This window comes from Candidatus Bathyarchaeota archaeon, assembly GCA_026014735.1.
GTDB lineage: Archaea > Thermoproteota > Bathyarchaeia > Bathyarchaeales > Bathycorpusculaceae > Bathycorpusculum.
In genome coordinates this window covers 354180-411850 of sequence record JAOZHT010000003.1, presented here as the reverse complement: position 1 = coordinate 411850, position 57671 = coordinate 354180, and the positions used below count along the sequence as shown (strand labels likewise).

Annotated in this window: 55 protein-coding genes and 2 tRNA genes (1 of these 57 only partly in view); 24 read left to right on the top strand and 33 right to left on the bottom strand. The window is 49.3% G+C overall.

From position 1 onward, the window contains the following. Together NWE93_12405 and NWE93_12400 are read right to left on the bottom strand one after the other, a co-directional pair. Window positions 1-419 carry the 5' portion of a glycosyltransferase gene (locus NWE93_12405; GenBank protein ID MCW4001030.1) on the bottom strand. 604 nt of this gene lie to the left of the window's left edge, so the window shows 419 of its 1023 coding nt (coding positions 1-419); it begins with the start codon at window positions 417-419; its stop codon lies beyond the left edge, outside the window. Between the two features lie 4 nt (window positions 420-423). Then, the gene (locus NWE93_12400) at window positions 424-1341 is read right to left on the bottom strand and encodes a polyprenol monophosphomannose synthase (protein MCW4001029.1); all 918 of its coding nucleotides are present in this window, start codon (window positions 1339-1341) and stop codon (window positions 424-426) included. A 217-nt stretch (window positions 1342-1558) separates the two neighbouring features. Between NWE93_12400 and NWE93_12395 the strand changes: the two genes are divergently transcribed. After that, entirely contained in the window at window positions 1559-2302 is a 744-nt protein-coding gene (locus NWE93_12395) for a hypothetical protein (GenBank protein ID MCW4001028.1), read from the top strand. Between the two features lie 50 nt (window positions 2303-2352). On the opposite strand, the gene NWE93_12390 is transcribed toward NWE93_12395, so the two are convergent. Further along, a complete protein-coding gene (locus NWE93_12390; protein MCW4001027.1) occupies window positions 2353-4788 on the bottom strand; it encodes a polysaccharide pyruvyl transferase family protein in 2436 nt (811 codons plus the stop codon). After that, a complete protein-coding gene (locus tag NWE93_12385) occupies window positions 4785-6461 on the bottom strand; it encodes a glycosyltransferase family 39 protein (protein ID MCW4001026.1) in 1677 nt (558 codons plus the stop codon). Before NWE93_12385 ends, NWE93_12390 begins: the two co-directional genes overlap by 4 nt. A 498-nt stretch (window positions 6462-6959) precedes the next feature. Between NWE93_12385 and NWE93_12380 the strand changes: the two genes are divergently transcribed. The 3 genes from NWE93_12380 to NWE93_12370 all read left to right on the top strand — a co-directional run bounded on the left by NWE93_12380 (window position 6960) and on the right by NWE93_12370 (window position 10847). Then, window positions 6960-8114 (top strand): hypothetical protein, encoded by a 1155-nt coding sequence (locus NWE93_12380; protein MCW4001025.1) that lies wholly within the window; start codon window positions 6960-6962, stop codon window positions 8112-8114. Window positions 8115-8286: 172 nt separating this feature from the next. Next, complete coding sequence (locus NWE93_12375) at window positions 8287-9138, top strand: hypothetical protein (GenBank protein ID MCW4001024.1); 852 nt, start codon at window positions 8287-8289, stop codon at window positions 9136-9138. Window positions 9139-9242: 104 nt separating this feature from the next. Next, window positions 9243-10847, top strand: coding sequence for a PAS domain S-box protein (locus NWE93_12370; protein ID MCW4001023.1), 1605 nt, complete (start codon window positions 9243-9245; stop codon window positions 10845-10847). Here NWE93_12370 and NWE93_12365 read toward each other — a convergent pair. After that, entirely contained in the window at window positions 10844-11146 is a 303-nt protein-coding gene (locus tag NWE93_12365; GenBank protein ID MCW4001022.1) for a hypothetical protein, read from the bottom strand. The genes NWE93_12370 and NWE93_12365 overlap by 4 nt on opposite strands. A 447-nt stretch (window positions 11147-11593) precedes the next feature. Here NWE93_12365 and NWE93_12360 point away from each other — a divergent pair, with 447 nt between their 5' ends. The 4 genes from NWE93_12360 (at window position 11594) to NWE93_12345 (ending at window position 14788) form a co-directional block, all read left to right on the top strand. After that, the gene (locus tag NWE93_12360; GenBank protein MCW4001021.1) at window positions 11594-12268 is read left to right on the top strand and encodes a hypothetical protein; all 675 of its coding nucleotides are present in this window, start codon (window positions 11594-11596) and stop codon (window positions 12266-12268) included. 70 nt (window positions 12269-12338) lie between these two features. Beyond that, on the top strand, window positions 12339-13022 hold the full coding sequence (locus tag NWE93_12355) for a hypothetical protein (protein ID MCW4001020.1): 684 nt from the start codon (window positions 12339-12341) through the stop codon (window positions 13020-13022). A 1-nt stretch (window position 13023) separates the two neighbouring features. Beyond that, entirely contained in the window at window positions 13024-14259 is a 1236-nt protein-coding gene (locus tag NWE93_12350) for a 4Fe-4S binding protein (GenBank protein ID MCW4001019.1), read from the top strand. 43 nt (window positions 14260-14302) lie between these two features. Further along, the gene (locus NWE93_12345) at window positions 14303-14788 is read left to right on the top strand and encodes a pyridoxamine 5'-phosphate oxidase family protein (GenBank protein ID MCW4001018.1); all 486 of its coding nucleotides are present in this window, start codon (window positions 14303-14305) and stop codon (window positions 14786-14788) included. A gap of 130 nt (window positions 14789-14918) precedes the next feature. On the opposite strand, the gene NWE93_12340 is transcribed toward NWE93_12345, so the two are convergent. Then, a complete protein-coding gene (locus tag NWE93_12340; GenBank protein ID MCW4001017.1) occupies window positions 14919-16856 on the bottom strand; it encodes a hypothetical protein in 1938 nt (645 codons plus the stop codon). A gap of 165 nt (window positions 16857-17021) precedes the next feature. Between NWE93_12340 and NWE93_12335 the strand changes: the two genes are divergently transcribed. After that, window positions 17022-17099, top strand: a tRNA-Asp gene (locus tag NWE93_12335). A 66-nt stretch (window positions 17100-17165) separates the two neighbouring features. Here the strand turns inward: NWE93_12335 and NWE93_12330 are convergent. Together NWE93_12330 and NWE93_12325 are read right to left on the bottom strand one after the other, a co-directional pair. Then, complete coding sequence (locus NWE93_12330; GenBank protein ID MCW4001016.1) at window positions 17166-18404, bottom strand: M48 family metalloprotease; 1239 nt, start codon at window positions 18402-18404, stop codon at window positions 17166-17168. 332 nt (window positions 18405-18736) lie between these two features. Continuing rightward, window positions 18737-21370, bottom strand: coding sequence for a PQQ-binding-like beta-propeller repeat protein (locus NWE93_12325; GenBank protein ID MCW4001015.1), 2634 nt, complete (start codon window positions 21368-21370; stop codon window positions 18737-18739). A 333-nt stretch (window positions 21371-21703) separates the two neighbouring features. On the opposite strand from NWE93_12325, the gene NWE93_12320 reads away from it, so the two are divergent. Continuing rightward, window positions 21704-21781, top strand: a tRNA-Ile gene (locus NWE93_12320). Between the two features lie 2 nt (window positions 21782-21783). Here the strand turns inward: NWE93_12320 and NWE93_12315 are convergent. Beyond that, window positions 21784-22869, bottom strand: a complete 1086-nt coding sequence (locus NWE93_12315; GenBank protein MCW4001014.1) for a YihY/virulence factor BrkB family protein — start codon at window positions 22867-22869, stop codon at window positions 21784-21786. 155 nt (window positions 22870-23024) lie between these two features. On the opposite strand from NWE93_12315, the gene NWE93_12310 reads away from it, so the two are divergent. Then, the gene (locus tag NWE93_12310) at window positions 23025-23405 is read left to right on the top strand and encodes an MscL family protein (protein MCW4001013.1); all 381 of its coding nucleotides are present in this window, start codon (window positions 23025-23027) and stop codon (window positions 23403-23405) included. Between the two features lie 99 nt (window positions 23406-23504). Here the strand turns inward: NWE93_12310 and NWE93_12305 are convergent, their stop codons facing one another. Then, the gene (locus NWE93_12305) at window positions 23505-23738 is read right to left on the bottom strand and encodes a hypothetical protein (GenBank protein ID MCW4001012.1); all 234 of its coding nucleotides are present in this window, start codon (window positions 23736-23738) and stop codon (window positions 23505-23507) included. Between the two features lie 84 nt (window positions 23739-23822). On the opposite strand from NWE93_12305, the gene NWE93_12300 reads away from it, so the two are divergent. After that, window positions 23823-24260, top strand: a complete 438-nt coding sequence (locus NWE93_12300) for a ribbon-helix-helix domain-containing protein (protein ID MCW4001011.1) — start codon at window positions 23823-23825, stop codon at window positions 24258-24260. Window positions 24261-24363: 103 nt separating this feature from the next. Continuing rightward, window positions 24364-24687, top strand: coding sequence for a thioredoxin (gene trxA / locus NWE93_12295; protein ID MCW4001010.1), 324 nt, complete (start codon window positions 24364-24366; stop codon window positions 24685-24687). A 5-nt stretch (window positions 24688-24692) separates the two neighbouring features. Here trxA and NWE93_12290 read toward each other — a convergent pair whose 3' ends face one another. Then, window positions 24693-25331: a hypothetical protein gene (locus NWE93_12290; protein MCW4001009.1), complete on the bottom strand. Its 639-nt coding sequence runs from the start codon at window positions 25329-25331 to the stop codon at window positions 24693-24695. 137 nt (window positions 25332-25468) lie between these two features. Here NWE93_12290 and NWE93_12285 point away from each other — a divergent pair, with 137 nt between their 5' ends. After that, window positions 25469-26212 (top strand): hypothetical protein, encoded by a 744-nt coding sequence (locus tag NWE93_12285; protein ID MCW4001008.1) that lies wholly within the window; start codon window positions 25469-25471, stop codon window positions 26210-26212. A 10-nt stretch (window positions 26213-26222) separates the two neighbouring features. Continuing rightward, on the top strand, window positions 26223-26993 hold the full coding sequence (locus NWE93_12280) for a hypothetical protein (GenBank protein ID MCW4001007.1): 771 nt from the start codon (window positions 26223-26225) through the stop codon (window positions 26991-26993). A 4-nt stretch (window positions 26994-26997) separates the two neighbouring features. Here NWE93_12280 and NWE93_12275 read toward each other — a convergent pair whose 3' ends face one another. After that, window positions 26998-28767: an ATP-dependent DNA ligase gene (locus NWE93_12275; GenBank protein ID MCW4001006.1), complete on the bottom strand. Its 1770-nt coding sequence runs from the start codon at window positions 28765-28767 to the stop codon at window positions 26998-27000. Between the two features lie 142 nt (window positions 28768-28909). Next, window positions 28910-30001: a PQQ-binding-like beta-propeller repeat protein gene (locus NWE93_12270; GenBank protein MCW4001005.1), complete on the bottom strand. Its 1092-nt coding sequence runs from the start codon at window positions 29999-30001 to the stop codon at window positions 28910-28912. A 654-nt stretch (window positions 30002-30655) separates the two neighbouring features. On the opposite strand from NWE93_12270, the gene NWE93_12265 reads away from it, so the two are divergent. Both NWE93_12265 and NWE93_12260 read left to right on the top strand, forming a co-directional pair. Next, on the top strand, window positions 30656-31696 hold the full coding sequence (locus NWE93_12265) for an inositol-3-phosphate synthase (protein MCW4001004.1): 1041 nt from the start codon (window positions 30656-30658) through the stop codon (window positions 31694-31696). Between the two features lie 82 nt (window positions 31697-31778). Then, window positions 31779-32306, top strand: coding sequence for a nitroreductase family protein (locus tag NWE93_12260; protein MCW4001003.1), 528 nt, complete (start codon window positions 31779-31781; stop codon window positions 32304-32306). A gap of 5 nt (window positions 32307-32311) precedes the next feature. Here the strand turns inward: NWE93_12260 and NWE93_12255 are convergent, their stop codons facing one another. Further along, the gene (locus NWE93_12255; protein MCW4001002.1) at window positions 32312-33415 is read right to left on the bottom strand and encodes a bifunctional phosphoglucose/phosphomannose isomerase; all 1104 of its coding nucleotides are present in this window, start codon (window positions 33413-33415) and stop codon (window positions 32312-32314) included. Between the two features lie 86 nt (window positions 33416-33501). Between NWE93_12255 and NWE93_12250 the strand changes: the two genes are divergently transcribed. Next, window positions 33502-34356 (top strand): RNA methyltransferase, encoded by an 855-nt coding sequence (locus tag NWE93_12250; protein MCW4001001.1) that lies wholly within the window; start codon window positions 33502-33504, stop codon window positions 34354-34356. 65 nt (window positions 34357-34421) lie between these two features. Next, window positions 34422-35534, top strand: a complete 1113-nt coding sequence (locus NWE93_12245) for a hypothetical protein (GenBank protein MCW4001000.1) — start codon at window positions 34422-34424, stop codon at window positions 35532-35534. A gap of 224 nt (window positions 35535-35758) precedes the next feature. Here the strand turns inward: NWE93_12245 and rpl12p are convergent, their stop codons facing one another. Beyond that, the gene (gene rpl12p / locus NWE93_12240) at window positions 35759-36076 is read right to left on the bottom strand and encodes a 50S ribosomal protein P1 (protein MCW4000999.1); all 318 of its coding nucleotides are present in this window, start codon (window positions 36074-36076) and stop codon (window positions 35759-35761) included. Window positions 36077-36434: 358 nt separating this feature from the next. Here rpl12p and NWE93_12235 point away from each other — a divergent pair, with 358 nt between their 5' ends. Continuing rightward, window positions 36435-37394, top strand: coding sequence for an EF-Tu/IF-2/RF-3 family GTPase (locus NWE93_12235; protein ID MCW4000998.1), 960 nt, complete (start codon window positions 36435-36437; stop codon window positions 37392-37394). A gap of 126 nt (window positions 37395-37520) precedes the next feature. Continuing rightward, window positions 37521-38063 (top strand): DUF308 domain-containing protein, encoded by a 543-nt coding sequence (locus NWE93_12230; GenBank protein ID MCW4000997.1) that lies wholly within the window; start codon window positions 37521-37523, stop codon window positions 38061-38063. Between the two features lie 5 nt (window positions 38064-38068). Here NWE93_12230 and NWE93_12225 read toward each other — a convergent pair whose 3' ends face one another. Further along, window positions 38069-38716 (bottom strand): hypothetical protein, encoded by a 648-nt coding sequence (locus NWE93_12225; protein ID MCW4000996.1) that lies wholly within the window; start codon window positions 38714-38716, stop codon window positions 38069-38071. A gap of 120 nt (window positions 38717-38836) precedes the next feature. Here NWE93_12225 and NWE93_12220 point away from each other — a divergent pair, with 120 nt between their 5' ends. Continuing rightward, complete coding sequence (locus NWE93_12220) at window positions 38837-39427, top strand: DUF998 domain-containing protein (GenBank protein MCW4000995.1); 591 nt, start codon at window positions 38837-38839, stop codon at window positions 39425-39427. On the opposite strand, the gene NWE93_12215 is transcribed toward NWE93_12220, so the two are convergent. Both NWE93_12215 and NWE93_12210 read right to left on the bottom strand, forming a co-directional pair. Next, complete coding sequence (locus NWE93_12215; GenBank protein ID MCW4000994.1) at window positions 39424-39630, bottom strand: hypothetical protein; 207 nt, start codon at window positions 39628-39630, stop codon at window positions 39424-39426. The genes NWE93_12220 and NWE93_12215 overlap by 4 nt on opposite strands. 54 nt (window positions 39631-39684) lie before the next feature. Beyond that, on the bottom strand, window positions 39685-40677 hold the full coding sequence (locus NWE93_12210) for a radical SAM protein (GenBank protein MCW4000993.1): 993 nt from the start codon (window positions 40675-40677) through the stop codon (window positions 39685-39687). A gap of 478 nt (window positions 40678-41155) precedes the next feature. Here NWE93_12210 and NWE93_12205 point away from each other — a divergent pair, with 478 nt between their 5' ends. Beyond that, window positions 41156-41377, top strand: a complete 222-nt coding sequence (locus tag NWE93_12205; protein ID MCW4000992.1) for a hypothetical protein — start codon at window positions 41156-41158, stop codon at window positions 41375-41377. A 205-nt stretch (window positions 41378-41582) separates the two neighbouring features. Then, window positions 41583-44405: an N-6 DNA methylase gene (locus NWE93_12200; protein ID MCW4000991.1), complete on the top strand. Its 2823-nt coding sequence runs from the start codon at window positions 41583-41585 to the stop codon at window positions 44403-44405. 264 nt (window positions 44406-44669) lie between these two features. Here the strand turns inward: NWE93_12200 and NWE93_12195 are convergent, their stop codons facing one another. The 15 genes from NWE93_12195 to NWE93_12125 all read right to left on the bottom strand — a co-directional run bounded on the left by NWE93_12195 (window position 44670) and on the right by NWE93_12125 (window position 57492). Then, complete coding sequence (locus NWE93_12195; protein ID MCW4000990.1) at window positions 44670-44930, bottom strand: type II toxin-antitoxin system RelE/ParE family toxin; 261 nt, start codon at window positions 44928-44930, stop codon at window positions 44670-44672. A gap of 5 nt (window positions 44931-44935) precedes the next feature. After that, the gene (locus tag NWE93_12190) at window positions 44936-45172 is read right to left on the bottom strand and encodes a DUF2683 family protein (GenBank protein ID MCW4000989.1); all 237 of its coding nucleotides are present in this window, start codon (window positions 45170-45172) and stop codon (window positions 44936-44938) included. A 127-nt stretch (window positions 45173-45299) separates the two neighbouring features. Beyond that, entirely contained in the window at window positions 45300-45998 is a 699-nt protein-coding gene (locus tag NWE93_12185) for an aspartate/glutamate racemase family protein (GenBank protein ID MCW4000988.1), read from the bottom strand. Next, a complete protein-coding gene (locus NWE93_12180) occupies window positions 45986-46693 on the bottom strand; it encodes a metal-dependent hydrolase (protein ID MCW4000987.1) in 708 nt (235 codons plus the stop codon). The genes NWE93_12185 and NWE93_12180 overlap by 13 nt, the downstream gene beginning before the upstream one ends. A 163-nt stretch (window positions 46694-46856) precedes the next feature. Further along, a complete protein-coding gene (locus NWE93_12175) occupies window positions 46857-47066 on the bottom strand; it encodes a hypothetical protein (GenBank protein MCW4000986.1) in 210 nt (69 codons plus the stop codon). Window positions 47067-47075: 9 nt separating this feature from the next. Continuing rightward, window positions 47076-47834 carry a hypothetical protein gene (locus NWE93_12170; GenBank protein ID MCW4000985.1) on the bottom strand — a complete coding sequence of 253 codons (759 nt, stop codon included), beginning with the start codon at window positions 47832-47834 and terminating at the stop codon, window positions 47076-47078. A 144-nt stretch (window positions 47835-47978) separates the two neighbouring features. Further along, entirely contained in the window at window positions 47979-49694 is a 1716-nt protein-coding gene (locus NWE93_12165; protein MCW4000984.1) for an oligosaccharide flippase family protein, read from the bottom strand. Window positions 49695-49715: 21 nt separating this feature from the next. Beyond that, on the bottom strand, window positions 49716-50699 hold the full coding sequence (locus NWE93_12160) for a Gfo/Idh/MocA family oxidoreductase (GenBank protein MCW4000983.1): 984 nt from the start codon (window positions 50697-50699) through the stop codon (window positions 49716-49718). 11 nt (window positions 50700-50710) lie between these two features. Then, a complete protein-coding gene (locus tag NWE93_12155) occupies window positions 50711-51613 on the bottom strand; it encodes a DUF362 domain-containing protein (protein ID MCW4000982.1) in 903 nt (300 codons plus the stop codon). A 35-nt stretch (window positions 51614-51648) separates the two neighbouring features. Then, window positions 51649-53274, bottom strand: a complete 1626-nt coding sequence (locus NWE93_12150) for a glycosyltransferase (GenBank protein ID MCW4000981.1) — start codon at window positions 53272-53274, stop codon at window positions 51649-51651. A 29-nt stretch (window positions 53275-53303) separates the two neighbouring features. Further along, complete coding sequence (locus NWE93_12145; GenBank protein MCW4000980.1) at window positions 53304-54248, bottom strand: glycosyltransferase; 945 nt, start codon at window positions 54246-54248, stop codon at window positions 53304-53306. Window positions 54249-54257: 9 nt separating this feature from the next. Further along, complete coding sequence (locus NWE93_12140; protein ID MCW4000979.1) at window positions 54258-55229, bottom strand: GNAT family N-acetyltransferase; 972 nt, start codon at window positions 55227-55229, stop codon at window positions 54258-54260. After that, window positions 55226-55942 (bottom strand): acetyltransferase, encoded by a 717-nt coding sequence (locus NWE93_12135; protein MCW4000978.1) that lies wholly within the window; start codon window positions 55940-55942, stop codon window positions 55226-55228. The genes NWE93_12140 and NWE93_12135 overlap by 4 nt, the downstream gene beginning before the upstream one ends. After that, window positions 55902-56333 (bottom strand): FdtA/QdtA family cupin domain-containing protein, encoded by a 432-nt coding sequence (locus tag NWE93_12130; protein MCW4000977.1) that lies wholly within the window; start codon window positions 56331-56333, stop codon window positions 55902-55904. The genes NWE93_12135 and NWE93_12130 overlap by 41 nt, the downstream gene beginning before the upstream one ends. A 10-nt stretch (window positions 56334-56343) precedes the next feature. Beyond that, complete coding sequence (locus tag NWE93_12125) at window positions 56344-57492, bottom strand: DUF2341 domain-containing protein (GenBank protein ID MCW4000976.1); 1149 nt, start codon at window positions 57490-57492, stop codon at window positions 56344-56346. Window positions 57493-57671 lie beyond the last annotated feature (179 nt).

Here is a 57671-nt window from a genome sequence, read left to right as displayed (position 1 = left end):
TCGACGTCTTGGGATCTGATGGCGGCTAACAGGTGGTTTAGGGCTTCGCGGCAGGGTATGTTGTCGCCGCCCGTGTAGACCATGTAGTCATAGTTCTGTGATTGCTCCAAAAGCAGGTTAAGGGCGGATGCTTTACCGGTCCGTTCAGGCTCAATAATTAACTGTATTCGAGCGTCATCTTCAGCGAAGCTCCGGATGATGCTGTTGGTTTGGTCAGTGGAGCCCGAGGAGACAACGCAGATTGTTTCAACTTCAGGCGGCGCCGAAGCAGTCAGGTTCTCCAGCAACGCCCCGATGTTCTGCTCCTCGTTAGAAACAGCGATTCCAACCATCAAGCTGACCTTTGGAACCGCAAAAGACTTCGCTTTAAGCTCAATATAGGGATATTTTGACTTAGACTTAGAAAGTATAGTCGTCATCATATCACCTGGAGAAAGCCCTCTCCCGCTTACCCAAAAGATTCTGCTCGTTAGCATGCTTGATGGCTGCCTGCAGAGGCTTAATGCCGATCCAAAGCGCGTTGCTAACCGTGATAACCGAGGACTGCACTGCAACCGCGGCCAACGAGAAGACGCGGCAGAAGAAAGCGCTCTCCAACGTCTTGAGGAACTCCAGCATCGAGGTGCGGGCAAGCTTGGATTTCCCATGTTTCCGCTCATAGAATACAATGGGGACCTCAGCTATTTCGCATCCTACTTTTCTGCACTGCGAAAGCATATCTATCTGGAAGGCGTAGCCGTTGGTCCGCACTTTGGAGAGGTCGATGCTTTTTAATGCGTAGGAGTCGTAGGCGCGGAAGCCGCCGGTGGCATCTTTAACGTTTAAACCCGCAAACATAACCGCCAAAACGTTTGCTGATTTGCTTATGAGGCGCCGCATAGCCGTCCATTCCTTGTCGATGCCGCCGCCTCTGACGTAGCGGGAGCCGATTGCGACGTCGTAGCCCTCCTCGATTTTGGATAGCAGACTAGGAATATATTTGGGTTGATGCGAAAAATCCGCATCCATCTCCATCACCACCGCCACTTGGGGGTCGTTGAGGAGAAGCTTAAAAGCGGCTTTGTAGGCGCTGCCTAAACCAAGCTTTCCGGATCTATGAATAACTGAGACATTGCGCCTTTTCTGGGCTATGCTGTCTGCTAATTCGCCGGTACCGTCTGGGCTGTTGTCATCGACGATTACGATTCGAAGTGCAACCCCGGCGGCTTCAAAGACGCGGGATAAGTTTTCGATGAGGGGCGCCAGATTTGCTTTTTCATTGTATGTGGGGATAGCTACACCTACCTTCATCGATGAGGACGTGTTTGCCTCCGCAGGGTAGGTGAGGTTTGTGTATTGCATCCGGCAACCATCTGGAGAGGCATATACCGGCAAAATGTACTATTGCCCTTGTGCGTTACCCCAAGATACACACAGAAAAACATTGAGTAAACAGAGCTATCGGCAGCGTAAACGGCATGGCGGTGGCAACTGGAAGGCTAATCTGGATTGTCAATTCATAACCTCTTAATCTGCTGACTACAAATCAGGTTCTATACTTCAAGCAAGTGAACCAGACATGTCAACTCAGCTTAAAAGGTTACATAGCTCACTGGAAGCCTTCGTGAAGGTTTGGTTAGTGTCACTTGTTTTCTTTGTCATATTAGCGAATACGCCATCGCTGTTTTTAGATGGAAGCATCTGGATGACAAACACTTTTGCCGCCGCGCTGACTGCGGGGGGGTTGCTGGGCCTCGGATTGATTGCATTAGGCAAATATGAAAAAGGAAACCTAAATCCGCCGGACCAGCCAGTTGCCGATTTCTCAAGCGGAACGCAAAATACCCAGAAAATATCTCGATTACACTTCGGCATACTCGGCGGCCTCTTAGGCGTCTGCGCATCAGGCGCCATCATGAATTTAGCGGCGCCAGCCGTCGGTGAATGCCCCCTGTGTCTTCTTGCGGTATGCGGAATTTTAGGAGGCTTAGGGTTTGGTCTTCCCACAAGGGGCAACTGGAAACTGCGAGGGGTAATAGGCTGCGTTTTTGCGTTGACAGCGGTTTTGTTTGGGCTCCTGTTTAGCTATATAGCGCCAGTTATCGTGGGTTACAGGCTGGGCCTCGACGGGGAAGCGCTATCCCCCATTTATGTATTTAACACTACAACTTTCTCAGAATACTTGGCGGGGACTTTGTTTACTTTAAACGGATTATTCTTTATGTATATTGGTCTTTTAGCAGCAGTGGGAAGTGCAGAAATACCTTTTAGAGGTAACAACCAAGAAATAATCATTAGTCAGGGTTCCACGCAAAAACTCTGATTTGACAAACAGCTCTTGTAGAGTATTTTCGAAATATTTTTAGGCGAGCTTTAATGTGACACCCTGAGTATTTGCAGGAAAACTTTAACTGCAGAATACATTCTAAACCGGATAGAAATAACGTACCCTATATGCATAAGCGCCAAGTGGCTTAAAGCAAGCAACCCCGGACTACAAGTTTGCCGTTTCTTAATGTGCAGATACATTTTTTGCGACTTGACAACCGTTGCAGCATCAACTCTTTTAGCGGTTAGTACGTTGTTATTTATGGCTGATTGAACAAGGGTTGAGCTCCGAGAATCACGGGTTATAAATATACAGTGATGGACGCCTGCTTTTTTGTACTCTGGAAGCCATGCATCGCCAACTGAAATGTCAGCTTGTTCAGATGTCAGGTCGTGGCACATCAGGCAAGCCCAAGGGATAAAGAAATAGTTAAAGAAACGGGTCCAATATTTTTTTGAGGGAATAAATCTTTCTCGGCCGCTTTTTGTACGAACAGACATTCCTGTAACACCACCCTTTCTTGCACGATAACATAGGTCGGTTACATCCGGGTAAGAAATGCCCATGCTCTCTAGAAGCAGCTTTGTGGCATTTGCGCTAACATTGTGGCTACAGAATAGTCCTATGTGTAAAACAATTTTCTGTTTTAATTCAACATTGGATTCCTCGAGTTTTCTAATAGCTGCAATTTGGCAGGGCAATCCTACGAACGCGAACTTTCCAGGTTTACCGCTAATCTCCTTTAGAGTAGCACTGAAGTCGACTGGACAATATTTTGTTCCGGAAGATGAAAGAACCTCTTTTTTGGTGCAGGCAATAACGCTCACTGTTTTAGTTCCTTGACTTTCTGTAACTATTGCCCCATCAATTTCTGCCTCCTTTAGAGCATTCACTAGTAACCCTGTAACTATACCGCCTGAGGTGACGTTTTTTCTTAAATCATCGTTGGCTTGACCGACCCAACATTGGTCGTATTTGCCAAGCAGAACATTTTGAGGTTTTACATTTTGGGCGCTATATATTTTTGGGCAGCTACGCAGACATAAACCACAACCAATGCAGGAGCTAAAATTCAATCTAATACGGAAGCCTTCCTGAGCGGGTTTTGCTGTTAACGCACCATTAGGGCACACAAAAACGCAGTTGCCACATCCGTTGCATGTGCTTCTGGACCTAAGAGCATCTATTGTGTTTAAGATGTAGAGTTTCTTTATCAGCTGAATATTTACGGTAGCTTGCTTACGCCAGCGATGACTTTCACTTTGGAGTTGCTGGGATATTCTGGCCCTCTGTTTCCAAATGAACGTGATTTTGGAGGATAATTCATCGTTGATTAGAGCGGAGTCATTTTGATCTCGAACATTAACAATTATATCCCTAAGCCCCAGTAACTCACCTATAATCCCCATTGTCTTGTTACTATAGGATAGAGCCACAGTGGGAGTCCCAGAGGACAAAGCAGCGATAACCGCATGCATTCTGCAACCAATTAATAGATCCGCTGCTTTAATGATGCCTTTAATTTCCCTAGGATCTAAGTCCTCGGTTATTAGGTGAACTCTTGATTTGTTTTTGATTTCTTGGTAGATAGAAAAAATAGCAGCCGTATCATTGACGTTTTTGTATTTTCCAGCTTCACTTTTGCGAGCAGTAACGTGAGGAACAAGTACCACCGCAGCCTCCGGGGGCAAATCATCAACCATCCGTGCCATGATCCGCGTATATTGAGCATATCTCTCTTCAAGGCTTAACTGTGGAAACATATAACGCCAAATAAGATTGCTGGGATTTACAATAATGATCGGCACATCGCCTTGTCGTATTCCTTTTCGCAAAAGCAATTTTTTTATTTCAATTGGGTTTTCAGGTTCAAGAAGAAATGCAAGGTCAGGGACAAGTTTTAGGCGATTGCTTAGGGCAAGTTTGAGGTTATTAAGCAAATATTTTTGAGTTAAGCCTTCTCTAACCGTAATCATCTGGGCCCTTGCCAAAATGAACCGAGCAAAAAACCTAGTCAACGGAGTTTTAAAAGGGCCGATGGTTTGCGAGCACACAAAGTATGGTTTTCCAAGTAGAATGGCTAAAAATAGGCTATAGCAATGCATGCAGGAAGCGAGAAAACCATAATCATCGCTGAAAGTATCGCCGCCAAGATCAACGATTAAGTCAGCACGGGAATAAGCGCGTAATTCCCTGTTTAACAAGTAAGCCATGTTCACCCTGCAGACCTTATTTAAAAATGACCATGCACCAGCTCTTAACAAAACAAGGGTAACCCATACTAATAACAGCGGCTTAGGCAAGGGCTTGAGGCGGCCCCACACACTAATTTTTAATTTTGTGCATAGCGCAGAATCAATGAAGGAAAATAGAGGGGCTATCATTAACTCGGATTGCGGAAAATTTTTGGCCACTGTTGTAACAAGAGCTACTTCACCTTTATTGTAGAGGTCGCAGACGTTAGTTAAAAGAACCTTCATGGCAAATCAGCGCCTTCTCGAGTGGTTGAATTAAATGCAGGATTCAAAAAAACAATATATTCGCCCTGTTGATAGACTGAGGTCCAATTTGCCAAAACATCAGTCAGGAATTCTTGATAGACAGGTTGTGCAATATAGAAGGAACCAGTGAAGTTATCGAAAACCAAATACTTAGCATTTCGAACAGAGCAATTAAAAACATACCGGTCATCTGTAAAGCTGGGTCGAAGCTCCTCCCGTTGGTCCATCGATAGCGCTATGTTGAGACCTGAAATATTGGCATGAATAAGCCAAGCAACATGAGGGGAAGCGATGACAAAATCATTTGGATCAACCCTGCTATTGACATATTCAGCCATTTTATAGGCGTCAGCGGAAGATTGAGTATTCTGATAATCCAAAGAGGTATGAATACCCGTGAAAACCGAAGTGCCATCATAGACTGCTATTTGAGCTAGAGGAACCGATACAAGCGAAAAAACGCAGATCCACAACCCTAAAACCGCTAATTTGGTGCTTCTTTTAGATATTAAATACTTACTCAGCTTTATTTGAACAAATTTGATTATGGTTTCAGGCACTAACCAGATTACAAACGAAACCCCTAAGGCAGCGAAGGGTAATAACTGAACTAAGAACCGAGGAGCATTTGAACTATAGAATTCAGCTGTAAACAAAAAAAGGCATATGGATAATCCAAGAACAAGAATGCCTTCCTTTTTTCGTCTGCTAAATAAGGGGTACATTAGTAAACCAATTGAGCCAAGGGCAAACCATGGGGAATAGGATATTATTTCTGTCGCACGTGAGAAAAAAGATAAACCTGAACCGCTCGCAACAACGGGCGCCGCATGAAAGAGGAAGTAATGCTCTACATCTGATAGAAAAGCGCCCGATTGGAGAGCCAACATACTTATTGGGTAAAGAGCAAAAACGCCTAAGGCAGCAGATACTAATTTCACCGTTGATTTAATGTTTCTATCGATAAAAACAAAGACAAGTAAACCAAGAATCAAACCTATCCCAATTGGATTAGTGACACTTGCGGCACCTGCGCCAACTGCTGCGCCATAAAACCATTTGCTATTTTTTGTTCTAAAATAAAATGTACACGAAAGAAGCGTAAACACCGCGAATACTTGTAGCAGGTTATAACTGAAATTCATACGATTGAATTGAATAGCTAGCGGAAAGATGGAGAATAAAAAGCTTGCAAGCAAACCTACCTTTTTGTTATACAAAGCAACCCCAGTATAATACAACAGAACAGCGGTAATGACTCCATAGACTGCGTTTACCATTCTTGCAACAGGGAGGCTATAACCAAAAATCTCTAATGCCACGGCAGAAAACACGTAAGAAAGGGGTGGATGGGGTACAAATGGGTAGGAAAGCGCGAACATCTGCATTCGCCCGTGTGCTAAATTCCAAGCTATGTCTAAGTTTGTTCCTTCATCAACATACCATAATGGTGTGTTAGCAATGTTAAAGAAGCGCAAGAATGCACAAAGTGCTATTGTTAGAATGAGAAGAAGGCTGAGTGGATTAAGAAAGAAGGCTTTGATCCTTTTTGGAAGAGAAGGCGAATAGACCCTAGATGATAACTTGAATTCTGAGGTCCCTGTCCATTTAGAATACATGCAGCCTTCACGTCTCTTTGTATAGTTAGTCATAGAGAATATTGCCGCTTGGGTGTGAGGTTTAAAACAGACAAAAAAACTAACCCGGCAAGTATAAATTTGCTGTTGAGACAGCCCCGAAGGCAAAGTCAACCGCTGGTGCAAAACCGTTTCTGCTTCGCTGCCAGATAATCTTGGCTCATAGGAGAAAAAAGAGCTGAAACATGTCTACACATGCAATCTGCCACACCGCACAAGAGAAGCCCATTTCCTCTATAAGGGAGAGACAGCAGAGTGGAGCAGCAGACGGTTTGGCGAGTCACTATAAATAGAGGGGGGGTAGGCTGTTGGATGCAGCAGCAATTTGCAGTCTAGGCGCCTCAGGAACCGCCGTATCGATACATGAAGAGGCAAAAAGGCTCTGCAGACTCAGGTTCACACATCTGTAGACTCAGCATTCACCTATTAGTAGGCATAGTGATACAGTCACAAACCTATATTACGGCGGCTTCGTTTTTTAGGGTTGTAGTTTTAGGCAGGTGAAAAAAACAAATGAAGTTTTCATACAAATTAGCGCTATCACTAAGCATTTTGCTTCTTTGCTTCTCCACTTCAGGCGCCCTCGCCCAAACCACAAACATAAACAGCGTAGATAGCCCCACCTCAGTTAACCTCAACAGCGTATTTGTCATCAACAACACAACCGACACCAACAACAACCTAAACGAACTCGACGCGTGGGCAGTCGGCGACGGCGGAACCATCCTTCGCTGGGACGGTAGCAGCTGGACAACAGTTAGCAGCCCCACCGCACAGAATCTCTACAGTGTCTTCTTCGTTAACTCAACTTTCGGATGGGCAGTGGGCGGAAACTCTAACAGCGGCGTCATAGTCCGATACAATAACGGCGAATGGACGACATTTACCCGCATCAGCTATAGCGGATACACCGACCACTTCGACACAGTCAACAACACCCTCTACTCAGTCACTGCAAGCTCAGACGGCAAGGTTGGCTGGATCGTCGGCGCAAACGGATTAGCCCTCAACTGGAACGGTGACACCTGGTTTGCATTCAAAGGTGTCTCCCCCAACAACCTACGCAGCGTATCCATGATCCACGGCTCAGCTGATGCATGGGCAGTCGGCGACGGCGGAACCATCCTGCATTGGACTGGAACCACCTGGAACACCATGACAAGCCCCACTAACATAGCCCTCTACACGATACAGATGGCGTCCAGCACAAGCGGCTGGGCAGCAGGCGGCGACGGCAGCGGCAACGGCGTAGTCCTATATCTGAACGGAACAACCTGGAGCGTCTGGGACAATTACCTCTTCGGCATGGAAGGAACAACGGAGAGTACACTTAACGCAACTATCTACTCGATTTCGCTTGGCAACGCAACTTCAGCATGGGCATGTGGCAGCAACGGAATGGTGATGTACTGGAGCGGAAACGAATGGTCCTGTGACTCTAACCTTGTAAGCGGCGACCTTAATTCGGTCTCGATGGTTCATGGCTCTAACGTCGGCTCGATTCAAGCGTGGGTCGTAGGCGACGGCGGAGAAATCATGGCGTTCAATGGCACAAACTGGGTTCCCGAATTTCCGCTGATGGCGATTCCGCTGATTTTAGGCATCGGCTTACTCATCGGCATCTTTGGCAAAGCAAAGTTGTTTAGGAAAACAGTGCTTCTCAAATAGCAACCTTTTTCCCCATTTTCCCTTCTAATTTTTTGGTAGTGATAGCATCAATCAATTAATTAGCCGCTAGGCTATGTCCTGTTTTTCCAGGGGTTTAGCCAAGCGGCTGCTGTAGGGGACCTCCCCTCCCTCTATTTCTAGTAATCAAACCGAAAGCCTGGAGAAGGCATATTTGTCTGCATCTTACAATCCCATAGAATTCGGCGAATCCGTTACAGTGCCACTCACAGAGAGGCTATCGGTGCGTCTCTACAGGGGTTGCCGCCCGAGGTTTCTTGAGACGGCGCCTCTACAAAAGGGTCTTGTGCTGCTTTTGGACGGCAGAGAACTGGTTGAGGAGGGCGTGGGATTCGGGGTTCCAATCGTGAAGTATTCAGATAAAACATTCTTTCCAGGCCACGCTGAGGTGGCTGCGTATTTTTCTGGTTCAGTCGCGGTTTTGAAGAAAAGCTTCTTTTTAGATACGGTTTCTCGCAAAAAAATCGGAAAAGCCCCCATCGATGACGGCTTCTATTCGCCGGTGAGAAAGCTGTTTCAGCAGCTATACCTCAATAACCCAAAGCTTACTCCGTTGTTCAACAAAATAATGGAGATACGCGAGTTAGGCATAAAAACGGAGTTTCAAACCGTTGCCACTCGAGGAGAAATTGATGTAACCTATCGCTGTAGTAGCAGCGCCGTTGAAGTTGAAGCGGATCTATCTCGGGTTCAAGCGGAGGGGTGCCGAGAGATTCTTTTTTTAAATGAGCAGGGATCAGGAATCTTCCAGAAATATGCCGATTGCAGAGGTTCTATGTGTGTGGGCAACCGGATTGGGGCATGGAGTCCAGTGACCGCTGAGAAGGCATCTTTGCAGAGCAGCAAAGGGGAGCTTGAGTTCTGTTTGGGAAATATCGTGGGTTGCAAGCTTTACCGGGGATGGGAATGTACTAGAAAGCGGTTTTCATGGGCGGGGTTGAGTTACTCTCTGCCGCCTCGCTGCAGGAGGGTCCAGTATACGATTTCAGTACACCTCAACGATTAATGCTGCGGCAGTAGAATGGATTTGCCCGGCGATTTTTTGTATTCAAAGCGATATTGATAGAAAATCTTTTATGTTGTTAAAACGAAATAAGACTTGGGTGGTTTATGATATCAAGCGATACTGCCCAACTGAAGGTAAAAAACGATCTGCCCATAGTTAAACGAGTGGTTTTGCCTCAACTTAAAGGCGAAGAAGACTTAGAGGACGAATTTGAGGTAAACGGTAAACATTTAAGGTTAATAACGGATAAGCTGCCCATCGGAATAGCATTATTCAAAATTGTGTATAACACAGAGAACAACCCCACCGACGTCGTCGCCTTAGAAGTTAACCCCAGCTATGCTAAAATGGTGGGGGCTCCCAGAAAAAAAATACTTAACAAATCAATAACAAAATTCTTCCCCAAATTTAAAACCTCCACCGTTGACTGGCTTTCGGTGTATGCAAACGTTTCAGCTACGGGGGTTACAGAGAGGTTCGAAATTTCCTTTCCCTTCAGCCATAAGCTAAACATTGTTTATATTTTGAGCCCAAAGAAAGGTTACTGCGTATCAGCCTTCATTGATGTCACCCAACAAATGCAAATTGGACAAAAAAACATGTCTGCTGAAAAAATGTTCAGCAAACTCTACGAGACAACCCAAGATGGCATAATGGCGCGGGATCTAGAGGGAAAAATGCTAGGCTGCAACAGGGCCTACGCAAAGATGCTGGGGTACACAAGAAAAGAACTGAAGACAATTACGGTTCAGCAGCTGCTTCCTGAAAAATGGCATGAGCGAAGAGAAAAAATAATCGCTAAGGTTCTTCAGACGGGACGGTCGATTGTTTATGAGCGGGAATACAGGCGAAGGGACGGCTCTATTTTTCCGGCTTCAGTGAGGACTTGGCGGCTTACGAATGGTAAAGGAAAAACCATCGGCACCTGGTCCATCGTAAGGGAGATAAGCGAGCAAAAGGCGCTTCAAAAGGACCTTGAGCAACATGCGGGTTTGCTGGAGCAGATAATTGAGGAGCGCACTAAGCAGCTTAAGGACGCTGAACGGTTGGTTGCTATTGGTCAGACAGCGGGTATGGTGGGTCATGACCTGCGCAATCCCCTGCAAACCATAATCGGCGAATTGTATCTAGCCAAGAAAGAGGTTGATGCATTATCAAGTGATGGAGCCAAATGCAACCTCAGGGAAAGCATAGAAGTCATCGAAGAACAAGTAATCTATATGGACAAAATCGTTTCCGATTTACAGGCGTTTGTACATCCCATTAAAATCGAAAAAACAATCGTAAATCTACAAGAACTAATTAATCAAGTTTTAACATCCATCGCCCTGACTAACAATATTTGGGTGCAGGTTCAAATCCAAGACAACCTGCCCCCGATTAGCGTGGATTACCAACTGCTTAAACGTGTACTCATAAACCTGGTAACCAACGCCGTTCAGGCTATGCCAAAAGGAGGCGAGATGGTTTTAGCGGCCAAAGTTAACTCGGCTGGATGGGTGTCGGTGGCAGTTAAAGATAACGGGGTAGGTATAGCAGAGGAAGTTAAAAGCCAGATTTTCACGCCCCTCTTCACAACTAAGCCGCGGGGGCAAGGCTTTGGCTTAGCAGTCTGCAAACGAGTGATCGAGGCACATGGCGGAACCATAACCTTTGAGAGCACCCAGGGGCAAGGGACAAAATTCACCATCCAGTTTCCAGCTAACTAAGAAGCAGCGGCTGCTTGGATTCTGCGGTCCTTAAACCATTGTTTTAGGGTGTAAACGAAAGCAAGAAACCAGAAGGCCACCGTACCCCAGCCGAAGGCAAAGCCAACGATGTTACCGAGGAGATGATAGGCTAACTCGAAGCCTACAAGCGAAATAAAAGTTAGAAATGAACCAACCACGCTGAAGCCCCGAAGGTAATTTCGGTTCTTGATGACTGCGCGAAGCATCCAGAGGAGAGCCAGAAAATTGATTATGGCGGCTACGTCTAAGAGTAAATTAGCAAACGCTAAGGTATCCATACTGCTTTCCTTATGACTGCCCCCACTTAAGGGTACCGCAGAGCCAAGCTCTAAAATGTAAATTACCTTAAATCAGCTAATGCGCATTGCTATTGTAATCCGCAAAGAGAGGGGTGAACAAAAACTGATTTCACGCGATTGCGATGGATGCGGATTGCAGAAGCCATGCATTAAACGGTTCCGCAGAGTAGGTTTAGGCGGAAAAGTTTATTGTCCTGACGGAACAGCGCATCTTGTCGATCAAGCGAGCCTAGCATAAAATGCTAAGCAACCAAAAAACGCGAATAGCCTAAGTATTCACGTTCACCACTTTTTGTTTGTATCCAAACTTATTTTTGGGTAGGCAGAGATGCTGCAGAGGGGTCCGCGGCCTGAAAAGGTAGGAATTATGGTAAAATCATATATAGTTAATTAACTTATGAGTCTCAACAACTCGGAGGGTAATGGGTGAAACCACGTTACATCGCTCTTGCAATAAGCTTAGTAGCGGTTATCTGTATTTCAAGCGGCTTAGCAGCTGCAGTCAGCCAAAGTGATCTTACAACTTTAACGTCATGGTCAAAAGACCCGATGCCTGCAGGCAACAGCGTCATAGTTACCATAACAGTGCAGAGCAACACCGATGAGCAACTGCAAATCTACTACTTCGGCGTACATTTCGACTGGATGGCAGCAGATACATTTGCCGGACAAAACCTGCAAAGCAATCCAGTCACAATCCCCAGCCACGGCAGCTACCAGTTTACACCATCCATCATCAACATCCCTAATGGCACAAGTATAGGCTCCCACACCTACTTCATCGGCATCGATGGGGAAGACAGCGACGGAAACCCCTTCTCATGGAACTCTCAGGAAGCAACCATACAGGTAGTCGCCTCATCAACTACAAGTGGCGGCCCTGATAACCATCAAAACGGCGATAACTCAGCAGATTGGACCTTGGGCATCGCAGTCATCGCAGCAACCGCCATCGTCATGGTAGTAATAATCCTTATCGTACTGCGCAGAAAACGCTCCGCTCCGGCTCCAGCGCAAACCGCCGAGCCCGCAGCTACTCAGCCTGAACAGCCACAACCGCCACAAGAAGCGCCTGCATCAGATCAGGAATTCGACATCTAACCCTTTTTTTATCAGGGTAAGGCGCAAGCCTCATTTCTATTCAGAGGCTGAAAAGCCTTATAGCCCCTTTATGAGTCATATCTATAGTAGATGGGGTAGGGAATGGCGACTCGGCAAAATCACAGTGGGATTGATAGCATCGCTGGTTTTACTTTTAGTTTCACTTTACGCTTCATCGGTCCAGTGCCAAACCGCCACTGCCTTCACGCCATCGGATGAATTCTCAATCCCCAACAGCCATAGCCTAATACGGTTTGGCTTCAACGGAAACTACACCTCGGCGACGCTGAATGGGCAAACCTGGCACTTTAAGGATTTAGGCTCCAACAACTCGCAGAGAACAGGGAACCTTAAGGTTTCAGCGGAAAACTCTAACGTAACTATCCTCGCCTACCGAGCAGGCAACCAATTCATTCAGAGCGCTCGGCTCACCTACTCAGTTGAGGGCAACGGTTCGCAGACCATTAACTTCTGCCTCAACAACACGCAGCCCACCCACTTCAGCGAATGGAGCGTCATCTTGCCCGGCAGCATTTTCCTCGCCCCAGGCGATGTCTGGCGCCTCCTCCCCGACGACTCCATCGTTTTAAGCGGCATCGTGGGCAACGTAACGGTGGTTCATTATAATTTCCAAGCAGCCAACAATGCGGATCAGCCCTTCTATATGCAGCACTCCGTTGCTTTGGCCTCAGTGGGGGTAGTGGCGGCGACCGTTGTCGCTGCGGTGGCGGTCAGGTATCGGGGGAGGCGTTAGAATGGTTACGGAGAACTCGCCTCTCATTGTGCTGCCCATCTTCGCGGTGATCGTAGCTGTAGGCATAATTTTGATCCTTAAATTCTCTAAAGATAAAACCCGGAAAGTCAGCACGCTGCGCCTCTTCATCCAAACCGCGGCTCTCGTCGCCGTCTTCATGGGACTGATACTGGGGCCATTTAACGTGCCCATCTTTGAGCCCCTCGGCGTAACCCCCCGTGACCGCCTCATCGGAGCCGACTTTCTAGGCAACCAAATGCCCGATGGGCTCCCGCTGCCTATTCTTGCTTGCTACTACCCCAACGGACGCACCGTCACCTGCCCCATCTGGCAGCTGCAAGCCTACATTTTCCCCTTCTGGGATTACCCCCGAGGCTACGAGGTTTACTACTCGACGCTTGGCATCGAGAAAATCGCTGTGGTGCTGGGTTTGGTGGCGGCTGCCGCGATTGTTTTAGGGCGCTCCTTCTGCGGGTGGCTGTGCCCCTTTGGTTTGTACCAGGATATTTTGACTCGGATACGAAAAGCAACCAAGCGGAGGCACCTTAGCTTCTCGGAGAAAAACAGCGCAAAACTGGGGCAGGCACGCTACATCATAATCGCCGTATTCCTCATCCTTAGCGTAATTTTCGGCTCCTACGCCATATTCGGCACCGAACTTATCCCCGGAACCATCCCCGGAGGCCCCGAAGGAACCGAAGCAGGCATAGTCGGCAACATAAACGAGCCCTTCTGCCTGGTTTGCCCCGCGCGTCCCCTCTGCGTCCTGGTGGAATGCGGCATCGGCGCCATGAAATACAATTACGTCAGCCAAATAACCTATGGGCCACTGTGGATAAGCGGCGGCTACATAAGCTCCATAAACATAGCGGTGCTAATCGCCGTCACCATCCTTGCCTTTGCGTATCGGCGGTTCTGGTGCCGCATCTGCCCGCTGGGAGCATTAACGGCGCTGTTTAGCTCTTTCACGCCGTTTAAGCAAATCGCACTCACCAAACTGGAGAAGAAAGAGGAGAAATGCACCAAATGTGGCGTCTGCAAACGCGTCTGCCCCACGCAGGCCACCGCCATGTACGAGAAGAAGGGCGGCGACGTCACCGAATCCCGCTGCATGCTCTGCGCGCGCTGCGTGGAGATATGCCCCTATGAGGATGCGTTGCAACTCAAGTTTGCGGGCAAAACCGTGATGCGGTCGCGGAACTGGCTGGAAAACTCCAAGCCCACCCCGCTGGATTAGGCGCCTGATAAGGTTAATATCGTTTCGTCGCCAATTTCTGGGTATGTCATTTCATGTTCGGCGCAAAGACCGAGAAATAACCGACATCGAAGAGATGCAGGCGGTTCTTAAAGCCACCAAATACGTCACAGTCGCCCTCTGCATGGACGGCGAACCCTACCTTGTCGCGCTCAGCCACGGCTACGACCCCGCCCAAAACTGCCTTTACTTCCACTGTGCACCCGAAGGCAAAAAGCTAGTTTACGCCAAAGCCAACAACCGTGTCTGGGGTCAGGCAGTGCTCGACTACGGCGTCACCGACGAATGCGACTACGCCTACACCTCAGTGCATTTCAGCGGCAAACTGCACCTTATCGAGGATTTAGCGGAGAAACGGCATGCGCTGGAAGTGCTTGTGCATCAAAGCTCCAATGCACCCGAGGAGAAGCTATCCAAGGTTAAGCCTGAGAAACTCGCCAAAACCACGATGGGTAGAATCGACATTGCCTACATGTCAGGCAAAAAGCACCAGGCGCCACCTAAAAGTTAGGCTCTGCATTTTTACATCGACGATGGGTAGGTGCTGATTGGAAGATAAGCGGGGTTCTGTTGTGCTTGCACATAGACCTCCCCCCTCTATATATAGCCGAATCTGGTCCGCATTGGATGCCGAGAGGTCTCTACTGGGGCACATGGGCAGTGTCCACTTGGTAAACGTAGATGCCGTCTTGGGCATAAACCTGCGTCAGCCATCCCACGCCGTCAAAGTGAGACACACAGTCCGGATAATTATTCTTATCCAACTCATCCGTTCCCACATAGATGTAGCTAACGTTGTATTGGCTTACCACCGCCGCAAGTTGGCTTTCGGTGCCGTTGTAGGCGCCATCTATGGCTTGCTCTCGCCCATTCACTTCGCTTAGTGGCTCGCCGTGCCCATAGGGCCAGTAAACATAGGAGGAAACGCGGAGGCGCCCCGCAATCATCGACGGAGGAGACTGGATACTGTAGTAGGTGAGAAACACCGAGTTCTGCGGGGTATTTTCTTTTATCCATAATCCCGCATCATACTCACTCCACGATACACCCGTATAGTCAGTTCCCACATTGTAGATGACGACGCTGGCAGTGGTGATAATGGAGAGCAAAACCAGCGTGGCAGCGATGATTTTGCGGGGTTTAGAAACCATAAATTTAGAAAGCATACTTCCGCTTAGCACCGCAATGGGTACCCAGGCGAAGATGAAGAACTTGTACATGTCCCAGTCCCAGGGCGTCATCAACAGCACGTTTGGGATAAAGAAAAGCGCCAGAAAAGTCAATTTAAGATACCCCTGCCCGGGCTTAACAAGGGAGATTATGGCTAAGATGAAGGGGATGCCCAGGTTGAGGAAGTAGTAGATTGCGGGGTTCACGGCGTAGTCGACGGCAAACAAGGAGCTGACGCTAATGGAGAGGGACGGACCACCCGAGAAGATGAAGGGAAGCGCGAAGACGCTGGGTATTAGGAAATACAGGAAGCCCCAGTTGAGTTTACGCACGTTAAAGATCAACACGGCGGCGAAGGCCACGTAGCAGCAGAAGAATGCCACGTTGTGGAACTGGAAAACCAGCCCCGTGAGTATGCCTGCAAGGAGAAGACGGTTTTTGTCGCCGGTGTCGCGGAGCAACGCTAAAACCAACGCGAACACTGGTAGCCCCATTAGTAAGGGTCGCTGCTGAAGCAGGTTATCGTAGATGGAGGGTAAACCGAATTGTTGACTGAACTGGTAGATGTAGTTGGTTGTGGGGGCAAAAGTACCGTTGGCTAAAGCGGAGAAAAGCCCAAAGTAGCTAAAGCCCCAGCCGAAAACCGCCAAAACCGTTGCAATAACTGCTGCTTTTCTGCTGTAGGGACGCGCCAACGCGTATATGGCGCCTGCAAACACCACGATGAAGAGGGCGTTAAGCACCGGCATCAAGGTGGGCAAGTAGCCGTAGAGTTTCTCGATGAGGGCGGTGTGGAAATCCACAAAGTAATGATACGTCAGCGGCGTGCCCACGTAGTTGGGGGTCTGCGGGGGGAAGTTGCCGTTGTTTATGCTCTCGATTATGTCGAAGTGATAGGGGGTGTCCTGCCAGTTTGAGCCCGTGACCACTATGCCCCATTGGTTGCCGCGCCAGATGCTGTAGCAGAGCACCGAAAGTGAGATCAGGAAAATTACGGCGAAAAGCAGCAGGCTGGTCTTCTTGATTTTTCCCAGTTTAAGGATGCTGGGGGGTTTTATGGGCTCGCCTTTCTTGTAGACTACCAGCGCGTAGAGCGCGGCTAAGACAAAAAAGGATGCGACGATTACTCCGCTGGAGTAGCCGAAGGCTAAAGACATAAAATAGACTAAGTTAACCGAAACCAGAATACTGAATACTGGTACAAACGCCCAGACCTCATGGGTTTTAAGGCAAAAGAAGCGGTAGCCGATTAAGCCGGGAACAAGGAAGGTGAAGATAAGCGCCGACGCCACCGCAAGGTACCCGCCCACAAAGGCGCAGGCAGCCAGAACCAGAAGGATTATGGCTAGCCAGTACTTTTGCAGCAACGCATCAGTGGCTGTGTTGGCAGTTATTTCCCTGTCCCCCAAACTCTTCCAGAGATAAGTGCCATTGAGGATATTAAAATTGCTGCTGGCAGATTCAGCGGGGTTTTGTAGGGCTTATTTGAAGTTCTTTGGCGTAAATTTCAGGAAAGATTAATTAGTTAAATAGTGTGTTATGTTGCGGCGCTCAAGCCATCGTAACAGATAGCTGCCCAGGTAGTATAGTTCGGCCCAGTATATGCGGCTGTCGCCCGCAGGACCCGGGTCCAAATCCCGGCCTGGGCGCCACTTCTCTTACCTCAGCATCAATTTTTAATGGATTTTTCTATGCATGCTTTGCTGGCCTAAGCAGCCTTAGAAGCTGCGGATAAAGCCCCTTATCACTTCGTTAGCGGACCTGACCAGAGGATGCCTGATCTCGATGTCTTCCGGAAGGGAACGCAGGCGCGCGATGCGGAAGTAGATGGGGGGATGCGGGTCAAAACTTAGCCATTCCTGAAAGCGAAAAGCCGGCATACGCTCATAGAGCAGCCTCTGAAACCCAATCTTCTCTAGGGCAGCGGCTAAAACCCTTGGTGTACCAATCACCATAGCAGAAACCAGGTCTGCCCGCGCCTCAAAAAACTTGGCGACAAAATAGGTCAGCGTCAGCAGCGCCCACAGGTAGATGAATAGCAGGAAAAAAGATGAGGTGGAGAGCACCCCGAAAATCACGAAGAACCAGAACAGGTACTGCACAGCAGATAAGCCATATAGCCACAGTGGATCTCGCCCCCGCAGATGCCCAAACTCGTGGCCCAGCACTGAGAGGATTTCCTCGTCGTTTAGTTGCAGAAAAGTCCCGGTGGTTATCAAAACTAAGCCGCGGCTGGGGCTTGGCCCTGAGGCTGCAGCGTTGGGGAGAAGCGTGTTAGAAACTACCGTCTCGGGCACCCGATACCCGAATTTATCTGCGGTTCGTTTCACGATGTCATAGACGTTTACTTTGCGTGCGATGAGGTTCTCTTCTTTGCATTCGATCCCGTATTCGGAGAAGATGCCGTGTGCCTTTTGGCAGTCGAGTTCCCCTTTTTCAGCTATGGTTCGACGGTAGATTTCCTTCTTGAGGCGGTTTAAGTCTGCCTTAGACATCGTCTTTAGGGCGCTGTCCTGTCCAGCGGGGAGGGGATACTGGAGGATGTGGATGTAGGGGTTTTTTTCAGTGATGTGCCAGTCTGCGCTGCGTGCAATTATCTTGTTTGAATAGAAAACAAAGATGAACTGGATGACTAAGATAACTACGACGACGAAGGGTCCGATTACCAGAAAAAGAAAGATGCCTACCGCCATAAACACTGAGATAAGCAGAATCTGCGTCTCGAGGAATATGCGCCGCAGAGACTTGTTTTCTTTCCCCGAAATTGCCTCAGGCACAACTGATTCGCCTTCCCGCCACGCAAAAAATAAGCTGTTCTTCCGCACCTGCTCCTCAAAGAGATCCACCGCGATGCTTACGTCCTCTTTAGCTTGGGAAAACTCTGTTTCAGAAACACCTTCTGATAGGGGCTCAACTGAAACCTCCAGTGAATCGCTGCCTAAAATCTTGATCTTCAACCGTGGCTTTCCGGATTTGTCTAAAACCGAGTAGCCTAAAGAAAAGTTGCCCCTTGAAATGCCAGCGAAGCGGTCTTTCTGGGGGAGGAGGAAAAAGAGGTAGATGTACTCGTAGAGTTTAGCTGTGAAGCCGGATGGGATCTGTGGTTTAACGGTGTATAATCGTGGCGTCGCCTCTGTTCACCTTCTAAAAGCTGCTAAATCAAGGATGCATTAACGGATATTAATAGACTCTTATAATCAAGGCTGCCTTGCCCTCAATCAGGCTTGCAAGCGGTGTTTTGCTTTAAAGATAAAAAAAATTAGGGGAAGGGAGGTTGTCCCTTACGTGTTTATGGTCGTTTCCTGAGCACAAGGATGGTGATGACAAACATCACGGCGACAAATACGAACAATCCAGCCATCGCTGGAACGAAGTACAAGTCAGCCGTAGAGGGCTCTGCAGTTGCTGGTGGCGCCATAGTTGCTGCGGGTTCAGTGACAGTGAAAACAGTTTCCTGGTATGATGGCCAGTAGCCGTTGGTTCCTGCGAATGCCGCAATCACCTGGTAGGTGCCGGGTATGTCTGGGGTCCAGACAAGGTTATAGTTGCCCTTAGAGTCAGTGGTTGCTGTGCCGATGTCACGGTAGTTGCCGTTAGCATCCACCACGCTGATACCGACCTTAACGCCCTCAAAGTTGCTGGGTAATGGCTGCTGCTGATAGATGTAGCTCATCCATTCAGACATAGATGCATCAGAGGAAACAGGTACGCCATCTGGGAATCTTGCTGCCTGCTCGGTCATCGTTGTGCCTGCTGAGAGGTCAGTGACTGAGCCTTCGATAACAACGTCGCCGCCAAGAGCTGAGGATTTCGGACCAGCCATAACGGTTGTATAGCTTGGGCCTCTACCCAAAGTATAGATTTGGGCGTCGTAGCTGTTAAAGAAGTTCGTGTAGCCGTCTGCGATGGCAAAGCTTTCTCCGTTGAATTCGCCGGTTGCTGCTGGCAAAGTAAAGATTTCGGTTCCATCAGTTGCGTTAACTGCACGTACTAAAGCGCCCTTATAGATAGGTGTCTGGAAGGTATGCTCAGATGTCACCAGGTAAACCACACCGTTGCCGATTGCATTGATGAAAGTCGGGTAAGGTCCGGGAACCTGGAAGCCGCTGTTAGTGGTGTTGCCTGCTGTATTGCCGTTGCCGTAGGTCCAAAGAACCTCGCCGGTAGCCATGTCATAACAGTAGAGAATACCAGAATAAGCACTGCTGTAGCATCTGCCATAAGCAACAACGTTAGAGATTGAGCCTGGACCGTTGCTACCATAGAAGTCAAGTGCAGCTTGTGGTTCAGCTAATTTGATGGTTGCGCCTGTGCGTAGGTTATAGAACTTGAATTGCTGTGTTTGTCTGTAGGATTCACAGAAGTATCCGGATGCGTCAAGGCCTGCGAAGGAAATTGAGGTAATGTTTCCTGCTGGGTTGTTGATGTTTTGTCTCCAGAGAACCGAGCCGACTGTGCCTTTAGAAGCGTTGAGGTTAACTGCGAAGTAGGTGTAGAAGGTTGAGGTTCCGCCTAAGGATGGGTATGAGCCGTTTCTGCAAAGCAGAATATCACCATAGATGGCGCCGGAGATAGCGGGTGCATTTGTGCCGGTGGCAGGCATCGAGTTACGCCATGAAATCGATACGTTCTGGGTTGATGAATCAAGCCAGTCGTACATCGAGCCTCGGCTTGCATTGATGAATGTTCCTGCGGAGGTTGTCTGAGTGTTCTGCAGGGTAAGTGCGCCCATGACTGCTTGGCTCCAGAATCTGCTAGAGTTCCATTGGCACAGATACCAGTTCGGGTTAGTGTCGTTGCCGTAGTTGTAGAAGATGTATTTCAGCATTTCACCGTTAGGTCCGATAACGTTTGTTCCAGAGGGTACAGAGGACACGTTAAATGCCCAGGCACCTGTGGTTGCATCGTAGACCTGTGCAAAGTTTGCTGTGCAAAGGAATGCTGGCCGAGTACCGTGGTAGTCAGGTGTATCCATGTCCTGTACATAAGCAAAGGCAAAGGTTCCTGCGAAATCAGTTGCGGGGCGTCTCCAGATTTCTTCACCTGTCACTAGGTCAACGCAGAGAAAGTCTCCAGCGGTACCTACAAGTGATAATGGCTCTCTGTAGTAGATCTTTCCGTTGACGATGATTGGGTTGACGTATCGTTGAGAGTAAGCTGTTCCTTCAAACCATGTGTCTCCGGGTACTTCGGAAAGTAAACCGCCGACGACACCGCCAGTTTGACCATCTGGTTTAGTCCACATGATGTGTGCTGTCTGTGAGCCGATAGCATCTGGTGCGAATTGCCGCTGGTTTGGACCGTTAGAGGCGCCGTATCCAGGCATGCCGCTGCCAAGCCAGTTCGAGCTAATTGACCACCACATGCTGTTCTGGCCGAAGATTGGTCGAGTCCAGAACTCGGTCGGAAGGGGAGACATAGGCAGGTATGAGATTTCGTCTTCTTGAACAATCAGGGTTGTTGTTGCGTTGCTGGGAAGGTAGTAGTCGCCGATGTAGACATCGTTTGGTGAGGGTATGTTTTCAGTTACTTTCTGTCCGGGGAAGATGAATTGCAGTGTGTAGTTGCCTACTTGGGTGGGGGTGAAGGTGGCGATTTGGTTGGATGTTGTGTCTGCGATGTAGTCGTAGGTCTGGGTGGTTTCGGTTCCGTCTGGGGCGGTGATGATGAGTTTGTAGTTGCGGAATCGGAAGTCGTTTACCATGTTTGTTCCGGGATAGGTTGGGGTAACAAACAGGTACACTGATTCTTGCTGATTAACACCGATTGGATTAATGGTTGCGTAGATGTGCGCAAAGCTTGGGATTTCCCATGCGGGTGTGTGCGCTGATGTGTTTTGTGTTACAACTGTTGAAGCTCCTATCGATACTATTAGCAAAACTGCAATAGATATAGATAGTGCACTGTATTTTTTGTTTTGCATTCTTTTTTCTCCTAAGTTGTAAGCATCCAGTAATATAGATTCAGTTTATAAGATTATGGGAAAAGCAAGCCAAGGCTCCCACTCGTTCATCACCAGCAAACCCCAAAAAACCGTTCAAAAAAGACAACCGCAGACTAAAAAAAGAAAAAAGGAACAAACCAAAAGAAAACAAACCAGCCACACCCCCCAAATAACACATAATAAGCCATCAAATCGCCAGTACCCACATCGCCCCCACACTATGGAGGCAATCTTGATGGTTTACGCCGCATCCAGCATCCGTTATTCTTATAAAGGCACATTATATCTTACTGTTGGCACATACAATCTTGGGGGCCGGTAGCTCAGCACGGCTGGAGCGTTCGACTGATAATCGAAAGGTCGGCAGTTCAAATCCGCCTCGGCCCACCACTTCATTTCTCCCCCTTACGCTTCTTGCGGAGCGGCTTGATTTTGGCGTTTTCAACCCTTCCTTTGGGAGGCGCATCTGGCTGTTGGGGCTGTTGACGTTTACCGGATACTTCAGCTTCGATCTGCGGCTCCTTTGACGGCGCCTCGATTTTAACCACCTCTTCCTTCACCACTTCATCTATTTTTTCGCCGACTCTCTGCAAGGGCTCAATGATTTTCAGCACCGCCTCAGGAAGATGCTGCCTTGAATGCGTCCCCACAGTTGTAGCGTAGACCTTGGAGACCTCCGCGCCGTAGAGCACAATCTCGTTTAGAACAAAAACCCACAAAAGAATAATCAGCAGTGCCCCTGCTGCCCCCGCAACCGTTGTGACGACGAATGTTTGGATGTAGGCGCCGAAAATATAGTTGGTGACGGTGAAGGCGACGCCTGTCACGGTTGCGGCTAACGCTACATCTCGCCAGTGGACTTTGGCTTCGGGAATCATCCGGTAGATAATCGCGAAAAGCAACACTGCCACAGCAAAAGACAGCAGCACCTGCGCCGTTTCCAGAACTATGTAGGTTAAAACTTCGTTGACAGAAAACAGAATTATGGTGTTTAATATTCCCCCGACAAGCGCCGTCCAAGCAATCACGATGAGTCCAAGCGAGGAAACCAACGCGAAGGGCACAATTTTCTGGCGTATCCGCATCCAAAACGGCAGCCCCTTAGGCAAATGAACCTCCCAGATGCAATCCATCGTGTCGCGCAGAACCGCAAACGCGCCGATGGCGCCGCCGATGGAGAAGGCAATCACCACAAACGCAGTCCAAACCGAAGTGAACGGTGAGCCAGTGTTTAGGATTAATTGATTAAACAACTCTGCCACTGCGGGGCCCACTACCGCCTGTATCTGCTGAATCAGAATATGGGCAGCTTGGGCTTCGCCGAGGAACAGGGAAAAGATTGCGGTGACCAGTAGCAGCAGCGTGGGGAGGGGCAGTATGATAAAATAGGTTAGGGCTGCCGCTCTTAGAGTTGCGTTATCATCTAGCCAATCGATGAAGGCTGTCTTAAAAATCCGGTATAGTTCCTGCTTATTCATGGAGCTACCCATTTTGAATGGGGAACGCGGGGACTTTAAGGTTTGTCTCCTTGACCGCTGCATCCGCTTTTTGTGAGCTTAAAGGGGCTAGGTGCGAGGGCGGCTGCAATAGTTTTTTAAGCTGACCGATAGAATACAAGTTAGTGGTGTTCTGTTTGAGTAAAGAGGATGAAATGTTAGCTGAATTAAGAAAAATCCGTGAAGCAGTAGAGAAAGCGCCGCCCGCTGCGCCGCCAAAGGGACTATGGAATGAATTCAAAGATTTCCTCACTAAGTACAGGATTTTAGGCTTAGCTGTCGCGTTCGTTTTAGGCTTGTATCTGGGCACGCTTGTTCAGGCGCTGGTCAGCAGCTTCATCATGCCACTGATTGGCTTAGCGATCCCGAACGTGGAAAACCTCTCGACGTTAACGGTGTCTTTAGGCAATCAGGACTTCACAGTGGGCGTGTTTCTCGTAGCGTTGATTACGTTCCTGATCGTGGCGTTCGTTGTGTTCTTAGTGGTTAAAGTCGCTAAGAAATGGAAAATCGAGTAAGACCTAAAACAGGTCTACAACCACCTTTATTTTTTCCACACCACCTCAAGAGTGCTTAGGCGTTGCTAAAAAGTAAGCATAGGCATTGTTGGGCATAGTTTATAGTGGCGCCTTATTGGGCTGTTGAAAGTTCTGTGTTTGCGGGTATTCTGTTCGGCGGGGGGTTGGTGTAGGGGGCGGCGTGGGTTGTTGGGGTGGGGGGCGGGTTTTGTAGGTTTTTAGGCCTTGGAGGATTAGGTGTTCGATGAAGGTGCTTCGTTTTTCTCTGCCGCGGATATTTTCGAGTTCTCGGAAGAGTTTTTGGTCCATGGTGATGCTTACGTTATGCTTCATCTTGTAGACACCTTATACCTTGTATACTTAGTATACAGAAAAGCTTTATTAGCTTTGCTATACCACATACAAATGGCAATTTCCATGAAAACCCTCCGCATCTCAGACGACGCCCACCAAAAACTAACCGCCATGCTAGGCGAAATCACCGCCCAAACCATGAAAATGCAAACCTACACCGACGCAATCGAAAACCTCCTCTCCACCAGCATCAGCCTACCACCCGAGCTCCTAAACGAAACCCAAAACTTCGTCGAAGCCAACCGCAAACTCGGCTACACCAGCCGCGAAGAATTCATCCGCGACTCCATACGCAAACAGCTCCGGGACCAAAAAGAAGAATACGTCTGCGTCGAGGTGCCTAAAGATGAGTATGAGAGGATGCAGCAGGCGCTTTCCGATTTAGACACGGAGTTTTTGAGTGTAGATGACTTCATTAATCAGCAGGTTCATGCGTTGCTGGCTAAGCATCAGGAGTGGCTAAAAGAGAAAGAGACATACGAGCAAAAAAATCGGCGTTGAGTGGCTGCCTTGTAAGTTGCTTGGGTAGCTTTTCGTTTGACGCTGGGCTGCTCGCGAACGGTTTATATCAACCAATGGTTTTTCTTTATTAGGAGAACTTGTCATGAGCAGTGAACCTTTTCATGTAACGGACGCAAATTTTGAGGAAACCATCAAAAACAACAAGCTGGTACTGGTGGACTTCTGGGCAAACTGGTGTGGCCCCTGCCGCGCGTTAGCGCCGACTATTGCGGAAGTAGCTAAAGAGAATAATGGAAAGATTCTGGTGGGCAAACTTGACGTGGACGAGAACCCAGCGACTGCCGAGCGCTTCCAAGTCTTCAGCATCCCCACAATGATTATCTTCAAGGACGGCCAAGAAGCCGAACGCCTAGTTGGACTATGCCCTAAAAACCGCATAACCGACACGTTAGCTAAGCATCAATAAGCGCCTTATGCGCTCTTCATTTTTTCATACATCTTCTCAAGCGTCCAGCGGATGCTGGATTTGAGCTCCTTAAGCCGTTCCTCATCGACGTTTTTGATGATTATCTCACGGATCTGGTCGCCTTCCCGAACTATGTTGAAGCTAAACATCCTATCGGTCGTGAGCTGCCCCAGCCGCACAAGCTCCTTATCCTTCTCCTGCATCTTAGAGAACACCTTCTCAACCAAAAAGTTGCTAAACGGCGGCGTGTTCACGTCGAATTTTTTGCTTTCATCAGGCATAACATGGATGATTTGCTTATCGAAATACATGATTGCCAGCGGCTCCTCATTCATGGCTTTGAGGGGAATTACGGTTTCTTGGGGGGCAGCGGGCGCTGGTTGGGGCGGCGGGGTAGGCTGCGCTGCGGGTTTGGCGGGTTCGGGGGCGGGTTTGGGTAAAACAACCTCTTTAGGCATCGACTCAGGCACCACAGGGACCTCTTTTATGTCGCCGCGTCTAAAGCCCCTCTCAAGCAATATGCCGTTAACTGCGTCAAGCGTCGCCTGGATTTCCTGTGTTTCCGCAGTGAGCTTTTCGAGTTGATCTTCAAGGCGCTTCTTAAAGGCAATCATCGCCTTCATCTTCTCTGGGTCCTGAGCCATCTGTTCCACCGTAGCCAACTATTTAGCGGCAGATACTTATCAGCTTTGGCTTTTTGTCGGTGTGTTCCAGCGTTGGAACGCTTTGTTCCCGGAGTAGAACTAAAAGCTGCCCCGCCATAGAGGCACCTGTGAGAAGTATGATGAAACAGAAGCACAGAATAATCATGGCTGTCGTTGCAGCTGGTCTGATTGTTGCCGCGTCAGCCACAGGTATTCATTTCCTGCTGCGATCGGCCTCAGAACCCCTCATCTTCAGCTTAGCCCTAAGCCCAGACAATGACGCTGTCACGCTAGGAGGCAATACAACCGTTACCCTAGAAGCTGCCTACCTCAACGGCACCATCCACCCCATCACGTTATCTGCATATGGCGGCCCCAACGGCACAACCTACACCTTCACGCCGCAGACAGTAGAGCCATCCAAAACCAAAGCCGCCAGCAGCAACCTAACCATCAACGTGCCAGCAGCCGCCATAAATGGAACATACACAATAAACGTCACCGCCGCCACGGCAGACGGCAAAGCAAACATCAAAACCTACAGCTTAGTTGTGCTTGGCGACGAAATCTACGTCAAAGGAAAGGTCACAGCGGACCAGTGGATCGGCGTGTACCCAACCAAAATAGCATTCGTAAACGTTAACACACACCAAGTCTATACGGCGCCAGTGGAGGCTGCCAGCGGCTCAAAGAGTGGCACCTACAACATCACCGTTCCCAACCACGAGATCTACCAGATAATATGCTCCTGCAACTATACGCCTGCGTCAGGTCACAGTTCATATCGCGCCTTCGAACCAATGTGGCTCACCGTTGACTGCGCCCCCGGAGTAACCACTTTAACCAAAGACTTCACCGACAAAGACGCAGGCTTCATATGAGATGATTAAATTGGCGTCGAAGCGAGCTAAACTAACCCTCACAGTTATTCTTTTTCTTTTTGCGTTTGCGGTGGCAGCGCTATGGGTGTTTTATCAAGTGCCCAAATCCGCGCCGGATGCCCACAGGTTTAACCTAAAAGTTTACCCGAGCAACGCCACAATCATGCAGGCCCAGAACACGACAATCAAAGTGGACGTCACCTACCTCGACGGCACCTCGGAGCCAGTGACGCTCCAAGCAAGCGGCGGCCCAAACGGCACCCTCTACCTGTTCAGCAGCCAAACAGGAACCCCCAACGCCACCGAGCCCTTCAGCAGCAACCTAACAATCCTGCTCCCCGCCTATGCAGCCTCCGATGCATATGCAATCAACGTTTCAGCGGCTTCAGGCTCCAAAACCGTTCAGGCCACATTCACCCTAAATGTGGTAAGCAGCCAAATCCAGGTGTCGGGCACAGTTAGTGGAACCCCAATAGCCCTCGCGGGCTACGCAAAAGAAGACATTATCCCAACTGAGATAGTCTTCGAAAACACCCAAACCAACCAAACCTACCACTCAAAGGTCCAACGAGCAACAGATACACCTCAAAGACCCGGAACAGTTGGAAACTACACCATATCGCTGCCTAACCAGCAAAGCTACCGCGTAACCATCTATTACTTTAGCTTCCCCCATTTCATCCCCGTTGCACGCACAGCCTATGTAGGTGACCAAAGGGGGCACTTTGCAGTGGACTGCGGCGCAGGCATAGAGGCTGTTGTTGCGGACTTCAAGGGCTAAGCAGCTACGGCGGGGCTTCGCCGATTTTTTTCAGCTGCAGATTATACATCTCCACGATTTCCTTGGAGGTGGTGGCGTCCTGGGGGCTCTTGTCGGTGCGGTAGTTGCCGGTGAAGCGTGGGAACCGGATTGCCATGCCGCTGCCCCTGCGGACTGCATCCATCGCTGCCATGTGGATGGGGCTAAGGGTGATTTCGGCGCCTAAAATCTCCAAAACCACCGCGGGCTCAAACCACACGTCGGCTTCCAGCGTGGATTTGACTCGGCTGTTTCGGCGTGGCACCACATGTTTTTGGAGCATTTCATGCAGCGTAACAAGGTCCTTGTCGGTGAAGCCTGTGCCGCATTTGGTGACCGTTTCGAAGGTGTCCTCCTCTGGGTTGTAGGTTGCCAGCAGCAGCGCGCCGTATGCGCCGACCCGTTTGCCTCTGCCATGAAACGCGCCGACCACCACCAAATCTACGGTGTCAGTCATTTCGCTACGGTAGTCTCGTTTGAATTTGATCCAGAGCCAGCCGCGGTTGCCCGCCTGATAGACGGAGTCGTCGCCGACGGATTTGCACATGACGCCCTCGCAGCCCTCCTCGATGGCTTCCTCAAAGAAATCCTCGAGTTCCCGGGGGCTCTTGACGGTTTTTTGTATGGCGGGTTTTAGGCGCTCGTTGGGTTTGATGGCTGCCAGTAGCCGCTTGCGCCGCTGGGGCAGGGGCTGCCGGGTGAGGTCTTCGCCGTCAACGAAGAGCAAGTCGAAGCTAAAAAGCGAAATGGGGTACTGGGTGATGGCTTCTTCGACGCCGTATTTGCGTCGTCGATGCATGAGTTCCTGGAAGGGCCGCATGTCGCCGGTTTCAAGGTCCATGGCGACGCATTCGGCTTCAAGGATAGCTTCTTTGGCAATGATTTGTCTGCGGATTAGCTCGACGGCGTCGGGGTACTGGCTGGAGATGTTTTCGAGGCGCCTTGAATAAAGCACCACTTTCTCGCCGCTCTTATGCGCCTGCACCCGCTCGCCATCATACTTGTACTCGGCTACGCATTTGCCGCCGAATTTCTCGAGTATCTCCTCGGGCGCGCCCAGCCGCTCCGCCAGCATGGGGCGTATGGGCTCAAAAACCATAACTTGGAATTTCTCGATGCCCTCCAAACCCTTCTCGGCGACGACGGATGCGACTCTGCCCAGATCCGAGGAGATGTTGTAGGCGCGCTCGATGGCTACCCGGTTTTCTTTGCCGCCGCCATAAGCAATCGCCAACGCATCCAGAACCGTCATGTCCGCGATGCCCAATCGCAGGTTCCCCGTGACTGTGCGGATAAGCCACTTAGCCTCTTTAGGCGAGGCGTCAGTGAGGAGCCCCGAGAGAAGCGCCATCTTGGTGTCCACGGCGCCGCTGCCCTCTGTCTTAGCCAGCCTATCCAGCGTCTCGTAAACGTGCTCGACGGTGAGGGCACGCTTGAAAAACGTGGATTGCTTGCGTTTGCTCAGCTGCTGCTCCGCGGTTTCGCCTATGTCGCCGCTTTTCTGTAGTTCCTTTTGGATTACGCTGCCGCTGCCGCCTGAGGCGCGTATGAGGGCTTTTATGGCGAGTTTCTCAGCTACGCCCATCTCGATGCCCATAAAGTCAGGGTAGAGCTTGCCCTGCGTTAAGTAAACCACCCGCGCAATCACCTCTTTTGGCGTCTTGCGTAGCAGCTCGACGAGGTGGTCGGTCATTTCGAGGCGCTTGGTGGTGGCTTCGATTCGCTCATAGGAGTCAGCGATAACTGCGTAATCCATCCGGTTCACAGGGAAAATACAGGCGGCACACCTATTAAAATCAAATTGCTCAATAGCCGAGCAGCAGTACCGTTCCACAAAAAACGAAAAGACGAGAGAGGCATAAGGTTTCTGCGAATGAAAACCCCTTGTAGGGCGGATGTTAGCCGACGGCCTTTTTCAAGTTATGTCTCCTTAGGAGTAAAACTCCAACTGCAACAAATAATACCACCAACAAAATAACCAATGCTATTTCGACTTCAGCCATAGATTCTGAAGCCGCAGTTGCGGGCTCGGCCTCAAGGGCTACTAAAAAATTGTCTTCTGAACCTATATAAATACGCCCCGCTGCTATTGCGGCGGATCCCTGGAAATGCAGGACATCGCCTAAGTTGTAACGCCATAATTTGATGCCTGTGGAAGCGTTAAATGCGTAGAGGTATCCATCGTCAGCGCCGACATAAACTACATCATCTGCCACGGCTGGAGAAAATTCAATGCCATACCCCTTTGAGGTTCGAACCGTATAGTTCCATATTTTTGCGCCAGTTGTCGCGTTGAAAGCAAAAAACTGTCCATCATTTCCCCCAACATAAACACATCCGTGTGCGATGGCAGGTGATGAGCCCATATACACTCTTGCATGCCATATCTCTTTGCCAGTGAGCGCATCAAGACAATAGAAGAGGTTATAGTCTCTTTTGGTTACATTAACACTACTAAAGTAAACGCAGCCATCTGAAACGGCGGGGGAAGACGCATAAATAATTCCCATTTGTACCTCCCATAATGGTTCGCCTGTATAGGCATCAAGAGCATAAAAATGAGTACCTGTTCCAAAATAAACAATCCCCTCTTTGATTGTAATGCCCGCTGATATTGTATCGTACAGCTCCCCGTAATCCCAGAGTTTCTCTGCCGAAGAAGCATTAAGAGCAATAACCATGTGACTGCTGTTTTCGTTTTCCCGAAACATCGTATAATAGATTCCGTTTGCTACCGCCACTGCCCTATCGCCCTGAAAACTCCATAATTCCGCACCCGTTGTAGCATTAAATGCTCCATGCGAAGTGTAGACAATGCCATTTTCAACAATCGGTGGCGGATCCCATTGTGCTCTTTGTCGCCAAATTATTTCGCCTGTAGAGGCATTGAGGGCGATCAAATCGTAACCTGTTAAGTATATAACGCCGTTTACTACAGAGGGGGATGTTACATCGCCCAGGGGGTCAGTTCTCCATACTTCGTTAACCATCGATTTTGGGCCGGAACTGTTTGTAGCTCCAGTGTGGGCTGGGTCATGCTGGTACATTGGCCAGTCTTCGTTTGCGGGGTTTGTTTGGGTTTGTGCTGTAATGTCTTGGGTTTCTATGCAGATGCAGGCTATTAGAAGAAAGATTAGCAAGAACGTTAAATTTTTTATTTTGTGCGTAGGGTATCTACCGATAGGGCTCTAGCGTTTTGGTGGATATATAATTTTACACTTAAGTGTTGCCGTGTTAGTTTTGAAAAAGAAAAAGATGCTTTTTTATGGGTCGCCGTATTCTGGGTTGGGAACTTGGCTGCCGCATTTCTGGCATTTGTAGCTGCGGATTTTGCGTTTTCGGCAGTCCATGCATCGGCTCTGGACTACGCTGGCTTCCGCAGTTTGAGCATTGCAGTCGTTGGCAGTTGCATAGGGAAAAAGCCGAAAACGCCATGAACAGGCAGCGCCGTTGCGCCCAGATAGGCATGTGCAGGCAGATTCTAATGTGGGCTAGGCGGATGTTGAGGGTATAAATAGAGGGGGGGTAGGAGGCAGCACACAGGAGCAGCCGGATGTTTTTGGGGTAGCCTGGTTTGCTTGGCTTGGCTGCGTAGCTTTTATTAAGGCACAGCGCCACTAAATGCCAAGCAAGGTGCATATGATATGCCATCGGTTAAAGTTGCATTAATCGGCGTGGGAAACTGCGCTTCATCGTTTGTTCAAGGCATCCAATATTACAGTAAACACGACAGCATGGGACTACGCAACGCAACGCTTGCGGGATTGGCGCCCAAGGACATCGAGGTTGTAGCGGCTTTTGACGTGGACAACGGAAAAGTCGGCAAAGACCTCGCAGAAGCCATATTCGCGGCGCCCAACAACGCCCCCAAAGTCTGCGACGTCCCCAAACTGGACGTGAAAGTAGCCAAGGGACCCCTGCTTGACGGCATCGGCGACTCAGCCAAAAACCTCATAACCCTCAGCCAAGAAGCCGACGTGGACCTGGCAAAAACGCTGAAAGCCTCCGGCGCACAAGCCGCCATAAACCTGCTGCCCAGCGGCGCAGCCAAAGCCACCGAAGCCTACGCCCAAGCCGCACTCACAGCGGGATGCGCATTCATCAACGCCACCCCCAACTTCATCGCCAGCAACCCAACATGGGCAGCAAAATACGCCTCAGCCGGTTTACCGCTGGTTGGCGATGACCTCGTCGACCAAGTCGGCTCAACCGCACTCCACAAAACCCTGCTGCGGCTCCTCAGCGAAAGCGGAGTCCACATAAACGAAACCTACCAGCTAGACGTCGGCGGAGGAACCGAATCCGTCGACACCATGGAACGCACCCGCGACACCAAACGCACCATCAAAACCCAATCCGTCGCCTCCGCGTTGCCCTACAAAACCGAAGTCGTCGCAGGCTCAACGGACTACGTGGATTTTCTGCAGAACAAACGCGACAGCTACTTCTTCATAAGCGGCAGCTACTTCTGCGATACACCCATGAAAATAGACCTTAAATTCCAAACCGTCGACGCCCCCAACGCAGGCTCAGTCCTATTTGACGTTGTCCGCGCAGTTAAAGTGGCGTTAGCTAACAAGCAAGCCGGTGCACTCGAAGCCGTTTGTGCCTATGGTTTTAAGCGTCCACCCAAGATGTTGACGCTTGAAGTTGCAGAGGCTGAATTCAAAAAATTCGTCGCTTAACTTAGCGTTAAAACGCCTTCTTTATTTTTTGTTTTAGATATCTGTATTAGGCAGTTTAGGGTTGCTTGCATAAGGTCCAATTATGGAATTCATGGACGTAGTCGCCACCCGAAAAAGCGTACGAGACTACCAAGACAAACCAGTTGAAGAAGACAAGATAACCCAGATTTTAGAGGCAGCAAGACAGGCGCCTTCCTGGGCTAATAAGCAAGGCACAAAATACATCATTGTCACTGACAAGAAACGAATCGAAGACTTAGCAAACATGTTTATGGGCTTCGTAAAAAAAGCACCGGCTGTTGTGGTCGCATGCGCTAACCCTAAAGATAGCGGTTCACGCAACGGCATGGACTACTACCTTGTTGACGTAGTAATTTCGATGCAGCAGCTGGTTTTAGCAGCGACAAACTTGGGTTTAGGCACATGCTGGATAGGCGGATTCGACGAAGACAAAGTTAAGAAGGCACTGGAAATTCCAGAGAACGTAAAGGTCGTTGCGTTAACGCCGCTTGGGTACATGTCAGGTGCAAGCATGAAAAACAAGTTCATACGCAACACAATGGTGTCAAGAAAGCCGCTGGAAGAGATGGTTCATAGAGAGAAATGGTAGCCCAGCTACTCTTTTTCCAGTTGAGCTATTACTTCCTCTCGGACCCCATTCTCCTGCAGCTTGTTTTTGAGTAAATCAATGGTTTTAACAGGTGTTGGGTCTGCTTTGCGTTCCACTGCAAAGTAAACACTCAAAAAGTCACCCACCACAACAGTGGAGAGCATCTTGGCAAGGCAGCTTTTACCTTGCACATGCAAATCAAAGGTGACGATGCCTACGCTTTCGATGATGGCTTTTGTGATGTCGATACGGCTTTCAATTTCGCCGGGTTCATCCTCGTCCCGTATGAAGATTATGCTGAACCATTTGCACTGTTCACCTTTACCTGACCAACCAACAATTTCGTTATGATCCAGCTCGGGGAAATATTCCCATTTCGCGGGAGACTTGCTGTTCTCGTTAAATTGCTGCTTAAACCTCTGCGCCACGCTACGATAGAAACCAAAACCATAAACAACTGGGGCTGAATCCCACAGAAAATGCGCGGTGTTCTTGGCAAAGTTATCGTTTTGGGGCTGCTGTGGACCATTTTCCTCAACTATCCGATCTAAAACTGTAAAGGTCTCTTCCAATTCCTCGGTTACACCCTTAACTAACCCAGCTTTCTCCATGTAAACCAGCAGAGGAACCAGCATGTAAGGCAACGCCACACGCGGAGGCATCCCGCCGGGAACCTGCAAAAAGGGCACTTCATGTTTTTTAGCAGCTTTAATCAACTCTCCGCCGCTGCTGACACAGAAAATCATGCAGCCACGCTTCAACGCATCCAGAAAGGCGCTTAATGATTCTTCAGTATCGCCAGAATAGCTTGAGACCACCACAAGCGTTTTTTTGTCAGCGTACTCAGGCAGATTGTACTCTCGATTAACCTCTAAGGGCACAATAAGCTTGTTTCTTGCCCAATCCTTGAGCAAATCCCCGCCGATTGCAGAGCCACCCATGCCTGCGATGATTATGTTATCTGGAACAGGGTAGTTTGCTTTGATTTTCTGTGCTATTTTTGTGGCTTCACGGTAATGTTTGGGTGCGTTGATGCAGAAATCTATCATGCCGCTTTTATCTACCGCACGGATTTCTTCGATTTCATCCAAAATGGTTTTTGTGGTCAAGAATGTATCCTCCAGTGACCCGCAGTTTTATATCTCCACACATACTTTTAAGCACAACGCAGACAACATCAAGCAGGAAACAAGCCATGGCTAAAAAGAAGCTCTCTATCGCTATTCCAGCATCCGTCATCTCGGATACGCCGCATCTACGCGAGAAAACCAGCAAAATCGGGTTAATCGCACGCGCAGCCGCCATCTTCCGAGTCGACGAAATCATCGTTTATCCCGACAACCCCAAAACCAACCAGCAAAGAGACCAAGAATTCATTGCCCTCATACTCAGCTACCTTGAAACGCCCCAGTACCTACGCAAAGCCCTCTTCAAACTCGACCCCGACCTCCAATACGCAGGCATCCTGCCGCCGCTACGCACCCCACATCACCCATTAAGCGGCAAAACCAAGCACCTGAAAATCGGCGAGTACCGCGAAGGCATCGTGCTCTCAGAGAACAAAGAGGGATTAACAGTAGATATTGGCGTGCAGCAACCCGCGCTTCTGCGGCAAAAACAGTTCCGCGTCGGCGAACGCTTAACACTGCAGGTGGTCAGCCTCGGCGAAGTCGTGGAGGTGCAGCCTGCAAACCGCGAGGAAGTGCCGATTTACTGGGGTTACCGGGTTACTGTGGAGAAACGCAGCTTTGGGCAACTCTCAAAAGAAGGCAACTTCGACCTCAAAGTGGCAACCGCAAAAATCGGCGACGCATTTGCTGATGTATCAGCCGGAATCGGGCAGAGGTGGCTGGGCAGCAGCCGCGTTTTAGTTGGGTTCGGAGCGCCATCGCGAGGTCTGCATGAAATAGTGGCTGACGAGGGCTTAGCGCTGGGGGCGCTTGCGGATTTTGTGGTTAACACGGTTCCGGATCAGGGCACGGTAACGGTTCGCGCGGAAGAGGCGCTGCTGGCAACGCTTGCAATCTTTAACGTCTACTTTAGTTACTGACTTAGGGCGGTTGCAGGGGGTTTTGGCTAAAGGAATAAATGTCGCCCTTGGATAGTTGTGAGTTCATGCCATCTCTTGACATAGCCATGCCTGTTGCCCTCTTCATTGTTATAGTTGCGGCTCTGTTTCTAAATCGCCGGGTTGAAAACAAATTAGTGGCTACGGTTGAGCAGAAACAATTCAAAAGCCGAGACATCCTCTTCCTCGCAGCATTCATCGTGGTTATGGTCTCCGTCATCGCCTACACATCCATGGTTAACCCAGGCGGTTTAATCCCCAACATCCTGCTTATCCTCTTTATGGCATCCTACACTACCCTGCTCTTCACCTTCAGCTACGTCTTCACCAAAACCAACAGGGCACGTGCACAAATCGTTTCAGCAATCTTCGGAGCAGCAAGCGTAATCGCGGGCATAGCATGTTTTCTGGCGCCCTTCAGCGATGCCTACACGATTATCCGAGCCGCCGCCTTCTTTGTGCTAGCTGGTCTCTGCTTTAGCGTCGTGATCTACGAAAAACTAAAAACGGTAACTAGACACCGCTGGTACATAGCTGCGCAGCCGCCTGCATTGTTTGTGATGCTGTTCCTATTCTTCGCCGTCCTCTACAATGGAACAGTGAACGTTTGGTTCCCGCTTCTGATGGATGTCTTCGCCTTCACCTTTGCCCTACTCATTATCCTCTACCTTTCCGCGCTCTTTAACTGGAAAACCGTTTGGATCTTCGCAGCTCTGCTGCCCATAGTTGACGTGATCCTGGTTTTCAGCGGACCCATGGTGGCTGCAGCACACACCTTCACGGGGCTGGGGCTACCAGTGCTGGTTTACCTGCCTAACATCCCGGTTATCTTAACCTCCGCCGGCGATATTGGTTTACGCGGTTTGGGGCTAGGTGACTTCTTCTTCGCAGGCATACTTGTAATTCAAACCGCCAAAAAATACGGCCAAAAAACAGGATTAATCGCGGCTGCAGCAATTGCGGTTTCATTCGGCATCTGGGAAGCTTTCCTACCAGACATATTCGCGCTCCTAAACATCGAGGGATTCCCCGCGACGGTATGCATCATCACGGGTTGGCTACCCATCGTGGCATGGAAAATGCTTACTACACGCAACCAGGCTAAAGCTTCTGCAGCTAAGGAACCTGCAGGGGCAGATGCAACTCAGCCAAATCTTTAAGCGCAGAACACTTAGAGCAAGCATCAGCAATTAAACGCCAGTCTAATAGCGAATAGAGGGTAAAGCCTAATGTTTATAGGATAATCTTGTTTTGCGTGGTTCTTCAAGCATCGAGCTTGGCCCTGTTATTTATGAGCAAAAATGCAGAGCGGAGCCAGAGCTAATTGCTGTTAAAGTGAAGAAAAGGTTTGGGAAAAATGGTTAAAAATAAGAGGTGGGCGTGTTTACCCGAATAGGGCGCCTAATCCTTCTAGTGCTGCTTCTTCTTTGGCTTTTTCTTCTTCTGCTTTCTTCTTCTTGTCTTCTACTGGAGCTGCTGCCTTGGCTTCTGCTGCTGGAGCTGCAACTGGAGCTGCTGCCATCATAGTTGGTGCTGCCTTGATTGCCTCATCAATGTTAACTTCACTGAGAGAAGCAACTAATGCTTTAACTTGAACTGCATCAACAGTAAGACCTGCTGCTTCGAGAACTTTAGTCACGGATGCCTCGTTGATTTCTTTACCTGCCTTGTGAAGGAGCATTGCTGCGTAAATGTTTTCCATACCTTTTCACCTCTTCATCGGAGTATTTTAACCTTTATGCTGGCCTAACCTGCCCCCATCGGAGGCTGGCTGTAACCTGAATTGGCAGTTCGGTCCGCCGAATCTTGCCGTTTAGAAGAATACCCAATAGCTTAAGAACCTTTCGTCCATGCATGAAGCGTCTGCATTTTTCTTCCATAACTTTATCGTGTGCGTAGCCTTTTTTCGACAACGCTCACCTGCGGAATCATCATCAGAGCCAAGGCTTTTTCCCTGTTATCTTCTTACATCCACCCGTCGCTAAAAAATTCTCCCAGTATTCATAACGCTTATCTTTATGGCACCCTCAACATTGCCGAATAACGAAAGGTAATGCAGCATGGGAAACATCACTGTTGCCGCACTGGGCACATTAGGCTACAGCGGCGGAATCGGCAAAAAAGGCACCTCCACAGACATCACCCTCTACGACGCCAAAAAAGGCGAAGCCACCCTCACCCTCATCGAGCCCACACGCTACCCCGAACGCCTCGCGCCCCTCTTCTATGCCTGCGCACTGGCAACCAAAGCACTTGTGGTAGTCGACGAGTTGACGGCGTCGCTGGGCGAGCAGCTTGTGATGCTTCAATGCAGCGGCATAAAAAGCGGCATCTTTGTGCTGCGCAACTACATCCCTAAAGAAAAAATCCTCCCCCTCATCAAAGGCACCCCAATCGAGGGCTTCGAATTCTTAGACGATAACCCGAACCTTATCCGGGAAAAACTGCTAGCAGAAGCAGCCCAGATACAGCCAGCGGGGGAAGAGCAATTCGGCACCACACCCGTGGACCATGCCTTCAACGTGAAGGGAGTGGGCGTGGTTGTCCTAGGCATAGTTACAAGTGGCTCAGTCAAAAAATATGCAAACTTAAACGTGCTGCCGGGATCCAAAACCGCGGTGGTGCGCTCCATCCAAAAGCACGACGATGAGTTCGAGCAGGCAAGCGTCGGCGACCGCGTGGGGTTCGCCCTCAAAAACGTGGAGGTACAGGATCTTGACCGCGGCACCGTCTTAACCAACGACCCCACGGTGAAAACCTCCAACAAGCTGCAGGTTACGGCTTCGCTGGTGAAGTACTGGCAGACCCCCCTTAAAGCAGGCATGGTTATGCATGTTGGCCACTGGGCGCAGTTTTTAACGGCTAAGGTAGAAGAAGCATCTGAAGGCACCGATTTCCGAAATGTTTCGCTGACTTTGGCGCTGGATAAGCCGCTGGTTTACCGGTCAGGCGACAGGGCAGTTTTGATGTATCTGGAAGGCGCGAAGCTGCGGGTAGCTGGAACCGTTGAGCTCACCTAGCATGCTGCTTGCCGCTTGAGATAGTTTGCAGTGGTTGTGTCGTATTTGCAGCATTTGCTTTTATAGGCGCTTGAGCTACTAGCTTACAGGTTATTGAAAAAACCATTTTTTAGGAGAAAATTTGTTTTGTCTAAAACATCAGGTGCATACAGAGCATTAGAAATTATTCTGGGATTGGTCGCTTTAGCAGTAGGCGTCTTGGCGCTGGTTTTCCCCACCGCTGTCGTGGTCACGTTGGTGGTATTCTTCGGCATCGCTTTGCTAATCATTGGCATACTTAGAGTGGCAACTGCGGCCTCTTCAAGCTGGACCTCAAGCAGTTCACGCAAAGCCAACGCAGCAATCGGCATACTAGCGATTATTTTCGGTGTGTTCATATTGTTTGTGCCGCTGTTTGCAACAGAAGTTCTAGTTATCCTCATCGGTATCGCGCTACTCATCTATGGCATAGGACGCATCGCAGTGGGCGGAGCAGCCGGCAACTTAAGCGGCGGATTACGGGGCATACTCATCGTCGTCGGCATACTCATCGCGGTATTCGCGTTAATCGTCATCTTCTTCCCGATAATAGGTGTATTCACGTACGCATTCTTCGTTTCAATCGCTTTCATCCTCATCGGCATCGACAGCATCGCATCCGGAATCGTCGGGTCACCGATGATGACCTAACACAGTTAAGTCCACACAAGATACGACCCGAAAAGGAACAGAACACTGACTATTGCCATTACAGCGCCTAAAAGCCAGCGGTTTTTACCCGCTGCTTTCCCCAGTTGTATCCCATACCAGGTGACCCATGTGACACCTAAGACATTGGAGAATACCCATGCGATAAACTTGTCTTCCAAAACAAGGAAGGGTAAAGCTAGCAGAAACCCCGCTACCATATAGATGCCGATTATCGAGAGCCAACCCATCGTCTCTTCCCTCGTCAGGAGCTTGTTTTCGGGGATGGAGGCGTTAGGCACGTTTGCCATGATTTCTTTAGCGATGGCTTCTTTGCCCTCATCATCAAAACCGGCTAGGACGGTATCGTTGAAGCTGTTTTTTAGTTGCCGCATAGCGTTTGCTCCATGTGCGCAGGCTTTGAACTCTATCAGTTTGCTTCGTGCTCGGTTGCGTTCCATGGAGCTGGAGATAGCGTAGATTAAGCCGTCGATGGTGCCCCAGGTGAAGCAGGCGCCCAGGTTAACGGCTACGATGTAGAGGAAACCTGTGTTTAAGTCGGAGAGGGCAACGTATCCATTTATTATTATCACCATTAAAACGGCAAAGGCTGCTTCGCCGGTGCGGTCTGTGTATGAGAGATATTTTGAAAACAAATCGGTCGTCCCTACGTTAGGGAAGACTAATCGGGCAGATAACAATTTTGGATTTTAAATCGGTTTGTGCCGCCCAATGAAAATTCTTAAGCCTCCATGCCATACGGTTAATTGATTGTTATGGTTTGTTCAAGAAAAATCGGTGCCGCCGCGGGGTTTGCAACGCCCATTGTTGCCTTCGCCTGCATCCTTTGCGCGATTGCAACTTATCCCCAGTTCAGCTGGGTCCATAACGCATTAAGCGATCTTGGCGTGGTTTCGGGTGTAACGGGCATCCTGTTTAATTTTGGATTGGTGGCCAGCGGGGTTTTAGGCTTTGTCTTCGCAGTTTTGGGCTTGTATGATTACTTGGGGGTTAGCCGCTTGGGGAAGGTTGGCGCGGGGTTTTTTGCCGCTGCCACGGTGGCGCTTGTCTTAATCGGCGTCTTCAACGAGCACTTCTCCCCCACGCACTACATTGTTTCAGTGGCGTTTTTTTCGCTTGTCCCCATCGCGCTCTTTATCCTTACCTGCGCCTGCTATCTGCAGGGCAAACATGCCGCGGCTGGGTTTAGCGTGATAATCGGTTTGGTTGCGGCGGTTCCCTGGATTCTGCAGCTAACTTTAGAGTTTGTTCCCCGAGTTGCTATCCCCGAAACCATCTCTGCAGCGGCGGTGTCGGCGTGGGCGATTGTGCTTTCCGCCCTGATGCTGAAGGAGAAAAGGCGCTAATCAGGCTGCAGGGTACTCCATTTTTTAATTATCCTGTAGCCGGCGTAGCCGACTAGAGCAAACACAAAAGCAAACCCAGCCCACGCAGCTGCTTGCCCCACTAAATTGGCATCTTGGCTTGCGGCGGCGACCTGCGCGTTAACTACCGAGAGAAGTGCGGAGAAAACAAGCCAAGCGGTGGGGGCAACGGATTTTTTATGCATATCAACCAGACTGATGTTGGAGGGTTTGTTTTTTAAGATCTTTGGTACAGATGTTTACTTCTTAAAATCCCGATACATCTGGGCGCAGCAAAACGGCGAATAAACCGCTTTGGCGCCGAGGGTTTTTGCGTACTGCACTGCCCCGGTGCTGGGGTAGGCGATGGCGTCCACGCCTGCTTTGAGGGCGAGCACGTCGGTTTGGTCTCGGTGTTTGCCTTTGGGGCGCATACAGCCCAGGGCAAGCGGGGTTTGGGGGAAGAGGGCGCGTGCGGCTGCGGCGACTCTGGCTATGCATAGAGGCGTGGGCGGGGGAGTTTGGGCCATGTCGGTTCCGGGGATGGGCATAAACGCGATGATGACGACTGCAGCGGGCCGGAGGGTCTGTTGGATGGTTTGGAGCGCGGCATATTCGCCGTCGAGTGCGCCGCCGTTTAATCCGACGATGACATGGGGGATAACCGGCAGCTTGGCGGCGTCGAGGGCTTTAAGCGAATCCGCGTAGCAGCGAAGGGAAACCTCGAGGCGCAGCACGTTTCGGATGGTTTGCTCTGAACCCAACACGTCGATTAATGCGGCATCCACCCCAGCGGCGGCGAGGGCAACGGCGGTTTCCGAGTCGACGATGCCGCTGTGCACAAAAACCGTTAAAGCCAATTCACGCTTAAACCGCGCCAAAACAGACGCAAACCCAGCCAGAGGCACCGAGCCATCGGGGAGGCAACCGCCGCTGACCAGCACACCCCTTGCGCCGCGGCTTTTGAGGTTAACGCCGAGGTTCCAGAGCTCGGTTGGCGTGGTGGCGGATTGCATGGTTTTTAGGACTTTTCCGCCGCAGTGCCGGCATCCCAGCGCGCAGGTGTTGCCCGTGACGGATATGGTGGGGAAAGCGGTTGTGGACGCGCAGAAATCGGGGGTTTGGTAGGGGCTGAAGCTGGGTGCGTAGAAGCGCACGGTGCCGGTTTGGGTTCGCAGGATATCTGAGTCCAGAAGCGCGGTGAGTTCGGGGTCGGGGAGGTTCCAGATCTGCTGGGCGGTGAGGGCATTCATGGGTGAGAAGGGGGCAGCGAACCTTAAGAGTCTATCATCGAGGTCTCTGTTGCTCGGCAGCCTCTACCCCCCCTCTATATATAGGCACATAGAGGCGACGTCTGCTGCACCACCGCTACCTCCCTCCCCTTATATAAAGCAGCCAACGGCAGATTCAACCGAAACATTAGACAGCAAAGAAAACAAAGACAGCACAATGCAAGCGGGCACTAGCATGGCCCAAACACAAAGACCACCCGTCACCCAACCAATACACCGCACACAAATAAGCCATCTTGTACCACACACAACCCCACAGAAAGGCCCAAAAAACATCAAACCCACCTACACCTTCCCATACAAAACAAAACAGCCCAAACCAACCCATACGAAGAATTTTCATTGAAAGTAAACGCTCAAACCAGAGCTTTTTTGATTACCATTCCTTCGCGGAATTATTTTTATCTTGTCTCACACTAATGTTTACTGGGTGTAGACATTGTCCGAGACTTTCAGCGTCCGCATACCCAAAGAACTCAAAGAAAAAATCCAAGCCACCCCCAACGACTGGAACCAAGAAATCCAAAACTTCCTCACCGAACGAATAAAACAACTAGAAATCATAAAAACCCTCGACGACATCCAAAAACACGCCCAACAAAGAACAACCAAAACCGACTCAGTTACCCTAATCAGGGAGGAAAGAGAGAAAAAAATTTAAAATCAATTTTTCTCAAAGAGAGTGTTCCTCAAATCGCCGTTTTTAGCCTTTCCTATGAACCAAAATAACCAACAAACCCCAACACATTCCGATACACAAAATAGCCCAGACATGCATTACGCGTACTCTATAGGGGCATTATCGCTATTGCATATACGGTTTTCTGGCAAACTTTTATCTTCCAACATCACCCTATGGCTAAGATATGGACCGCGAATTAGCGCTAAAGCAAGTAACCGCTTTAGTGAATAAGTATCAAGAGTTTGTACGAAATGGAAGGATTGCAAAGTACAATGAAGAAATGACAAAGAAGGACTTTATCCTTCCGCTGTTTGAGGCTCTTGGCTGGGAAACTTCCGATTCAACCGAAGTCTCAGCAGAAGAAAAAATCTCGAAAATGCGCGTTGACTACGGTTTTAGAATCAATGGCATTCCTAAATTCTTTTTAGAAGCAAAATCTTTCCGGGAGGATTTGGATAACCGGAAATTTATTGAGCAGGCGATTAACTATTCGTGGCACAAAGGCTGCACTTGGGCAGTTCTGACAAATTTTGAGAGTTTGAAGATTTTTAACGCTGAAGTTAAAACCGAGCATCCGTGGCTGAGTCAGTTAAAGCCTACGTTACATTGCAGCGAGTTTGTCTCCAAATTTGATGAGTTGTGTCTGTTATCAAAAGAGAGTTTTGAGAATAAGCTTCTTGATTCAGAGGCAGAGAAATGGGGCAAGAAATCCAAGAAAACCTCGATAGATAAACAGTTGCTGACTGACTTCACACGATTTAGAAGTCTACTAAGCAAAAACATTACAAAACTTAACTCATCCAAGAAGATTACTGAAGCGGAACTTGATGAATGTGTCCAGCGGATACTCGACAGGCTCATGTTTATCCGCAATGCCGAAGACAGAGAACTGGAGCCTAAAACCCTCATTGCCAATTACAGGGAATGGGAAAGCAAAGGCAAAGGTAACCTAATAAAAAGCCTCAGGGCAACCTTTCTCCACTTTGATGAGGAATATAACAGCAAAATCTTTGCCAAACACCTCTGTGACGATTTAGAGTTAGATAACGAGGTATTGCACGAAGTTATCGAGGGATTATACACTACAAAAGATAACGAGACATACGACTTCTCAATTATTGACGCAGACGTTCTCGGAACCATCTATGAACAATATTTAGGTCACATCCTTCGGAAAACAGAAAAGACCGCAAAGGTAACGGAAAACCATGCCCACAGAAAAGAGCAAGGAATCTACTACACCCCACCCTACATCACAGAATATATAGTTAGGCAAACGCTGGGTAAACTGCTAAAAAACAAGAAAACCGAAGTTGAAAAAATTAAAATTTTAGACCCCGCCTGCGGCTCAGGCAGCTTTCTCATCAAGGCATTCGACATACTAAACGAGTACCATAGGCAAAATGACAAGGAATACAGCCAAACCCAACTTGACGTTTCAGGAATACCCTTTAAAACAAAAAGCAGAATATTGCAAAATAACATTTTCGGCGTAGATTTAGATAGGCAAGCCGTAGAAATAGCCCAGCTAAACCTTCTCCTAAAAATTGCAGAGAAGGGGCATAGATTACCGCTTTTAGAACGAAACATCAGGACAGGCAACTCTTTAATCGACGACCCAGATGTTGCAGGGCCAAAAGCATTTAAATGGGGACAAGAATTCGAGGAAATAACTGCAAGTGGCGGCTTCGATGTAATAATCGGAAACCCTCCCTATGTGCGGCAAGAGGAATTAAGTGAGATTAAACCGTACCTTCAAGCAAATTATGAGACATACCATGGAATGGCAGACTTGTTTGTTTACTTCTTTGAAAAAGAGCTAAAGTTGCTTAAGGAAAACGGCTATTTTGCAATGATAGTATCTAGCAAATGGCTAAGAGCGGGGTACGGAAGAAAGCTTAGAGAATTTCTGGATAGATATTGGATAGACGAATTGATAGATTTTGGTGATTTACCAGTTTTTCCCGATGCAACAATATATCCATGCATAATTATCATGAGAAAAATAAACAAGCCTAATCCGAAAATTCGAATATGTAGACTATCAACATTAAAATTTGATTCGCTCGATAAGGTAGTCAAAGATACTTGTTTCTTGATTGACCAAAGCAGCTTATCGGAAAAAGAATGGCATATCCAAAATAACTTTGGAGCCCAACTTCTCGATAAGATCAGAGCTAGTGGTCCCCCAATTGGAGAATATGTAAACGAAAAGGTCTATTATGGCATTAAAACTGGTTTAAATGAAGCCTTTATTGTGGACGAAGCGAAAAGTATCGAATTAGTGAAAGAAGACCTAAAAAATTATGAATTAATCAAACCAATTATAAGTGGGGCAGAGCTGAAACGTTACCAAATTAGGTCAAAGAAAAAATTCATAATATTTGCCAGACGGGGGGTAAATATTTCAGAATATCCCTCGCTCCTCAAACATTTAGAAAGATACAAGGCTGAATTAATTCCTAAAACAAGTAAAGACCAAAAAACTGGGCGAAAACCAGGTAATTACAAATGGTATGAAATGCAGGATCCTACGGAGTATTATAAGAAATTTGAAGCTCCAAAGATATTATGGGGCAACCTCACTACAAAGGCGTCTTTCACCATAGATGAAAGGTCTGGCTATTATGTTAACAATCCTGCATGTATTCTACCCACAAATTCGAGATATATTTTGGGCATTTTAAATTCCAACTTGATGTCTTTTTTCTTGAAATCTATTTGCGCTGAACGGCAAGGCGGTTTCATTGAGCAAAAACCAGTTTACGTCTCTCAAGTAGCAATTAAAACGCCAACCAAGGCACAAGAGGAATTGATGACTGAGTTGGTCAGTAAGATGCTGGCGTTAAATGAAAGATTGGTGGCATTGGGAGATAAACTGACCGATGAACGAACGCAATTGGAGCAGGAAATTCAGGAAACTGATGCCCAAATCGACCGATTGGTGTATGAGTTGTATAGTATTTCGGATGCTGAAAGGAAAGTGATTGAAGAGAGCTTAAGATGAGTTAACGTTTCGTTGCGGTTGGTTCCTATTTTTTATAGGTCGTATAGTCTGCCTAGGCTGATGTGTTCGGTTGCTTTAAGGGTGCGTAGTGCTGTCCACAGCGTTGCGGAGTTGCTGCTTACTGCGGGTTTGGCAAGTTGGCGGTCATAAGAAGCAAGTTCATGGATACCGCTTTGATAGCCATCTTGTTTGTCAAAAACTCCTTAGGTCAAGTTGCTTGTGAATTGCTCAATCTGATTTAAAAGGCACTTCAAAAAGATTAGTTTATAGGTATGCTTTGTCGTGGTGGGCATATTTTATTATTTGTACTGTTGGGGGATTTTCTATAACGCGGTATATGAGTACAAATGGTCCGATGTGTACTCTGCGGAAGTTTTCTAGGGGATGTTTTAGGGGTTTGAATTGGTGGGGGTCGGTTAGGATTTGGCTGATTTTCTTATTTATAGCCTCTAGTTGGGCCTTGTCTTTTTTGAGGAGTTTGTGGAAGGTTTTAGAGACTTCTTCTTCGACTTCAAGACTGTACAAGCCATTCACTTTAGTCCGTATTCTTGCGCGAAGTCCTTGACTTTAACGAATTTGCCGTTTTTGGCGGTTAATTCGATTTCTGCTGCGAATTCGGGTCTAAGTTGGGGTTCAAGCTCGCATTCTTCATAACGTTTGATAATTACGCTTAAGGCTTGGCTTTTGTCTTTGAGTCCATATTTTGCTTTGACAATGTTGATTACGCGGCTTTCCCGCTCATCTAATTCTATGACATTTTTAACCATTCAACCACCTCATATCTGCCAATAATAGCATATAACACAAGATTATTTAAGATATTGCCACATTACCAAACCTGAAGAAAAAAAACAAAATCAGTAAAAATTAGGAAAAAACTTTTGCCTGCAACAGTTACAAGTCGTATAGTCTGCCTAGGCTGAGGTGTTCTTCGGCTTTTATCACTCGCAGCGCAGCCCACAGCGTTGCGGAGTTGCTGCTTACGACGGGTTTAGCAAGCTGGCGGTCAAGGGATGCTATGGTTTTGAAGGTGCAGAAGTTGGTGCAGCTGATGAAGACTGCGTCTGAGGCGGGTGTGTCGACGTCGGCGGCCAGGATTGAGGCGTCTTTGGCGGTTAAGCGTCCGATGGTGAGGTTGTCTTTTATTTCCAGCGAGCAGACTTTGGCGGTGGTGAAGCCGTTTTCTTTGAGGAAGCTTACTTCGCGCTCTGTGACTTCGCCTATGTAGGGGGTGGCGAGGCTGATTTTGTGTGCCCTAAGTTTTCGTAGCGCGCGCACAACTGCGCCGGAGGTGGTGAGGGCGGGGCAGCCGGCGGCCTCGGAGATTTGTTTGGCAAGCGCGGAGTCATAGCCCACGCCGCCTATGAGGCTGCCTGAGGTGCAGGCGAAAACCACAGCGTCCACGTCGGCGTCTTTGAGCAGCGCGGCGGCTGCGGACAGGTTGGATTCGAGGGTTTCAAGCTCTTTTAGGGTGACTTCCCTGAGGGGGATTCGGGCGTAGTGGACGGTGATGTCTGAGCCATGGAGCACACTGGAGAATTCAGCCTCCACCGTCGTGTTAGAGGAGGGCAAGATGACGCCTAGGCGCTGCATACCGTTGAATACGCATTACTCCTATTAGGCGCTTTTGCCAAATCCCTCGGGCCATGCTGGGGATGCAGCCCCTCCCGCAAAAGGCGACTAAGCGTCTTAAGCACGGCGATGGAGAAGAGCACCAGATAGAAGATGTGCGCAAGCGCCAGCAGCGGAGCTGAGAAGATCAGTGACTGCGAGAAGGGAAAGCCTATGGTGCTGGGTAAAAGCACGGTGGCGATGGGGATAATCAGCACCAGATTAGTGAGGTCGGAGCCGAAGAAGACTTTGTAATCTTTGGTTTTATAGAGAACCAGAGTCGCCGCGGCGAACAGGCTGAGCTCCAACGCCACGTTTACGCCGCTGAAGATGTTGATGTAGGGACCGCCTAGCTCGTGAAGGCCATATTGGGCATTGGAGAGGGGCCAGAGCAGCATCAGTTGCCCGCCCACGATGAAGTCGCCGATGAGCGAGTGGGAAATCAAGGCCAAAAAGTAGGGGATGGCTTTTTTGCGGTAGATTATGAAGAGGGGGATAAAGATTAAGAAGGCAACTATGATGGAGTGGGTGGGGCCCCGGTGCAGTTGCAGATCGGTGAATAAGTCAAAGACGATGTCTACGTCGGGGAGGATGGATAAAACCAGCAGTACGGGAACGTTGATTTTGGTGTGCAGCGCCTCCGAGGAGCCTTTGCCTAAAAGGTAGGCAAGCGCCATGTGTCCAACTGCAAACGAAGCGGTTTCCTCCAGTTAACTGGGAAACCACAGATTCAACGCTTTTAAGGATTTAGGGTTCCAAACCAAATTTAACTGAACCCCAGAAACCAGCAAACCGGGCAGAAAACCACCCGCAAAAAACAGAGCAGCACAAGTGCGCCGCTCAGCCCGACATGCCCATAACCCGCATAACCACGGTAACCATAAACCCTAACCCGCAGCCAATCGCGCAAAACCGCAGCATACGCTTATCAAGCAACACCCTAGATGAGAAGGAAGGCGAAGCATAGAGCAACTCGGAGGTGATAAGTAGAATAATCGCCACCACCGCCAGCCACAAACTCAAATCAGAGATAGTTAAAGGAAAATTCATGCAGTTCACCTACAAAAGCCCATAGACAACGTTGACGCTGCTGTTAGCCGCCATAGATAACTCTTTAATCACCACGGTTTTACCGGAGGTTTTGGCAAGCGCAGAGGCAACCGCACTCACCAGCGGGCACCCCAGCATGCTGGCGCTGGCGGGTTTACCCTCGACACTGTATAGGCTCTCAAAAATTATGCCCGAAGCCTTAAAGCCGGCGCCCTCCGAAGTCAACGTTAACTCAGCTGTCCGCGCCAAATTGAGGTTCTCAGTAAGGTACTTAGGCAAAACCTCGCAGAGCTCGCCGAGGTTGATTTTGCTGAGGTCAAGCTGCAGTTGCTTTTCCACCTGCGAAATTAACCCGGAACCCGGCGAAACAATGAATACACCGGGGCTCTTAGCAGAGATAAATTTGCCCGCCGCCAACTCCTCTATGGCAGGTTTACCGTCGAAGCTTTCCGATATGAAAACCACGGGATCCTTAAGATTCGCCAGGTACTCGGGGATGAAGACATCTTTAGGGTAAGCGGGGATATAGTAGGCTTGCCCACTGAACTTAAGGTCCTTCACCATCCGATCGATCGTCGAGTAAGACGAACGCGCAGTGCTATCAAGCAGGCTACTCTCCACGTAGCGGCCGCTGCGCGCCAACGCCAACACTGCACCCCAAAAAGTTAAACCTAACCCGATGAAGGCAGCGACCTGCTGGTCAAGAAAAATCGAGGCGGCAAGCAGAAATGCGCCGGCGCCTATGAAGAGACCCGCTACAGTAAGCATCGAACCCTGTTTTTTACGTAATGAACTCAGACCCGAAATCTCCTTTAGCTGATAACCGCAGAAACATGCAGTTAATATCGGTCACTATATGGAAAACGTCGCCTTTAAGGTTTCTGAAGTAACAATTCACCACTACAAACTGCACTATTCAGGTCGGCTGCGGCAGAGTTTACGCATAAAAAGCAGCGGCAAATAAAGAATCTTCGACACCGCACCCAAACCACCGAACATAGATTGGAAATTATCGATGTCATAGCGGTTAATGGCGCCCAAAAGCGGAGCCGCCGCAAGGTAAACAAATAAAAACACCACAAACCCAGCCACCAATATCATCCACCAGGGCAAAACCAAAAAGCTAATCACCGCATAAGCAGCCAGCGAAGCCAGCAGCGAGGAAAAAAATATTTTTGCGGAAACCCCAAAGTCGGCTTTTACATTATAGTTTTTCCAGCTCCAAACCAGCCCCCAAACCATGGCAGGTACATTTGCGATTATCGAGCCGAGTAAGCCGCCGATTACCGCATAAAAAGCGGATGCCTGAGGGTCTGAGCCGCCGAAGCTGTAGAAGAAGGCAACTAAAAAGTAGGCGAGGGGCAACCCGATGCCTAAAGTCACAAGGCTCTGCTTCATTATCTGCCAGGTTTTACCTATGCCCGCCTGGAAAGTGGAAAGGCTGATGTTACCGACTAAAATAAAGAGGTTAACCACCGCCGAAAAAGCCAAGAATACAGGGGCCTCAGGGAACTTAGGGGAGGCGCCGGCTACAAACAACGAGTTGATTAAGCCGCCTTCCGGATAAAGAGTGTTAACAAGGGGCGTTCCCAACGTGATAAGCATCAAAGTCGCGGGAACCAAAAGCAGCGCCGTATACTTAACTGAGGAAGCAAAAACTTTCCTAAGCAAAGCCGGCTCAGCTTGAGGGTCTACCCTGGAGAAAACTGGAAATAACGCGGTGGCAACGGGGAAAGAAACGAAGGTTAAAAGAACCGCGAAGTTAGCGGCTGCAAAATAATTCCCCATCGTGGTGCCAACATCCAATCCCGCGTTGAAATCGCCCTGATTTGCAAAGGTTGTCATGAATAGGGAAAAAATCAGCGGCAAAACGCCCACCGCAATTGTGGAGATAGTGAGTGGCAGACCGAAGCGCAGCATCGGCTTCAGGGTGGCTTTTATGTCTACTTTGCCGACTTTGCTGCCGCGTATGGGCCTATACAGCGCATAGTAAACAAGGGAGATGCTGATGATTCCGCCTGCAAGAATCGAAACCATAGCAGCGGTTATGGCGCCTAAAACTCCGAAGCCTAAAACCACCAGCAATGGACCAAGCGCGGTTTTCACGATTGCCTGAAGCACTTGGGTGAGGCTGTTTAGTTTCATGCGTTCATAGCCGACGAAGATTCCCCCAGCTGCAGCCGCTATTGCACCAGCAAACACGGAGAGGGACATAACGGAAATGTAGAGTGTTAAGTCAGAGATAATTTGTGGGGAAGCATCCTGTGGGCTGACAAGCACCGCGAGGGGTGAAGCAATCGCGAAGCAAACCAGCGACAGCAACGCGCCGCTTATGATCTCGAAGACAACGCCGGAAACGATGACGTCATGGATTTCAGCGTTCTTATTCTGTAGCCTTAGCCTAGCGATCTCTTTAGTTAAAGCGGAGTTTACGCCCCAATCTCTAAAGAAGTTGATCATGGAGGCAGGAATCAATGCTATGCCATAGAGCCCCACGTCTGAAGCAGGCAGCAGCATGTTAAGGATGATGGTGCCTAAAGCCATGATGACGGTGGAGCCCACGACGCCCAGGAGCAGATGAAAGCTACCTGTAGCTGAAGATTTACCCATCTCGAGAGCTTTGTCCATCGTGCACCATCAAACGCTGACTTATAGATTTATCCTGTTCTTATAAGCTTTGACTATTGCCTCTATATCTCTTAAGCCATCAAGACCAGTCGGAGAAGGCGCCGTGTCGCTTCGCAGACAATTAACAAAGTACTGCAACTCATCGAAATGAGGCATGTTAAAGCTCGATATGCCCCGCGTAAGCATCTGGTACATGGCAGGGACAGATTTAGGCGGCATATGCGCCACTGAAACGTTGCGGACACTACCTAAAAGGTCGAGCCGAAGAGTATACTCCTGCGAGTACCAACCGACGTTAATTACTGCCAGCGTCCCCGATTCGAACCGCGCCAGGCACATTGCAGAATCTTCAAAGTCCATGCGGTAGCGGTAGCCGAACTGCCCCTGGATATCGACGATTTCCCCGAAAAGCATACGCATGAGGTTAATGATATGGCAGCCCAAATCCACCATTACTCCGCCGCCAGTGGACAAGGGATTGAACCACCATTCAGGAACCGGAACTGGCCCATGTCCATCAGCATGCGTTACAAAGGGCCCCGCACAAATGTAGGTAGCATGCGCGTTTTCAACGTCACCGATTAAGCCTTCCTCCATGTCAGCTTTAAGCTTGAGGAAATGCTGGTTAAACCGCATCGGATACCCAAGCATCAATTTGACGCCGTTGCGTTCAGTGCAGGAGATTACCTCCTTGGCGTCCTCAACGGTGACAGCGATGGGTTTCTCAAGGAAAACATGCTTCTTGGCTTCAGCTGCATCTCGGGCGCATTTCAGGTGCAGATGGGTGGGTAAGGCAATGATTACTGCGTCAAGCTGGGGGTTTTTAAGCAGTTCCATGTAGTCGCTGTAGGTAACCTTCACACCCATATCCTTGGCGCGTTTAAGCGCAGGCTTAGATGTATCCGCAACCGCGACGACTTGGGCATGTTCAAGCGCAAGGGCATGTTTGAGGTGAAGCTGCCCGATTCCGCCTATACCGATAATTCCTAACTTTTTAACCGACACATCAAACCCTCCTATACCAGCCCCAGCCGTTTACCTAAACCGACCCCAATCAGAGTCCGCTTCAAATTAGCCCTAACCTTCATCTTAAACGTTACCTTAGGATAAAGCGCCCTAAAATGCTCAAGACGCTCCCCACGCGTCTCATATGCTCTTTTTCCCAATCCTTCCCGCTCAGCCAAAGCAAAATATGGAATCTTGGAGGGATCAAGCCAAGCGATTTTAGCGGCGGCGGCATCTATCGCCACGGGATCTTGGCTTGCCATGACTAAGCCGAGTTTGCGGGGCTGCACTCCAGCAGCTATGTTGCTGTCGATGAGGCAGAGGTCGAATTTCATGGCTTTGTTTAGAGCCACGATGACGTTGCCTAGGTCCGCATGGTACTTGGATTTTTTGGGGAAGGGGTTACAGCCGAAGATGTTCTTGAGGGCACAGGTGAGTTTGATGGGATTAACGGTGTATTTTATGTGGGCTATGTTGATTCTCAAGTCGGCTTCACTGATGACTTTAGGAACCATAAAATTGTAGACTTTGCCGTTACAGGAAACATCGGTGTTACCGCATGGCTCGTCAGTGAGGTTAAGCAGCCGCACACCCTTCTCCTGAGCGAGTTTATCGTAGCCTAACATGCGGAAGGCATATTTGGTACGCATAGCCGACGCATCGGACTCAACGATGGCGATGTCCACGTCGGGGGAGGTCTGCTGGCGAATCAAATCGATGAGGTCCCCGACGAATTTAGGCGTGGTCGTTTGCCCCGTGGAAGAATCCCAATAGTAGCATAGGTTGGGCTTGATTACGACCCGTTTGATGTTTTTGTCAAAACGGTAATCTATCAGATTTAGTGATTGAGAAATTGCCTCTTTTAGGGGCGCTTGGATATCTTTGGGGATTTTTACTAGACTTACTAGGCTCAAATTCTAAACTCCTTTAGCTCCAAAAACATTGTGTGTCAACTGAAGGCAGATATGACAAAGTCTTTCGAGTCCATCAAGAACTGCTTGCTCCTTTTAAGACTATCTACTTTCGGTAGAGCAGTCATAAAGTTTTCGGCGTGTACACCTAAGACACTAACTCTTGAAAGGTGACTCGCGTATGCGCGCACCAATCGGCACAACGTATGCTCGGGCAACTCATAGGCCATCAACTGTGCACCCGACTGTTCCAAGTAGAGGTCAGTATAGTCAATATCTTCCACCAAAGACGGGGGCACCCGTGCGGTATGCTGGTTAGGCAATGATTGCAGTACCTCCTCGAGGTAACGGTTCCAGCCCGGCGGACAATGCTCAGACAAGATTTTTCCCTTGACTACCATGGCCTGTTTGCTTCTTGATTCAGCGTTGTTTATAGTTGACTCCAATGCAGCCTCAAAATCTGCAATTGACGAGACATAAACGCCGGTGCCTTGAAACGCAACATCATCCTGCATGTTGACGTGGGGCAACTCCTTATCGTACAACCCAACGATGGGCAAACCATGCAGCGCCGCCTCAAGCATAGATGTGCCGCTTCCGCAGGGAAAACTCGGCACGTACACATCGGCGTAGGCAAAGTAGCGCTCCAGCATCTTATGGTCCACGGCGCCCAAAGCTTCTATTCGGCCCTCAACTTCAGCGGCTGCCCTGCTCCAATCGCCCTGCAGCTCTGGACCCGCGGCAACCAATCTTACCCGGGGATGCTTTTTAAGGAAATTAACCATAACGGAGAGAAAACTGAGGCTGCCGAATGGATAATACTTCTCTTTGCGGCCAACAGTTAACAGAAGGGTGTCTTTGCATCTTAGCTGAGGGTCCTGGGGGGGCGCTGCTTCGCTTGGCGTGTCCATGCTGAGGGGGATTGGAAGCAGCTTTGACCGCTGGGTTCCACGTCGTCGAGTGGCCAATTCCGAGCCTGACAAGTGATAGTCAACTAACATATCCGCCACGGAGGCACCCAGCCAAAAAACGTGGTCAGCATGATTAACCAGGACCACTGGGGGACCCCCGTCGACTCCAAAAGCAACCATGGGAACGGGGTCATAGGGATGAGTGAAAAGCACGCTTACGTCAGCCCAATTCTGTGCAAACAACCGCAAAAGCAATGCCTGCTCCGGTAACCACGGCGTTAACTCACCAAGTGAACAGTAGTATCCGCCTGACTGGGCAACAGCCTCCTCGAGCTCGCCGGGAAGCGGATTAACTTGGGCGGTGGTAACCAAGCTATGCACGCAGCCGTCAAAGGTGTTTCTAATCCACCTTGCCACATACTTGGAGTGCCCACCGCTGCTGTAGCCCTCGGTTAAGACATGAAGAAAACGCATCTTGCCAGAGTAACTTGGTTTATTCTTCAAAAAAAAAGCGCCGCTTACATCAGGGGGCTCATTGCGTATGCGTTCCGCGATTTCCAGAAGCAGCCTCTCCAAGTCGGGGCTAAAGTAAACTCCGGGATGCCGAATGGATGCGAAGTGCGCGGCGATTTTAGCCCAAACCATCGCGGAATCCAAATCGCCCTTCTTATACGCACAAGATGCATGTTCTAGGGTGTGCTGGAATATGCGTCGGTTCTCTGCGATTGGTAATCTTCCACTCTTTTCAATCATCCCAGCTCTCTCCATTATGGAACATACGGTTATTGTGAGAAATGCGAAGCCAAATCCCTATATGAAGATTCAAGGCGGCTTCCCACGGCGCCCTCACCGTTGGTTAAGGCAAGAATCAAATACAGCGCTCCTTCGGAGCGGAGGGGGTTGGCGGCGAGGGCTTTTAGGTAAAATCGACGCGCCGACGATTTCTCGTGAAGTCCACTGTAGGCGTGCCCAATCTTGTAGTAGATATCTGCCTTTGAACGGCGACTTATCTGCGAGGAGTACTTGCTAAGCAGGCATTCGCGCAGCATAATCCGCTCCTTAAACCAGAGCCGATGGAATTTGGAGGTGGCGTTCTGTCCATGAATCCGATACTTCACCAGCGGCTCATCGATGAAGATAAAGGGATGCTGCTTGGCTAACTGCACAAAGAACAAATGATCGTTAACGAACCTTAACGTTTCGTCGAAGGGAAATTTTTTGGCTGTCTCAGCTTTAACCAGTAGGCTCTGCCCGAAAACCACGTCTTCCCGTAGGAGCTCTTGAAACAGGTTGCCGCTTTTTTGTTTAGGCGTCCTTAGAAGGTCAGTGACCAGTTGCCCCGTGAGGGCGCCGTCGGCATCGATGATTTGGGCTTGCGACCACACGATGGCGTCCGGATGCTTCTCCATAACGGCAAGCTGCCGCTCTAGCTTCGCGGGGGCCCAGACGTCATCGGAGCCTATGAAAGCCACGTATTTGCCCCTTGCCAGCGTAAAGGCGTCGTTTATGGTTCGGGGTATCCCCATGTTTTTGCTGTGAAAAACCGCTTTAACCCTTGGATCAGCGGATTGGTATTTCTCTATGATTTTCTGGGAGCCGTCTGTTGAGCCGTCGTCGATGATTATGAGTTCAAGGTCTTTGAAGGTCTGGTTTAGCACGCTCTGTATGGCTTCGTCTAGATATCGCCCATAGTTGTAGGAACCCATCATTGCGCTGACTAAAACCACTCTTTTCACCTACACAGTTATTTGGTAAGTATCATATATAACGGCGCTTGCACCAAAGTTTTCTTTGCGCTTAATCAACCCCAAATTCAGCACCTGCCCCATCTTCTCGGTGGAGATTCCGAAGTCAAAGTAGCGTTTACTGCGGTACCGCTCGTTAATCAGGTAATCCTCGATGATGTCCTGTGCGCCGAGGCTTCGGCCCGCGGGGGAATTGGCGGCGTACTGCATATGCGCCACGCATTGGCTCTCATAGATGATGACGCCGGCAAGCATCACATCATCCTTGTAGGAACCGTAGAGTTTGATGCAGTCGGGAAACCGGCGGGCTAGAAGTTTCATCTCGTCGGCGCTGTGCACTGGAAGCACGCCATGTCGGGCAATCAGAGATTCACTTTCTATCTTCATGAAGGCATCGTAGTCGCTGGTTTCGCGGACCTCTATCTCGGCTCTTTTGGCTTTCCGTATGTTGTCTTGGCGGTTATCGTCAAACCCCTTTAGAGCCGGCAGATATATGGCTGAGGAAACGTTGCGGGCTGAGAGCACCGCGTTAACGCTGAAGAGGGCATAGAGGTCCTCGTCGGCGGGGACAGAGTGGTAGATGTAGGGTACGGGTTTGTAGATTACCCCAGTTATGTCTGCCTCACGGCAATGCGAAAGCAAACAGAGGAAAACCTTGAGCATAAGCGGGGTCTTCATGGATTTGACAGAGAGGACTCCACCGAAGGTTAAGCCGCCGTGGCTGCGCAGCACTTCCCCGTCGAGGTTCGCAGGCAACAATGCAACTAACTCGTCTTCCTGATAGAACATCAATGAGTGATCCGTGAAGCGGTAGGAATGATAATCCATGTAGCCCCGGTTGAAGAGGAACACGCCGTTTTTGGAGGCAGCGACAAAATCGTCCCATGCCGCCCGGCACTTGGGTTCGTAGGGCAAAACCTTGAGGGGCGGCGCCTGATTGTTTGCTAAGTCAAGGTTAGTCATAGTGTTTTTTCTCCGCAAATAAATGCTTCAACGCTGCTGCCCCCAAGTGGCTTAGCGGGGTTTCCCACATAAACCTTGCCGCCCTCCAAATTCTTGGTGACCACCGCGCCCGCGCCAAGGACGCAGTCATCCCCGATTTTCACGTTGCCCGCAAGGCAGCAGTTAACGCCTAAAAAGCAGTTTTCGCCTACCCTGCAGAAGCCTGAGACAGCGACATGTGAAGCTAAAAAGCAGTTTTCGCCGATGACTGATCGGTGCCCAATGCAGCTGCCCACCCAGATGGTGACGTTGGCGCCGATTTTTGCGCCCCGCTGGATGCTGACGTGTTCTTGTATAAAGCAGTTTTCGCCGATTTCGACATTGCCGGCGACGGATGCTTTGGGGCTTATGTAGCTGGCAAGTCGGTAGCCTTTTGCTTTGGCTTGCTTGCAGAGGCGGCTTCTGAGGCGATTCAGCTGGGTGAAGGATACCGCAACAAAGGCGTGGTGGATGTTTGGGTTGAATTTCTGTTCGATTTTTTCGAAGGCAACCACGGGCAGGCCCAGGAGGGTTTTTTGGTGCATGAAGGCTTCTTCGATGCTGAAAGCTACAACTTCAAAGTTGGAGTCGCCGCTGAAGTAGTCATATGCAAGTTCAGCGGTTTCGCCGTCGCCTATGATTACCAGTTTCTGCTTACTTGTATGCGTTGGCTGCCCACCGCTTGAATTGATCATAATCGCGAATATAATCTGATTCATTGTAGGCTTGGCTGACCAAAGAGAGCGTCACGGAGTTCGCGGAGAAATTATCGATTTCCCGCCATACCCCCGGGGGAATGTAGAGGCCATAGTGGGGTCGGTTGAGGAAGACTCTGCGGCGGCTGCATCCATCGTCGAGGAGCACGTCGAAGCTGCCGCTCAAGGAGATGATAACTTGCTGCAGTTCTCTGTGGGCATGTCCGCCGCGGACGGCGCCGCTGGGGACATCGTAGAGGTAATAGACGCGTTTTATGTCGAAGGGAATTTGATTGTTGCCTTCGATGATTGAGAGGTTTCCCCTGTAATCTGTGATTTTGGGGAAGTTGATTATTCGGCATTCATCTAAAATTGGGGTTTCAACTAACATTTTTTTCACCTTAAAAATCGAGTTGGGTAGCCATTAGGGAAACGTCGCCCCAGTTTAGAAAGCTGTTAGGCAGCACCGTTTCGGCTGTCCCCCAAGCGGCATGCTGGGGTTCAGTGGCTACGTATTTTCGGATGACAACCCAGTCCACAGCCGTAACCGAATAGAGGTATGAGCCGGTGTTGTCTGCGGAGAACATCGCACCCATGGGTTCAGCGGAGACGTTAGTGGATACGGTGCCTTCCAATTGCCCATTGCAGGTTAAAATCGCGTTGGTGCTTGCGTTACGTTGGATTTCAAATGTGAAGTATTGCCCTACAGCCGGAGCCATATTGGAGAGGTCGGTTCGTGAAGTGTTCTGGTAGGAACGGGTCTTAAGCGCCCAGGCATAGTATGTGGCTTCCTGGCTTGCGGTGATGTAGTTGGGGTACTCGTCGATTCGGCCCCAGACTTTGGAGTCATTGTAGATGGTGGCGAAGCCATGATGGGTCCAGCGGTGATCTCCCTGCTCAATCACCATAGAGTTGAAGCGGATTGAATAGTTAACGTCGAACTGCTGGTTTCCCAGAAGATAGATCCAGCCGCGGTCGGTTGCGGCAGACTCCAACGTGCATTTGCCATCGGCCACGGTGATTGATCCATAGCCGAAGGAGTGCCACTTCGACTTGTCAAGGCTGCTGCCGGAGAAGTCGTCGCCGAAGGGAAAAGTCGCCTCTAAGCTGCTTGCGCTACTGACGGTTTGGTTGCCGTAGTAGATGTAGATGGTTTGGTTACTGTCCAAGTTAGCGTTGACCTTAACCCAGAAAACCGCGTTCTCGCCGTCGGTTTTGCTTTCAAGCCAGTAACTAAGCGGGGTTAAGCCGTCGCCGCCTGTGAAGCGGACGTCACCGAAGTTTGTTTGGCATTTTCCGTTTAAGTAAACATCTGAGCCTAAATCGGAACCGCTTGTGTAGTGAGCGGTTACTTGGATTTGGTAGTCTGTTCCAGCGCCCGTTGAACCCTGAATCTGGTGGATTTTACGGTAGTTCCAGCCATCCATCCAGTTTTGGGGGGTAACAACGGAGTTTACGGTTTGGGTTTGAGAATAAATAACTGATATGAAGCACACTAAGATAACGAGGGCCGCTATGATTAGCGCGACGAGTTTTCGTTTGAATCGCATCTTTTTTACCACGAGCTGTTGAGCCTTTACTTGCTTACCCAGAAAGGGTAAGAGTAGTCAGGACTAAAAAAGGGAGGGGATTGAACTTAATTAAAATTGTTTATTCAAAATACGGTTTAAGATGAGGTAGCAACGTTCAACGTGGCTGACCAGCTGTAATCGGCCATAACTGGGTTTGT

Excerpts from the sequence above, each read along its gene's own strand:
- NWE93_12350 (MCW4001019.1), top strand. The coding sequence starts at position 13,024 with ATGGTTACGGAGAACTCGCCTCTCATTGTGCTGCCCATCTTCGCGGTG.
- NWE93_12300 (MCW4001011.1), top strand. The coding sequence starts at position 23,823 with ATGAAAACCCTCCGCATCTCAGACGACGCCCACCAAAAACTAACCGCC.
- NWE93_12215 (MCW4000994.1), bottom strand. The coding sequence starts at position 39,630 with ATGCATAAAAAATCCGTTGCCCCCACCGCTTGGCTTGTTTTCTCCGCA.
- NWE93_12400 (MCW4001029.1), bottom strand. The coding sequence starts at position 1,341 with ATGCAATACACAAACCTCACCTACCCTGCGGAGGCAAACACGTCCTCA.
- NWE93_12250 (MCW4001001.1), top strand. The coding sequence starts at position 33,502 with ATGGCTAAAAAGAAGCTCTCTATCGCTATTCCAGCATCCGTCATCTCG.
- rpl12p (MCW4000999.1), bottom strand. The coding sequence starts at position 36,076 with ATGGAAAACATTTACGCAGCAATGCTCCTTCACAAGGCAGGTAAAGAA.
- NWE93_12180 (MCW4000987.1), bottom strand. The coding sequence starts at position 46,693 with ATGGCGCTTGCCTACCTTTTAGGCAAAGGCTCCTCGGAGGCGCTGCAC.
- NWE93_12210 (MCW4000993.1), bottom strand. The coding sequence starts at position 40,677 with ATGAATGCCCTCACCGCCCAGCAGATCTGGAACCTCCCCGACCCCGAA.
- NWE93_12265 (MCW4001004.1), top strand. The coding sequence starts at position 30,656 with ATGCCATCGGTTAAAGTTGCATTAATCGGCGTGGGAAACTGCGCTTCA.
- NWE93_12170 (MCW4000985.1), bottom strand. The coding sequence starts at position 47,834 with ATGCTTACTGTAGCGGGTCTCTTCATAGGCGCCGGCGCATTTCTGCTT.
- NWE93_12140 (MCW4000979.1), bottom strand. The coding sequence starts at position 55,229 with ATGACTAACCTTGACTTAGCAAACAATCAGGCGCCGCCCCTCAAGGTT.
- NWE93_12235 (MCW4000998.1), top strand. The coding sequence starts at position 36,435 with ATGGGAAACATCACTGTTGCCGCACTGGGCACATTAGGCTACAGCGGC.
- NWE93_12395 (MCW4001028.1), top strand. The coding sequence starts at position 1,559 with ATGTCAACTCAGCTTAAAAGGTTACATAGCTCACTGGAAGCCTTCGTG.
- NWE93_12125 (MCW4000976.1), bottom strand. The coding sequence starts at position 57,492 with ATGCGATTCAAACGAAAACTCGTCGCGCTAATCATAGCGGCCCTCGTT.
- NWE93_12135 (MCW4000978.1), bottom strand. The coding sequence starts at position 55,942 with ATGATCAATTCAAGCGGTGGGCAGCCAACGCATACAAGTAAGCAGAAA.
- NWE93_12185 (MCW4000988.1), bottom strand. The coding sequence starts at position 45,998 with ATGCAGCGCCTAGGCGTCATCTTGCCCTCCTCTAACACGACGGTGGAG.
- NWE93_12270 (MCW4001005.1), bottom strand. The coding sequence starts at position 30,001 with ATGGTTAACGAAGTATGGAGAACTGACCCCCTGGGCGATGTAACATCC.
- NWE93_12390 (MCW4001027.1), bottom strand. The coding sequence starts at position 4,788 with ATGAAGGTTCTTTTAACTAACGTCTGCGACCTCTACAATAAAGGTGAA.
- NWE93_12305 (MCW4001012.1), bottom strand. The coding sequence starts at position 23,738 with ATGAAGCATAACGTAAGCATCACCATGGACCAAAAACTCTTCCGAGAA.
- NWE93_12355 (MCW4001020.1), top strand. The coding sequence starts at position 12,339 with ATGAGTCATATCTATAGTAGATGGGGTAGGGAATGGCGACTCGGCAAA.
- NWE93_12385 (MCW4001026.1), bottom strand. The coding sequence starts at position 6,461 with ATGACTAACTATACAAAGAGACGTGAAGGCTGCATGTATTCTAAATGG.
- NWE93_12275 (MCW4001006.1), bottom strand. The coding sequence starts at position 28,767 with ATGGATTACGCAGTTATCGCTGACTCCTATGAGCGAATCGAAGCCACC.
- NWE93_12290 (MCW4001009.1), bottom strand. The coding sequence starts at position 25,331 with ATGGCTCAGGACCCAGAGAAGATGAAGGCGATGATTGCCTTTAAGAAG.
- NWE93_12260 (MCW4001003.1), top strand. The coding sequence starts at position 31,779 with ATGGAATTCATGGACGTAGTCGCCACCCGAAAAAGCGTACGAGACTAC.
- NWE93_12370 (MCW4001023.1), top strand. The coding sequence starts at position 9,243 with ATGATATCAAGCGATACTGCCCAACTGAAGGTAAAAAACGATCTGCCC.
- NWE93_12345 (MCW4001018.1), top strand. The coding sequence starts at position 14,303 with ATGTCATTTCATGTTCGGCGCAAAGACCGAGAAATAACCGACATCGAA.
- NWE93_12175 (MCW4000986.1), bottom strand. The coding sequence starts at position 47,066 with ATGAATTTTCCTTTAACTATCTCTGATTTGAGTTTGTGGCTGGCGGTG.
- NWE93_12165 (MCW4000984.1), bottom strand. The coding sequence starts at position 49,694 with ATGGACAAAGCTCTCGAGATGGGTAAATCTTCAGCTACAGGTAGCTTT.
- trxA (MCW4001010.1), top strand. The coding sequence starts at position 24,364 with ATGAGCAGTGAACCTTTTCATGTAACGGACGCAAATTTTGAGGAAACC.
- NWE93_12220 (MCW4000995.1), top strand. The coding sequence starts at position 38,837 with ATGGTTTGTTCAAGAAAAATCGGTGCCGCCGCGGGGTTTGCAACGCCC.
- NWE93_12285 (MCW4001008.1), top strand. The coding sequence starts at position 25,469 with ATGATGAAACAGAAGCACAGAATAATCATGGCTGTCGTTGCAGCTGGT.
- NWE93_12245 (MCW4001000.1), top strand. The coding sequence starts at position 34,422 with ATGCCATCTCTTGACATAGCCATGCCTGTTGCCCTCTTCATTGTTATA.
- NWE93_12315 (MCW4001014.1), bottom strand. The coding sequence starts at position 22,869 with ATGAATAAGCAGGAACTATACCGGATTTTTAAGACAGCCTTCATCGAT.
- NWE93_12200 (MCW4000991.1), top strand. The coding sequence starts at position 41,583 with ATGGACCGCGAATTAGCGCTAAAGCAAGTAACCGCTTTAGTGAATAAG.
- NWE93_12190 (MCW4000989.1), bottom strand. The coding sequence starts at position 45,172 with ATGGTTAAAAATGTCATAGAATTAGATGAGCGGGAAAGCCGCGTAATC.
- NWE93_12130 (MCW4000977.1), bottom strand. The coding sequence starts at position 56,333 with ATGTTAGTTGAAACCCCAATTTTAGATGAATGCCGAATAATCAACTTC.
- NWE93_12325 (MCW4001015.1), bottom strand. The coding sequence starts at position 21,370 with ATGCAAAACAAAAAATACAGTGCACTATCTATATCTATTGCAGTTTTG.
- NWE93_12380 (MCW4001025.1), top strand. The coding sequence starts at position 6,960 with ATGAAGTTTTCATACAAATTAGCGCTATCACTAAGCATTTTGCTTCTT.
- NWE93_12150 (MCW4000981.1), bottom strand. The coding sequence starts at position 53,274 with ATGATTGAAAAGAGTGGAAGATTACCAATCGCAGAGAACCGACGCATA.
- NWE93_12365 (MCW4001022.1), bottom strand. The coding sequence starts at position 11,146 with ATGGATACCTTAGCGTTTGCTAATTTACTCTTAGACGTAGCCGCCATA.